The sequence below is a fragment of the Streptomyces purpureus genome (assembly GCF_014648195.1).
GTDB classification, from domain to species: domain Bacteria; phylum Actinomycetota; class Actinomycetes; order Streptomycetales; family Streptomycetaceae; genus Streptomyces; species Streptomyces purpureus.
Genome location: NZ_BMQQ01000006.1, coordinates 190541 through 248005 on the forward strand (window position 1 = coordinate 190541; position 57465 = coordinate 248005).

Annotated in this window: 46 protein-coding genes and 1 pseudogene (2 of these 47 only partly in view); 28 read left to right on the forward strand and 19 right to left on the reverse strand. The window is 72.2% G+C overall.

Annotated features, from left to right (window positions below):
• From speB to IEZ01_RS11095, 6 genes are all read left to right on the forward strand, one after another.
• On the forward strand, nt 1-785 hold the 3' portion of the coding sequence (gene speB / locus IEZ01_RS11070; protein WP_019886553.1) for an agmatinase. Its footprint begins 205 nt before the window's first position; 785 of the gene's 990 nt are visible here — the last part of the coding sequence; its start codon lies off the left edge, out of view; its stop codon occupies nt 783-785.
• 259 nt (nt 786-1044) lie between these two features.
• A complete protein-coding gene (locus IEZ01_RS11075; protein ID WP_189201386.1) occupies nt 1045-2727 on the forward strand; it encodes a thiamine pyrophosphate-binding protein in 1683 nt (560 codons plus the stop codon).
• A gap of 183 nt (nt 2728-2910) precedes the next feature.
• Complete coding sequence (locus tag IEZ01_RS11080) at nt 2911-3876, forward strand: serine hydrolase (protein WP_019886551.1); 966 nt, start codon at nt 2911-2913, stop codon at nt 3874-3876.
• A 93-nt stretch (nt 3877-3969) separates the two neighbouring features.
• Nucleotides 3970-7668, forward strand: coding sequence for an ABC transporter ATP-binding protein (locus IEZ01_RS11085; RefSeq protein WP_189201388.1), 3699 nt, complete (start codon nt 3970-3972; stop codon nt 7666-7668).
• Nucleotides 7669-7767: 99 nt separating this feature from the next.
• The gene (locus IEZ01_RS11090) at nt 7768-8145 is read left to right on the forward strand and encodes a hypothetical protein (RefSeq protein WP_019886549.1); all 378 of its coding nucleotides are present in this window, start codon (nt 7768-7770) and stop codon (nt 8143-8145) included.
• A 77-nt stretch (nt 8146-8222) separates the two neighbouring features.
• Nucleotides 8223-9686 (forward strand): S28 family serine protease, encoded by a 1464-nt coding sequence (locus IEZ01_RS11095; RefSeq protein WP_189201390.1) that lies wholly within the window; start codon nt 8223-8225, stop codon nt 9684-9686.
• Between the two features lie 34 nt (nt 9687-9720).
• Here IEZ01_RS11095 and IEZ01_RS11100 read toward each other — a convergent pair whose 3' ends face one another.
• The 3 genes from IEZ01_RS11100 to IEZ01_RS11110 form a co-directional block, all read right to left on the reverse strand.
• Complete coding sequence (locus tag IEZ01_RS11100) at nt 9721-10329, reverse strand: hypothetical protein (protein WP_019886546.1); 609 nt, start codon at nt 10327-10329, stop codon at nt 9721-9723.
• A gap of 94 nt (nt 10330-10423) precedes the next feature.
• On the reverse strand, nt 10424-12232 hold the full coding sequence (locus tag IEZ01_RS11105; RefSeq protein WP_189201392.1) for a glycoside hydrolase family 3 protein: 1809 nt from the start codon (nt 12230-12232) through the stop codon (nt 10424-10426).
• Between the two features lie 321 nt (nt 12233-12553).
• Complete coding sequence (locus tag IEZ01_RS11110; protein ID WP_189201394.1) at nt 12554-13039, reverse strand: carboxymuconolactone decarboxylase family protein; 486 nt, start codon at nt 13037-13039, stop codon at nt 12554-12556.
• A gap of 103 nt (nt 13040-13142) precedes the next feature.
• Between IEZ01_RS11110 and IEZ01_RS11115 the strand changes: the two genes are divergently transcribed.
• The gene (locus tag IEZ01_RS11115; protein ID WP_229832865.1) at nt 13143-13781 is read left to right on the forward strand and encodes a TetR/AcrR family transcriptional regulator; all 639 of its coding nucleotides are present in this window, start codon (nt 13143-13145) and stop codon (nt 13779-13781) included.
• A 25-nt stretch (nt 13782-13806) separates the two neighbouring features.
• Here the strand turns inward: IEZ01_RS11115 and IEZ01_RS11120 are convergent, their stop codons facing one another.
• Nucleotides 13807-14724, reverse strand: a complete 918-nt coding sequence (locus tag IEZ01_RS11120) for a LysR family transcriptional regulator (protein WP_189201396.1) — start codon at nt 14722-14724, stop codon at nt 13807-13809.
• A gap of 99 nt (nt 14725-14823) precedes the next feature.
• Between IEZ01_RS11120 and IEZ01_RS11125 the strand changes: the two genes are divergently transcribed.
• The gene (locus IEZ01_RS11125; protein WP_040875470.1) at nt 14824-15762 is read left to right on the forward strand and encodes an EamA family transporter; all 939 of its coding nucleotides are present in this window, start codon (nt 14824-14826) and stop codon (nt 15760-15762) included.
• On the opposite strand, the pseudogene IEZ01_RS11130 reads toward IEZ01_RS11125, so the two are convergent.
• Together IEZ01_RS11130 and IEZ01_RS11135 are read right to left on the reverse strand one after the other, a co-directional pair.
• Nucleotides 15677-16162 (reverse strand): annotated as a pseudogene (locus IEZ01_RS11130) (GNAT family N-acetyltransferase); the annotation flags it as partial. The gene IEZ01_RS11125 and the pseudogene IEZ01_RS11130 overlap by 86 nt on opposite strands.
• A gap of 197 nt (nt 16163-16359) precedes the next feature.
• On the reverse strand, nt 16360-17430 hold the full coding sequence (locus IEZ01_RS11135) for a LacI family DNA-binding transcriptional regulator (RefSeq protein ID WP_189201398.1): 1071 nt from the start codon (nt 17428-17430) through the stop codon (nt 16360-16362).
• A gap of 210 nt (nt 17431-17640) precedes the next feature.
• Here IEZ01_RS11135 and IEZ01_RS11140 point away from each other — a divergent pair, with 210 nt between their 5' ends.
• The 5 genes from IEZ01_RS11140 to IEZ01_RS11160 all read left to right on the forward strand — a co-directional run bounded on the left by IEZ01_RS11140 (nt 17641) and on the right by IEZ01_RS11160 (nt 24738).
• A complete protein-coding gene (locus IEZ01_RS11140; RefSeq protein WP_189201400.1) occupies nt 17641-18792 on the forward strand; it encodes a Gfo/Idh/MocA family protein in 1152 nt (383 codons plus the stop codon).
• Nucleotides 18789-19928 carry a dihydrodipicolinate synthase family protein gene (locus IEZ01_RS11145; protein ID WP_019886531.1) on the forward strand — a complete coding sequence of 380 codons (1140 nt, stop codon included), beginning with the start codon at nt 18789-18791 and terminating at the stop codon, nt 19926-19928. Before IEZ01_RS11140 ends, IEZ01_RS11145 begins: the two co-directional genes overlap by 4 nt.
• Nucleotides 19925-20758, forward strand: a complete 834-nt coding sequence (locus IEZ01_RS11150; protein WP_189201402.1) for a sugar phosphate isomerase/epimerase family protein — start codon at nt 19925-19927, stop codon at nt 20756-20758. Before IEZ01_RS11145 ends, IEZ01_RS11150 begins: the two co-directional genes overlap by 4 nt.
• Before the next feature lie 242 nt (nt 20759-21000).
• Nucleotides 21001-23268 (forward strand): SF1B family DNA helicase RecD2, encoded by a 2268-nt coding sequence (gene recD2 / locus IEZ01_RS11155; RefSeq protein ID WP_189201404.1) that lies wholly within the window; start codon nt 21001-21003, stop codon nt 23266-23268.
• Nucleotides 23269-23448: 180 nt separating this feature from the next.
• The gene (locus tag IEZ01_RS11160; RefSeq protein WP_019886527.1) at nt 23449-24738 is read left to right on the forward strand and encodes a citrate synthase; all 1290 of its coding nucleotides are present in this window, start codon (nt 23449-23451) and stop codon (nt 24736-24738) included.
• 387 nt (nt 24739-25125) lie between these two features.
• Here IEZ01_RS11160 and IEZ01_RS11165 read toward each other — a convergent pair whose 3' ends face one another.
• From IEZ01_RS11165 to IEZ01_RS11175, 3 genes are all read right to left on the reverse strand, one after another.
• Nucleotides 25126-27351 carry a heavy metal translocating P-type ATPase gene (locus tag IEZ01_RS11165; RefSeq protein ID WP_189201406.1) on the reverse strand — a complete coding sequence of 742 codons (2226 nt, stop codon included), beginning with the start codon at nt 27349-27351 and terminating at the stop codon, nt 25126-25128.
• Between the two features lie 123 nt (nt 27352-27474).
• On the reverse strand, nt 27475-27786 hold the full coding sequence (locus tag IEZ01_RS11170; RefSeq protein ID WP_019886525.1) for a heavy-metal-associated domain-containing protein: 312 nt from the start codon (nt 27784-27786) through the stop codon (nt 27475-27477).
• Between the two features lie 64 nt (nt 27787-27850).
• Nucleotides 27851-28507 (reverse strand): TetR/AcrR family transcriptional regulator, encoded by a 657-nt coding sequence (locus tag IEZ01_RS11175; RefSeq protein ID WP_189201408.1) that lies wholly within the window; start codon nt 28505-28507, stop codon nt 27851-27853.
• Between the two features lie 212 nt (nt 28508-28719).
• Between IEZ01_RS11175 and IEZ01_RS11180 the strand changes: the two genes are divergently transcribed.
• Together IEZ01_RS11180 and IEZ01_RS11185 are read left to right on the forward strand one after the other, a co-directional pair.
• Nucleotides 28720-30963 carry an MMPL family transporter gene (locus tag IEZ01_RS11180; RefSeq protein WP_189201410.1) on the forward strand — a complete coding sequence of 748 codons (2244 nt, stop codon included), beginning with the start codon at nt 28720-28722 and terminating at the stop codon, nt 30961-30963.
• Nucleotides 30964-31006: 43 nt separating this feature from the next.
• Nucleotides 31007-32056 (forward strand): zinc-dependent alcohol dehydrogenase family protein, encoded by a 1050-nt coding sequence (locus tag IEZ01_RS11185; protein WP_189201412.1) that lies wholly within the window; start codon nt 31007-31009, stop codon nt 32054-32056.
• Nucleotides 32057-32252: 196 nt separating this feature from the next.
• Here the strand turns inward: IEZ01_RS11185 and IEZ01_RS11190 are convergent, their stop codons facing one another.
• The 4 genes from IEZ01_RS11190 to IEZ01_RS11205 form a co-directional block, all read right to left on the reverse strand.
• The gene (locus IEZ01_RS11190; RefSeq protein WP_189201414.1) at nt 32253-33644 is read right to left on the reverse strand and encodes an alpha-lytic protease prodomain-containing protein; all 1392 of its coding nucleotides are present in this window, start codon (nt 33642-33644) and stop codon (nt 32253-32255) included.
• Between the two features lie 69 nt (nt 33645-33713).
• Nucleotides 33714-34673 carry a LysR family transcriptional regulator gene (locus IEZ01_RS11195; RefSeq protein ID WP_052185643.1) on the reverse strand — a complete coding sequence of 320 codons (960 nt, stop codon included), beginning with the start codon at nt 34671-34673 and terminating at the stop codon, nt 33714-33716.
• Nucleotides 34674-34738: 65 nt separating this feature from the next.
• A complete protein-coding gene (locus IEZ01_RS11200; RefSeq protein ID WP_019886518.1) occupies nt 34739-34936 on the reverse strand; it encodes a helix-turn-helix transcriptional regulator in 198 nt (65 codons plus the stop codon).
• Nucleotides 34937-35136: 200 nt separating this feature from the next.
• Nucleotides 35137-36036: a sugar phosphate isomerase/epimerase family protein gene (locus IEZ01_RS11205; protein WP_189201416.1), complete on the reverse strand. Its 900-nt coding sequence runs from the start codon at nt 36034-36036 to the stop codon at nt 35137-35139.
• Between the two features lie 137 nt (nt 36037-36173).
• On the opposite strand from IEZ01_RS11205, the gene iolC reads away from it, so the two are divergent.
• The 6 genes from iolC to IEZ01_RS11235 all read left to right on the forward strand — a co-directional run bounded on the left by iolC (nt 36174) and on the right by IEZ01_RS11235 (nt 43137).
• Complete coding sequence (iolC, locus tag IEZ01_RS11210; protein WP_019886516.1) at nt 36174-37205, forward strand: 5-dehydro-2-deoxygluconokinase; 1032 nt, start codon at nt 36174-36176, stop codon at nt 37203-37205.
• The gene (locus IEZ01_RS11215) at nt 37202-38221 is read left to right on the forward strand and encodes a Cgl0159 family (beta/alpha)8-fold protein (protein ID WP_019886515.1); all 1020 of its coding nucleotides are present in this window, start codon (nt 37202-37204) and stop codon (nt 38219-38221) included. The genes iolC and IEZ01_RS11215 overlap by 4 nt, the downstream gene beginning before the upstream one ends.
• A gap of 29 nt (nt 38222-38250) precedes the next feature.
• Nucleotides 38251-39060, forward strand: coding sequence for a 5-deoxy-glucuronate isomerase (gene iolB, locus IEZ01_RS11220; protein ID WP_019886514.1), 810 nt, complete (start codon nt 38251-38253; stop codon nt 39058-39060).
• Complete coding sequence (iolD, locus tag IEZ01_RS11225; RefSeq protein WP_189201418.1) at nt 39057-40922, forward strand: 3D-(3,5/4)-trihydroxycyclohexane-1,2-dione acylhydrolase (decyclizing); 1866 nt, start codon at nt 39057-39059, stop codon at nt 40920-40922. The genes iolB and iolD overlap by 4 nt, the downstream gene beginning before the upstream one ends.
• A gap of 14 nt (nt 40923-40936) precedes the next feature.
• Nucleotides 40937-42448 (forward strand): CoA-acylating methylmalonate-semialdehyde dehydrogenase, encoded by a 1512-nt coding sequence (gene mmsA, locus IEZ01_RS11230; protein WP_019886511.1) that lies wholly within the window; start codon nt 40937-40939, stop codon nt 42446-42448.
• Between the two features lie 92 nt (nt 42449-42540).
• The gene (locus IEZ01_RS11235) at nt 42541-43137 is read left to right on the forward strand and encodes a DUF4291 domain-containing protein (protein WP_189201420.1); all 597 of its coding nucleotides are present in this window, start codon (nt 42541-42543) and stop codon (nt 43135-43137) included.
• Nucleotides 43138-43150: 13 nt separating this feature from the next.
• Here IEZ01_RS11235 and IEZ01_RS11240 read toward each other — a convergent pair whose 3' ends face one another.
• Entirely contained in the window at nt 43151-44329 is a 1179-nt protein-coding gene (locus IEZ01_RS11240) for a S8 family peptidase (protein WP_040875468.1), read from the reverse strand.
• A gap of 266 nt (nt 44330-44595) precedes the next feature.
• Between IEZ01_RS11240 and IEZ01_RS11245 the strand changes: the two genes are divergently transcribed.
• Together IEZ01_RS11245 and IEZ01_RS11250 are read left to right on the forward strand one after the other, a co-directional pair.
• The gene (locus tag IEZ01_RS11245; RefSeq protein WP_019886507.1) at nt 44596-47391 is read left to right on the forward strand and encodes an alpha/beta fold hydrolase; all 2796 of its coding nucleotides are present in this window, start codon (nt 44596-44598) and stop codon (nt 47389-47391) included.
• Complete coding sequence (locus IEZ01_RS11250) at nt 47388-48245, forward strand: ABC transporter permease (RefSeq protein WP_019886506.1); 858 nt, start codon at nt 47388-47390, stop codon at nt 48243-48245. The genes IEZ01_RS11245 and IEZ01_RS11250 overlap by 4 nt, the downstream gene beginning before the upstream one ends.
• Nucleotides 48246-48249: 4 nt before the next feature.
• Here IEZ01_RS11250 and IEZ01_RS11255 read toward each other — a convergent pair whose 3' ends face one another.
• Nucleotides 48250-48897 carry a helix-turn-helix transcriptional regulator gene (locus IEZ01_RS11255; RefSeq protein ID WP_229832867.1) on the reverse strand — a complete coding sequence of 216 codons (648 nt, stop codon included), beginning with the start codon at nt 48895-48897 and terminating at the stop codon, nt 48250-48252.
• Nucleotides 48898-49247: 350 nt separating this feature from the next.
• Between IEZ01_RS11255 and IEZ01_RS11260 the strand changes: the two genes are divergently transcribed.
• Complete coding sequence (locus IEZ01_RS11260) at nt 49248-49709, forward strand: anthrone oxygenase family protein (protein WP_189201422.1); 462 nt, start codon at nt 49248-49250, stop codon at nt 49707-49709.
• 15 nt (nt 49710-49724) lie between these two features.
• Here IEZ01_RS11260 and IEZ01_RS11265 read toward each other — a convergent pair whose 3' ends face one another.
• Nucleotides 49725-50708 carry a ScbA/BarX family gamma-butyrolactone biosynthesis protein gene (locus IEZ01_RS11265; protein ID WP_019886502.1) on the reverse strand — a complete coding sequence of 328 codons (984 nt, stop codon included), beginning with the start codon at nt 50706-50708 and terminating at the stop codon, nt 49725-49727.
• A gap of 420 nt (nt 50709-51128) precedes the next feature.
• On the opposite strand from IEZ01_RS11265, the gene IEZ01_RS11270 reads away from it, so the two are divergent.
• The 4 genes from IEZ01_RS11270 (at nt 51129) to IEZ01_RS11285 (ending at nt 54724) form a co-directional block, all read left to right on the forward strand.
• On the forward strand, nt 51129-51821 hold the full coding sequence (locus tag IEZ01_RS11270) for an HAD family hydrolase (protein WP_229832869.1): 693 nt from the start codon (nt 51129-51131) through the stop codon (nt 51819-51821).
• An 83-nt stretch (nt 51822-51904) separates the two neighbouring features.
• A complete protein-coding gene (locus IEZ01_RS11275; RefSeq protein WP_019886500.1) occupies nt 51905-52675 on the forward strand; it encodes an SDR family NAD(P)-dependent oxidoreductase in 771 nt (256 codons plus the stop codon).
• A gap of 206 nt (nt 52676-52881) precedes the next feature.
• Nucleotides 52882-53535 carry a ScbR family autoregulator-binding transcription factor gene (locus IEZ01_RS11280; RefSeq protein ID WP_028797547.1) on the forward strand — a complete coding sequence of 218 codons (654 nt, stop codon included), beginning with the start codon at nt 52882-52884 and terminating at the stop codon, nt 53533-53535.
• A gap of 316 nt (nt 53536-53851) precedes the next feature.
• Nucleotides 53852-54724 (forward strand): AfsR/SARP family transcriptional regulator, encoded by an 873-nt coding sequence (locus IEZ01_RS11285; RefSeq protein ID WP_019886497.1) that lies wholly within the window; start codon nt 53852-53854, stop codon nt 54722-54724.
• 163 nt (nt 54725-54887) lie between these two features.
• Here the strand turns inward: IEZ01_RS11285 and IEZ01_RS11290 are convergent, their stop codons facing one another.
• The 3 genes from IEZ01_RS11290 to asnB form a co-directional block, all read right to left on the reverse strand.
• On the reverse strand, nt 54888-55766 hold the full coding sequence (locus IEZ01_RS11290; protein WP_229832872.1) for an arylamine N-acetyltransferase family protein: 879 nt from the start codon (nt 55764-55766) through the stop codon (nt 54888-54890).
• Nucleotides 55767-55824: 58 nt separating this feature from the next.
• Entirely contained in the window at nt 55825-56763 is a 939-nt protein-coding gene (locus IEZ01_RS11295; RefSeq protein WP_019886494.1) for an MIP/aquaporin family protein, read from the reverse strand.
• Between the two features lie 110 nt (nt 56764-56873).
• Nucleotides 56874-57465, reverse strand: partial view of an asparagine synthase (glutamine-hydrolyzing) gene (gene asnB / locus IEZ01_RS11300; RefSeq protein ID WP_189201424.1) — the 3' portion only. The gene runs 1265 nt beyond the window's last position; the window shows 592 of its 1857 coding nt (coding positions 1266-1857); the start codon falls outside the window, past its right edge; the stop codon is at nt 56874-56876.

Below are 57465 nucleotides of genomic sequence, written 5' to 3' on the forward strand. Positions count from 1 at the left end.
TGCTGCGCCCCTACAACCCGGCCCAGGACGCCTCGCCGTTCGCCCTCGCCCAGGTCGCGGACGGCGGCGACATCGCCGTGAACCCGTTCAACATCAACGAGGCCGTGGACACCATCGAAGCCGCCGCCGACGACCTCCTCGGCACCGGCGCCCGGCTGATGACCCTCGGTGGCGACCACACCATCGCCCTGCCGCTGCTGCGCTCGGTCGCCAAGAAGCACGGCCCGGTCGCGCTGCTCCACTTCGACGCGCACCTCGACACCTGGGACACCTACTTCGGCGCCGAGTACACCCACGGCACGCCGTTCCGCCGCGCCGTCGAGGAGGGCATCCTCGACACCGAGGCGCTCTCCCACGTCGGCACCCGCGGCCCGCTCTACGGCAAGCAGGACCTCACCGACGACGAGAAGATGGGCTTCGGCATCGTCACCTCCGCCGACGTCTACCGCCGCGGCGCCGACGAGATCGCCGACCAGCTGCGCCAGCGCATCGGCGACCGCCCGCTCTACATCTCCATCGACATCGACTGCCTCGACCCGGCCCATGCGCCCGGCACCGGCACCCCCGAGGCCGGCGGCATGACCTCCCGCGAGCTTCTTGAGATCCTGCGCGGGCTCGCCTCCTGCAACCTGGTCTCCGCCGACGTCGTCGAGGTCGCCCCCGCGTACGACCACGCCGAGATCACCTCGGTCGCCGCCTCGCACACCGCGTACGAGCTGACCACGATCATGTCCCGGCAGATCGCGGCGGGCCGCGCCTCCGGCGCGGAGCAGAGCGCGAGGTAGGCCACCGCGGCCGCCACCGGAACCGGCACGCCCGGCCGGTGACGGCGTGGCGCGGCGGGCGTACAGCGCCGCCGCGCCCGGGAGGCCCACGCCGACGGCCGGCCCGCGCCCGGAAGGCCCACGCCGTCCCCACGCCGGCGGCCGGCTCGTCCGGGCAGGTCGCAGAACCGATCCGACGGCGCTCCCGCGGCACACGCGGCCGCGACGGTCGTCGAGAATCGACCGCACCCGACCGACCAAGCCATCCCGAGGGGACGCCATGACCCACGACCACGACCTCGTCCTGCGCCCGACGGAGGCGCAGACCGCGGCCGCGCTCAATCCGCCGCCCGGGCGCAACGGCGGGGACGTGGTCGTCGAGACCCTCTCCGGCCTCGGCGCGACGACCGTCTTCGGTCTGCCCGGGCAGCACGCGCTCGGCATGTTCGACGCGCTGCGCCGCTCGTCGCTGACGTACGTCGGGCTGCGGATGGAGAACAACGCGGGCTTCGCCGCCGACGCGTACGGCCGGATCACCGGCGAGGCGGCGCCGCTGCTGCTCTCCACCGGCCCCGGCGCGCTGATGTCGCTCGCCGCGCTCCAGGAGGCGGCGGCCGCCTCGGCGCCGGTCCTGGCGATCGGCAGCCAGGTGCCGGTGGCCGGCCTCGGCGGCGGCCGCCACGGCTATCTGCACGAACTGCGCGACCAGCAGGCGTCGTTCCGGGACATCGTGAAGTCCGTCCACACGGTCCGTACGCAGTCCCAGATCCCGTCCGCGATCGCGGCGGCCTGGGAGTCGGCGCTGACCGCGCCGCACGGTCCGGTGTGGGTGGAGATCCCGCAGGACGTGCTGCTCGCCGAGACGTCCCTGCCGGTGGTGACGGCGATGGACGCCACCCCGGAGGACATCGCGCCGCGCCCCGAGCTGACCGCCGTCGCGGCCGATCTGCTCTCCCGCGCGGCCCGTCCGCTGATCATCGCGGGCGGCGGGGTCGTACGTTCCGACGCGTCCGGCAAGCTGCGGGCGCTGGCGGAGCGGATCCAGGCGCCGGTCGTGACGACCTTCGGCGGCAAAGGGGCGTTCCCCTGGGAGCACCCGCTGTCGCTCCAGTCCTGGCTGGAGGACCGGCACACCACCGACTTCCTGGAGGACGCGGACGTCCTGCTGGTGGTCGGCTCCGGTCTCGGCGAACTCTCCTCGAACTACCACACGTTCAAGCCGCGCGGCCGGGTGATCCAGATCGAGGCGGACGCGGGCAAGCTGGAGTCGAACCATCCGGCGCTCGGCATCCACGCCGACGCCCGCCTCGGCCTCCAGGCCCTCCTGGAGACGGTCTCCCCGCGCGAGGACGCCTCGGCGCCCGAGCGGGTGGCCGAGGTCCTCTCCCGCGTACGGTCCCGGATCGCCGCCCAGGACCTGGCCCTGGAGCAGGACGTCGTGGCGTCGGTCCGGGCGGCCCTGCCGGACGACTCGCCCAGCTTCTGGGACATGACGATCCTCGCCTACTGGGCGTGGTCCGCCTTCGACGCCCGCCACCCGAACACCATGCACTCCGCCCAGGGCGCGGGCGGCCTCGGCTACGCCTTCCCCGCCGCCCTCGGCGCGGCCTCGGCCGACCCCACCCGCCCGGTGCTCGCGGTCTCGGGCGACGGCGGCGCGATGTACTCGATCGCGGAACTGGCCACGGCCAAGCAGTACGGACTCCCGGTGACGTGGCTGATCGTCGACGACGGCGGCTACGGCATCCTGCGCGAGTACATGACGGACGCCTTCGGCGAGGCGACGGCGACCGACCTCACCCGGCCGGACTTCGTCGCCCTCGCGTCCTCCTTCGGCGTCCCGGCGGTCCGTACGACCCCCGAGACCCTGACGGAGGACCTCAAGCAGGCCCTGTCGAGCGACGGCCCGTCGGTGGTCGTCCTCCCGGCCCTCCTGCGGATGTTCGAACCGACGCACCTCTGACCGGCTCCCGAAGGCGCCCCGGGCATCGGAGGATGCGCGGGGCGCCTTCGGCGTGCGGAGGGGCCCCGGTCTCCGTGTGGAACACTCCCTGATCGTCGCCGCGCCAGGGAGGGTGCGGTGGGGAGGGCAAGCGGAATGGCCGGTTTCGTACAACCATTCGTCGAGCGAGGAGTCGATGGATGTGTGATCGAACATTCCGTCTCCCGGCGCGGCCGCGCCGCCCTCGGTGTCGCCGTCGCCGCCGGGGTCCTGCTGCCCACCGCCGTCACCGCGACCCCCGCGGCCGCCGCGGACCCCGTAGTGACCTGCACATCCGTCACGCCCGGGCTGGCCGCCAAGCTCAGCAAGGACCTCGGGGTCGCCCTCCGCGGGCGGGCGTCCTCGGTCGCCGTGTCGCTGTACGACCGGAAGACCGGCACCAGCTGTGCCTACCGCGCCGCGTCGAAGTACGACTCCGCCAGCGTCGTGAAGGTGACCGTCCTCGGCGCCCTGCTGTACGACGCGCAGAAGCAGCGCCGCACGCTCACGGCGACCGAGAAGAACCTCGCCAGCGCCATGATCACGAAGTCGGACAACGACTCCACCACCAAGCTCTGGCGGCAGCTCGGCGTCACCAAGGTCAAGGCCTTCCTCACCGCCACCAAGATGACGCAGACCGTTCCCGGCTCCGGCGGCTACTGGGGACTCACCCAGATCACCGCCCGCGACCAGGCCCGCCTGCTCTCCATGCTGATCACCGCCAACAACGGCGTGCTCACCGAGGCGAACCGCCAGTACGTGCTGTACCTGATGCGGGCCGTCGTGCCCTCGCAGCGCTGGGGCGTACCCGCCGGCGCGCCCTCCGGCATCGGCGTACAGGTCAAGAACGGCTGGCTGCCCCGCGCCACCCACGCCTGGCGCGTGCACAGCATCGGCGCCTTCATCGGCGGCGGCCGCAGCTACACCCTCACCGTCCTCAGCCAGGACAACGCCACCATGAACGACGGCGTCAACACCATCCAGTCGATCGCCAGGATCGTCCACCGCGACCTGAACCCGGGCGTCGCCCTCTCCGACACCGTCCAGCCGCCCGCCGCCCCGCAGGAAGCGGTCCCCGCCGTGCCCGAGGCGCCCGGCAAGGCGCTGGTCACGGCCGCCACCCGGTCCTAGGACCACAGACCGTAGTTTCGTCACGGCGGGATGAAATCCGCTCGTGACCGCGTTGGTGCCTTCCGGTAGAGCAGCGGAAACGGGAGGCACCACGTGGCGGCGGACGAACAAGGCTGGGCACGCAGGCTCGCCGGTTACGCGTGGCGGTACCGGCGCAATGTGGTGCTCGCGCTCGGTTCCTCCCTGGCGGGCATGGCCGTCATGGCGCTCGTCCCGCTCATCATCAAGGTCGTCATCGACGATGTGGTCGGCGCCGGCACCCGGTCCCTGGCCACCTGGACCGGCCTGCTGATCGCCGCCGCGCTCGTCGTCTACGCGCTCACCTACGTACGCCGGTACTACGGCGGCCGGCTCGCCCTTGACGTCCAGCACGATCTGCGTACCGAGATGTACGGCACCATCACCCGGCTCGACGGACGCCGTCAGGACGAGCTGTCCACAGGCCAGGTCGTCGGCCGCGCCACCAGCGACCTCCAGCTCATCCAAGGTCTGCTCTTCATGTTGCCGATGACCATCGGCAACATCCTGCTCTTCCTCATCTCCCTCGTGGTCATGGCGTGGCTCTCCCTGCCGCTCACCCTGATCGCCCTCGCGGTCGCCCCGGCCCTCTGGTTCATCGCCAAACGCAGCCGCACCCGCCTCCACCCCGCCACCTGGTACGCCCAGCAGCAGGCCGGCACGGTCGCCGGAGTCGTCGACGGCTCCGTCACCGGCGTCCGGGTCGTCAAGGGCTTCGGGCAGGAGGCGCAGGAGACCGGCAAGATCCGCGACGCCAGCCGCAAGCTCTTCGCCGGCCGGCTGCGCACGATCCGGCTCAACTCGAGGTACACCCCCGCCCTCCAGGCCGTGCCCGCCCTCGGCCAGGTCGCCATGCTGGCGCTCGGCGGCTGGCTTGCCACCCGCGGCCAGATCACCCTCGGCACCTTCGTCGCCTTCTCCACCTACCTCGCCCAGCTCGTCGGACCCGTCCGCATGCTCGCCATGGTGCTGACCGTCGGCCAGCAGGCCCGCGCCGGCGTCGAGCGGGTCCTCGAACTCATCGACACCGAACCGGTCATCGCCGACGGCACGAAGGAACTCCCCGCCGACGCCCCCGCGGGCGTCGAGTTCGACGACGTCTCCTTCGCGTACGAGGACGGCCGACCCGTCCTGGACGGCTTCTCGCTGGAGATCCGGCCCGGCGAGACCGTCGCCGTCGTCGGCGCCTCCGGCAGCGGCAAGTCGACCGTCTCCCTCCTGCTGCCCCGCTTCTACGACGTGACCCACGGCGCCGTCCTCGTCGGCGGCCACGACGTCCGCGAGCTCACCCTCGACTCCCTGCGCGCCGCCATCGGCCTCGTCCCGGAGGACTCCTTCCTCTTCTCCGACACCGTCCGCGCGAACATCGCGTACGGCAGGCCGGACGCCACCGACGAGCAGATCGAGCAGGCCGCCCGCGCCGCCCGGGCCGACCGCTTCATCGCCGAGCTGCCCGACGGCTACGACACGACCGTCGGCGAACACGGCCTGACGCTCTCCGGCGGCCAGCGCCAGCGCATCGCGCTCGCCCGGGCGATCCTCACCGACCCGCGGCTGCTCCTGCTCGACGACGCCACTTCCGCCGTCGACGCGCGCGTGGAGCACGAGATCCACGAGGCGCTGCGGCAGGTCATGGAGGGCCGCACCACCCTCCTCATCGCCCACCGGCGCTCCACTCTCGGCCTCGCCGACCGGATCGCCGTCCTCGACGAGGGCCGGCTCTCCGACATCGGCACCCACGAGGAGCTGGAGAAGCGCTCGGCGCTCTACCGCCGGCTGCTCACGGACCCTGACGAGCTGGGCGCCGTGTCGCCCGGCCACACCGTGCCCCTCGAACTGCCCGAGGACCGGACCGTACGGGAGGAGCTCGACGCCGAGTTCGACGCCGAGCGCGGCATCACCCCCGCCCTGTGGGTCCGCGGCGAGGAGGAGCGGGAGGACAAGGTCGCCGGCGCCACCCCGGAGCTGCTCGCCCAGGTCGCCGCGCTGCCCCCGGCCACCGACGCGCCCCAGGTCGACGAGGCCGCGGCGCGCCCCGAGGAGTCGTACGGCCTGCGCCGGCTGCTGCGCGGCTTCGGACTGCCGCTCCTGGTCAGCCTGCTGCTCGTCGCCGTCGACGCGGGCATGGGCCTGCTGCTGCCGGTCCTGATCCGGCACGGCATCGACGAGGGCGTCACCCAGCTGGCGCTCGGCGCCGTCTGGGCCGCGTCCGGCCTCGCGCTGCTGACCGTGATCGTGCAGTGGGTGGCGCAGACCGGGGAGATCCGGATGACCGGCCGCACCGGCGAGCGGGTGCTCTACGCCCTGCGGCTGAAGATCTTCGCCCAGCTCCAGCGGCTGGGTCTCGACTACTACGAGCGCGAACTCACCGGCCGCATCATGACCCGGATGACCACGGACGTGGACGCGCTCTCCACGTTCCTGCAGACCGGCCTGGTCACCGCGTTCGTCTCGGTCGTCACCTTCTTCGGCATCATGGCCGCCCTGGTCGTCATCGACGTCCAGCTGGCGCTGGTGGTCTTCGCGACCCTGCCGGTGCTGATCATCGGCACGTACTTCTTCCGCCGCTCCAGCGTGAAGGCGTACGAACTGGCCCGCGAACGCATCAGCGTGGTCAACGCCGACCTCCAGGAGTCCGTCTCCGGACTGCGCATCGTCCAGGCCTTCCGCCGCGAGCACTCCGGCGCCGCCCGGTTCGCCGAGCGCAGCTCCAGCTACCGCGAGGCCCGCGTCCGCGGCCAGTGGCTGATCTCCGTCTACTTCCCGTTCGTACAGCTGCTGTCGTCGGTGGCCGCGGCCGCCGTGCTGATCGTCGGCGCCGGCCGGGTCGAGGCGGGCACGCTCACCACCGGCGCGCTCGTCGCCTACCTCCTCTACATCGATCTGTTCTTCGCGCCCGTGCAGCAGCTCTCCCAGGTCTTCGACGGCTACCAGCAGGCCGCCGTCTCCCTCAAGCGGATGCAGGAGCTGCTCCAGGAGCCGACCTCCACCAAGGAGGCGGCCAAGCCGCTCGACGTGCGCGCGCTGCGCGGCGAGATCGTCTTCGAGGACGTCGACTTCTCCTACGGGGACGAGGAGGCCGCGCTCGACGGCATCGACCTGCGCATCCCGGCCGGGCAGACCGTCGCCTTCGTCGGCGAGACCGGCGCGGGCAAGTCCACGCTGGTCAAGCTGGTCGCGCGGTTCTACGACCCGACGTCCGGGCGGGTCACCGTCGACGGCACCGACCTGCGCGACCTGGACCTGACGGCGTACCGGCACCGGCTCGGGGTCGTCCCCCAGGAGGCGTACCTCTTCGCCGGTACGGTCCGGGACGCCATCGCCTACGGGCGGCCCGACGCCACCGACGCCGACGTCGAGGCGGCCGCCCGCGCGGTCGGGGCCCACGACATGATCGCCACCCTCGACGGCGGCTATCTCCACGAGGTCGCCGAGCGCGGCCGCAACCTCTCCGCCGGGCAGCGGCAGCTGATCGCCCTCGCCCGCGCCGAGCTCGTCGGTCCGGACATCCTGCTGCTCGACGAGGCGACGGCAGCGCTCGACCTCGCCACCGAGGCCCAGGTCAACGCCGCCACCGACCGGCTCGCCGGGCGGCGCACGACCCTGGTCGTCGCACACCGCCTCACCACGGCGGCCCGCGCGGACCGGGTGGTCGTGATGGACGGCGGCCGGGTCGCCGAGGACGGCACCCACGACGAGCTGCTGGCTCTCGGCGGGCGGTACGCGACCCTGTGGCGCACCTTCATCGGTGAGGAGGAGCCGGCCGCCGCCTGAGCCCGCCGGGGGGAGGCGCAACCGAACAGGCGCCTGATGCGTCGTACGCATGTACGCGCCGATGGGGTCCAAGGGAAACGGGGGGCACAGGTGTCCAGGATGAGCCGACTGCTGACGCACTGTCTGGCGGTAATCGTCGCTGCCGGAGCCCTCACCCTCGCCGGGCCCGGCACGGCCCGGGCCGAGGCCGCCTCGCTCTGCAACGGGCGGCCCACCAAGACCCTCAAGTTCGCCACCGGCGAGCTGCGCCTCTACAAGAGCCGGCAGTACGTCTGCGCGCTCACCCTCGCCAAGGGCCCGGGCCCCCGGCGCGACATGTCCGTCTCGCTCCAGCCGCGCGGCGGCCGGGCCGTCGTCGACAGCGGCCGGTTCACCCGGCAGGCCGGGCCGGTGACCGTCCACGCGCTCAACCGCTGCGTACGTGCCTCCGGGACCGTCTCGGGCCGCACCATCTCCACGGGGTGGATCCTCTGCTGACCAACTGGGTCTGGCGGCGGGTGCGTTGATCCCGCTAGGTTCGCGGCGCGACCGTCGCGAACCGAAGGGGAGGGCGCATGCGCAAGGCGCTGAGATGGCTGCTGTCATTCGTGGTGCTCATAGGCACCGTGAGTGCTGCCAGTGCGGCTACCGCCGCCGAACCGGCCACCGGCAACACCACCGGCAACACCGGCAGTACCTCCGCGGAAGCGTCCGCGGACATCAAGGACCGCATCCTGGCGATCCCCGGGATGACCCTGGTCGAGGAGAAGCCGTACCCCGGCTACCGCTTCTTCGTGCTCACGTACACGCAGCCGGTGGACCACCGCCGCCCCTCTGCGGGAACGTTCCAGCAGCGGATCACCCTGCTGCACAAGGACGTCACGCGCCCCACGGTGTTCTTCACCTCGGGCTACCACGTCAACACCAACCCGCGCCGCAGTGAGCCGACGGCCATCGTCGACGGCAACCAGGTCTCCATGGAGTACCGGTTCTTCACCCCGTCCCGGCCCCAGCCGGCCGACTGGTCGAAGCTGAACATCTGGCAGGCCGCCACCGACCAGCACCGCATCTTCACGGCGCTGAAGAAGATCTACACCAAGAAGTGGATCTCCACCGGCGGCTCCAAGGGCGGCATGACCGCCACGTACTACGAGCGCTTCTACCCGCGTGACATGGACGGTGTCGTCGCCTACGTGGCACCCAACGACGTCGTCAACAAGGAGGACGCGGCCTACGACCGGTTCTTCGAGAAGGTCGGCACCCAGGAGTGCCGCGACCGGCTGAACGCCGTCCAGCGCGAGGCGCTCGTCCGCCGTGAGCCGCTCCAGGCCAAGTACGCGCAGTACGCCGCCGACAACGGCTACACCTTCACCACCGTCGGCAGCCTCGACAAGGCCTACGAGGCCGTCGTCCTCGACTACGTCTGGGCGTTCTGGCAGTACAGCCTGCTCGCCGACTGCGAGGCCGTCCCGGCCGCCGCCACCGCCACCGACCAGGAGATCTGGGACAGCGTCGACGCCATCTCCGGCTTCTCGTTCTACACCGACCAGGGCCTGGACCCGTACACGCCGTACTACTACCAGGCCGGCACCGAGCTGGGCTCGCCCAGCATCAAGCTCCCGCACCTCGCCGGTCTGAGCCGCTACGGCTACCAGCCGCCGCGGAACTTCGTCCCGGCCTCCATCCCCATGAAGGCCAAGCCGCAGGCCATGCGGGACGTCGACAGCTGGGTCCGGCACAACGCCCGCCGGATGCTGTTCGTCTACGGCGAGAACGACCCATGGGGCGCGGAGCCGTTCCGCCTGGGCAAGGGCGCCCGTGACAGCTACGTCTACGCCGCCCCCGGCGCCAACCACGGTGCGAACGTGGCCGGCCTGGTCCCCGCCGAGCGCGCCCACGCCACCGCGCGGATCCTCGCCTGGGCCGGCGTCGCCCCGGCCGCCGTCCAGACCGACCCGAAGCGGGCCAAGCCGCTGGCGCCGTTCGACAAGCGCCTGGACAAGCGGGAAGTGGAGCGGGCCCAGACCCTGCGCCCGTAGCCGACCCGCTCATCGGAAACCCTGTGCGCGCCGGTCACATCCGGCGCGCACAGCCCACCGGTTGCCTGCCACCCAGGGAGACGTAGAGCGCGGTGGACGCCGGGCACCGCTCGCGTCCCGGTACCGCCGCCACCACCTCGTACTGCGGCCGCTTCCCGCCCGAGCCGTCGCAGGCCGTCTCCTTCACCTGCCCCTTCCGGGAGGTGTAGAGGCAGTCCCCGACCAGGGTGTGCGGACCGCCGCCCCCGCCCGGGTCGCCCGGATGCGGCGGCTCCAGATTGCGCATGCAGGCGTACCCACGCGGCACGGCCCCGTCGCCGTCCTCGTCCACGGCCGGCCGCAGCTCCGAGACGTGCAGCACGAAGTCCGTACGGTCCGGACAGTCCGGTCCGCGCGCGGCCGGCCCGTCGTACCGGCTCAGCACCCGGGCCGCCGCCTTCTCACTGGCGCACGGCACCTCCCGGTGCTCCGGCCCGCGCGTCCCGCAGTCGCCGGGCCCCAGGAACACCGCCCCGTACCCCTGCGGCGAGGCCGTCGCCGTCGCCAGCGCGCCGCTCGGCGCGGGCGCGGCCCGGCACCCGGCCAGCAGGGCGGCGAGAAGCGTGAACAGTGCGGTGACCGTGACAGTGACGACCGGCGCCATTCCCGGACGAGAACGCATGAAACCCCCCGATGCTCCACCCAGCGTGGCCCGCCGTGGCGGGCACACGCCAGATGAACCGGGGGTTTGCGTACGGCTAGTACGTCAGGCCGTAGCCGATCGGGTACAGCACCTGAGCCGGGTCGTCCGCACGCTGCACGGGCACCGGAAGCCGCCCGCGTGGCTCGGCCCGCCCCGCGATCACCCGCGCGGCGGCGCGGAGTTCGACATCCGTCCAGGAGTACGTGGCCACGGTCGCCGCCTGCCCGGTGAGCTGGGCGATGTCGTACGGATTGCGCAGCGCGACCGTGACCACCGGCACCCCGGTGGCGACGAGCCGGGCCACCAGCACGCGTTGGGCGCTGCCGGCCGTGACGTTGTACGTGCCGACGACGACCACGTCCTTTCCGGCCGAGGCGGCCACCGCCTGGTCGATCTTGGCGGTGCCGGGCGCGGTGCCGGTGGACAGCGCCGTGGCCGTGAAGCCCAGGTCGGTGAAGGCCTGGGCGAGGGTGGCGGTGGGCGGGCCCGTCGTCCCGGACGGCGAGGCCGGGTCGGCGCCGACGACCAGCAGGTTGGGCTGCCGGCGCCGGTCGAGCGGCAGCAGTCCGCCGTCGTTGCGCAGCAGGGTCGTGGTGGACTCGGCGATCCGGTCGGCGGCGGCCAGATGCGCCCGGGTGCCGACCGTACGGTCGACGTCCCTGTCGGAGACGTACGGATCGCGGAAGAGACCCAGCTTCGCCTTCAGCCGCAGAATCCGCAGGATCGATTCGTCAAGGCGTTCCTCGGTGATCTCGCCGTCCTTGACGGCCTTGAGGACCGCGTTCCAGGCGATGTCCAGATGCGGCGGGTTGAGCAGCTGGTCGACGCCGGCCTTCAGGGCCAGGACGGGGACGCGGTCGTCGCCGTACTTCGTCCGGACCCCCTGCATGCCGAGCGAGTCCGTCACCACCACCCCGTCGTAGCCCAGCTGCTCGCGCAGGATGCCGGTGAGGATCGGACGGGAGAGCGTGGCCGGGTCCTCGCTCGGGTCGAGCGCGGGCACGACGATGTGCGCCGTCATGATCGAGTCGATACCGGCGGCGATGGCGCTCTCGAACGGCGGCGCGTCCAGCTCCGCCCACTGCTCCCGGGTGTGGCCGATCTTCGGCAGCCCGTAGTGGCTGTCGGTCTCGGTGTCGCCGTGGCCGGGGAAGTGCTTGGACGTGGCGGCGACCCCCGCGCTCTGATACCCCCTCACCTGCGCGGCGACCAGACCGGCGACGGCCCGCGGATCCGCTCCGAAGGAGCGGACGCCGATGACCGGGTTGGCGGGGTTGACGTTCACATCGGCGACGGGCGCGTAGTTCTGCCGGATGCCCAGGGCGGCGAGCTCGGCCCCCGCGATCCGGGCCGCCTTGCGGGCGTCCGCGTGCGAGCCGCCGGCACCGAGCGCCATCGCCCCCGGCACCAGCGTCGCCGGCTCACCGACCCGGGCCACGATGCCGTGTTCCTGGTCCGTGGAGATGAGCAGGGGGAGTGGGGTGGGCTGGGCGAGGCCGGCGCGCTGGATGCCGTTGGAGAGCGCCGCGATCTGGTGCGGATCGCGGGTGTTGTGGGCCCACGCGAAGTAGATGATCCCGCCGACGTGGTAGCGGGCGACGAGCTCGGCGGCCGTACGGACCCCGATCTCCTTGAGGTTGGCGTCGATGTCGGCCTGGTCGGGTGCGGTGGCGGAATGCCCGTACACCCGCATGACGAAGAGCTGGCCGACCTTCTCCTCCAGGCTCATCCGGGAGAGAAGGCGGCGGAGGCGGTCGTGGTCGATGGCCGCCGTGGCGGGGGTGACGGCTCCGGTGGTGGCGGCTGCCGCGAGGGCGGCGGTGGCGGTGAGAAGGGTGCGTCTGGAGGGGGCGCGGTCGTGCACTGGTGCTCCTTCCGGCCGTACATGAGTGACGGGGGTGGTGAAGGAAACTTCCAAGGTGTCACGGATAGTCGGAAAGTAACTGCCAGGTCAAGGGTGTGCACAAGAAACACCACCCGATGAGATGCCCGGTCGCGCGCCTTGGCGGGGGAGAGGGGCTCCGCCACCGGCGCCGGAGGGGCGCCGCGCCGGTGGCGGACGTGCGCTGCCGGCCGCGGACGGCCGGGAGGTCGTCGCCGCGGGGGACTCGCCGACAGGGCGGCGCTTGGACGGCGCGGGGCGCGCCGCGGTTCCGGGGCCCGCGAGCCGCACGCGCGCGTGCGCTCAGCGCAGGACGGCCTGGAGGCTGGGCGCCGTCTCGGCGGTCGCCCCCGGGGCGCGGACGCCGACCGCGATCCGCGCCACCGCGTTGGTCAGTGCGATCGACATGACGAGGGCGATGACCCCGCGCGTCCCGAGGAGGCGTTCGGCCTCGTCGTACAACTCGTCGGGCACCCCTCCCGTTTCGAGGACGGTGAGGGACTCGGTCAGCGCGAGCGCGGCGCGCTCCTCGGGTGCGAACAGCACGGACGTGCGCCAGGCGCTCAGCTCGCGCAGCCGCTCCGGGCGCTCGCCCAGCGCCAGGGCCACCTCGAGCTGGGCCGACCAGGTGCGTGCGCAGCGGGCGAGCTGGACCGCGCGGAGGGCCGTCAGCAGCCGCAGCCGGTCGTCGAGCGCGGTGTCCCAGCGGACGGAGTCCTCGAGTGCGGTCAACGCCTCGTAGGTACGCGGCGTCGCCGTGCTGACCATGACGCGTTGGCGGAAGTTCACCGGCATCCTCGTCTCGTAGCGCGGGGTTCGCCGCCGGGGATCTCCGGCGGCGGAACTGGACTGTACAGGCCAGTACAACTGGACTCAACCGTACAGTTCATGCTTGGCTACGGATGTGATGAGCCAGAGTCCCCGCCGCCCCCCGTCCGGCGAACGCGCCGCCAAGAAGCGGGCGGCCATCGTGCGCGCGGCCCGTCAGGAGTTCCTGAACCACGGCTTCAACATCGGCATGGACGCGATCGCCGCCGAAGCGGGCGTGTCGAAGATGACCGTCTACAACCACTTCGCCGGCAAGGAGGAGTTGTTCGCCGAGGTCATCAGCGACGCGCTCGACCGGGCGTTCGAGGAGACCCTGCGGATGATGGAGTCGCGCCGGAGCGAGGCCGAGGACCTGCGCGAGCTCCTCGTCTCCACCGCCCACGGCTGGGTGGACGGCATCGCCCAGCCGGACGTCCTGGCCCTGCGGGCCCTGATCGCCGGCGAGGGCCGCCGCTTCCCGGAGCTGGGCCGGGCCTGGCGCGAACAGGGACCGGAGCGGTTCTCGTCGATCCTGTCGTCCACCCTGCGGGAACAGGAAGACCTCACGATCCCGGACATGGACCTGGCGGTGACCCAGTTCTACGCCCTGGTGCTGTACCCGCACATCGTCCGGTACGCCTACGGCGACCGCATCGACGAGCGCATGACGGAGAAACTGATCAACTCCGGCGTCGACATGTTCCTCGGGTACTACCGCTCCTGACGCCGCCGCGGCCGGGACGCGCGACCTAGGCGTCCCGGTGGGCCGCCACCGACGGCCACAGCTCCTGGAGCGTCCGTACGGTCTCGGTGATCGCCGGACGGCGGGCCGCGCCCGCACGCCACAGCGCCGACAGCCGCCGCACCGGCACCGGTTCGAGCCGTACGGCCGCCACCTGTGCCGGCAGCGCTCCCCGCCCCAGGCGCGGGACGAGCGCGATGCCCAGACCGGCGGCGACCAGCGCGACCTGGGTGTGGTTCTCCTCGGCCTGGTGGGCGATGTGCGGCTCGCAGCCGGCGGCCCGCAGCGTCCGCATCAGCCAGTCGTGGCAGACCGTCCCCGGCGGCTGGGAGATCCACCGCTCGTCCTTCAGGTCCGCCCGGCTCACGGACGGGGCGGCGGCCAGCGGGTGACCGGCCGGTACGAGGACGTCGCAGAGGTCCTCGCCGATGAGGGCCTGCTCCACCCCGGGCGGAGCCGGCATGGGCGCGATGTCCCAGTCGTGGGCCACGGCGAGATCGATCACACCCCGCGCGACGAGATCCACGGACACATGCGGGTCGATCTCCGACAGCCGGGCGTCGAGCGCCGGATGGCGGCGTGCCAGCTCGGCCAGGGCCCGGGGCATCAGCCCCCGGGCGGCGCTGGCGAAACAGCCGATGGCCAGCCGTCCCGCAGGCAGCCCCCGACGCTCTTCGAGTCGTACCTCCGCCTCCTCGACCAGGGACATCAACTGCTCGGCCGTACGCGCCAGTTGACGCGCCTCGTCGGTGAGCCGGACGCCCCTGCCCTGGCGTTCGAGGAGGGTCGTGCGGGTCTCCCGCTCCAGCTTGGCGATCTGCTGGGAGACCGCCGACGGGGTGTAGCCGAGCGCGGCCGCGGCGGCGTTGACCGAGCCGTGCACGGCCACGGCGTGCAGGGCACGAAGCCGCCCGAGATCCAGCATGCCGCCTCCGGCCCGTCGTCATTCGGTAGCGATGCTTCATCCAACCATGAAGAAACCTGCGCTGGTGCTACATGGTGTTGGGCGGTGATCCTCGATCACATGCGCCCCGCCCACCTCGCCCTCGCCACCCTGGTCGCCGCCGTCTGGGGAATCAACTTCGTCGTCATCGAGATCGGTCTCGACCACTTCCCGCCGCTGCTCTTCTCGGCGCTCCGCTTCCTCGCGGCGGCGCTTCCCGCCGTGTTCTTCGTGGGCCGCCCGAAGGTGGCGTGGAAGTGGATCGTGGGCGTGGGTCTTGTGCTCGGGGTGGCGAAGTTCGGCCTGCTCTTCACCGGCATGGACCGGGGCGCCCCGGCCGGCCTGTCCTCCCTCGTCCTCCAGGTCCAGGCGGTCTTCACGGCCCTCTTCGCCTTCGTGGCCCTGCGCGAACGCCCCGGCAGGACACGGGTGGTGGGCATGGCCGTCGCCCTGGCCGGGATCGGGGTGGCGGCGTTCGACGAGGGCGCGTCCGGCCCGCTGCTCGGCTTCACCCTCTGCGTCGCCGCGGCGGCCTGCTGGGGCGTCTCCAACGTCCTGACCCGCAAGGCGGCCCCGCCGGACATGCTCAACTTCATGGTCTGGGTCAGCACCGTGCCCGTACTCCCGCTGCTCGCCCTCTCCCTGCTCCTGGAAGGCCCCGAGCGCGACCTCGCCGCACTGCGCTCCCTGGACTGGACCGGCGCCGGCGTCATCCTCTACGTCGCCTGGGTCACCACCATCTTCGGCTTCGGCGCCTGGGGTTACCTCCTGCGCCACCACCCAGCCTCCTCGGTGGCCCCCTTCTCCCTGCTCGTCCCGGTCTTCGGGATGTCCTCGGCCGCCCTCGTCCTGGACGAGTCGGTCTCGGGGCTGCGGTGGTGCGCGGCGGCGCTGCTGGTGGGCGGGGTGGCCCTGACCTCACTGGCCGCCCCGGCTACTCGTCCCGGAGCGCCAGACGCCAGTCCTGGAGGAGGAGATCCGCGCCGTGAGCACGCTGCGGCTTCTCCTGGACCAGTGTGAAACCGGCCCGGCGGTAGATCCGCCCGGCCGCGGCGAGGACGTCGTACGTCCACAGCACCAGATCCCGGTACCCCGCGCCCCGGGCGAAGTCCACGACCGTACGGACGAGGAGCTCCCCCACACCGCGCCCCCGGGCCTCCGGCTCGACGAGGAACAGCCGGAGCCGGGCGGTCGCGGGCGCGTCGTCCCGGACGCACATCACCGAACCGACCGGCCGTCCGTCGAGCTCGGCGATCCACAGGTTTTCGAGGTGCGGGTCGTGGTCCTCGGTGAAGTCGGCGACCACGCGCGCGACAAGGCCCTCGAACTCGCTGTTCCAGCCGTACTCGGCGGCGTACAACGCGCCGTGCCGCTGTACGACCCACCCGAGCTCCCCGGCCAGAGGCTCCCGCAGCCGTACGCCCCGGTCCGTGGTCATCGCGGCTCCCGGGCGCCGGGAGTGTCCAAGGTGCTGGTCATGGGCCCCTCCATAGGCGGGTGTTGTCCACGATAGCGCCGCGCACGGCGGCGGCACGCGCGCGTGGCGGGGGCGTACGGAGACGGACGCGGCACGCGCGCGTCGCGGGCCGTCGGGCGCGACGTCCGCACATCGACCGTTCAGGGCCGGGCGCGCGGCCCCGCCGTCGACCCGCGCACCATCAGCTCCGCGGCGATCGTGGCGACGCCGCCCGGCGGCGGCTCCTCCGTCCCCATCGCCAGGCGCCCCGCGCGCGCTCCCGCCTCGTACAGCGGCAGCCGTACGGTCGTCAGGCCCGGCACCGCGTCCACCGAAAAGGGGAGGTCGTCGAAGCCCGCGACCGAGACGTCGTCCGGGACGCGCAGGCCCTGGTCGCGCAGGGCCGCGCAGGCGCCGAGCGCGATCGTGTCGTTGGCGGCGACGATCGCGGTCAGTTCCGGGTCGCGGCGCAGGAGTTCGAGGGCCGCGTCGTATCCGCAGCGGCGGTCGTACGGGCCGTGCAGGGTGGCCCGCTCCTGGCCCTCGGCGTCGCCGGCGAGCCCGGCCGCGGCCATCGCCTCGCGGTGCCCCTCCAGGCGGTGCCGGGTGGTGGTGCGGTCCGCGGGCCCGGCGATGTAGCCGATGCGGCGGTGGCCGAGGGCGAGGAGGTGCTCGGTGAGACGGCGGGCGCCGCTGCGGTTGTCGAAGGCGAGGGCCGCCACGCTCGCGTCGCCCGGCAGGGCCGGGCGCCCGCAGAGCACGATCCGGCTGCCCGCCTCCGCGAGCCGGGCCAGCTTGGCGGCGACCGCCGCGATGTGGCCGGGGTCCTCCAGTGCGCCGCCCGTCAGCACAACCGCCGCGGCGCGCTGGCGCTGCAGGAGCGTCAGATAGGTCAGTTCACGCTCGGCCGAGCCGCCGGTGTTGCAGACGACGGCGAGCTTCTCACCGCCCGCCCGGCCCGACGCGCTCTCGCAGATGGCGCCCTGCGCGGCCCCGGCCATGATGCCGAAGAAGGGGTCGGCGATGTCGTTGACGAGGATGCCGACCAGGTCGGAGGTGGCGGCGGCGAGCGAGCTCGCGGTGGCGTTCAGGACGTAGTCGAGTTCGTCGACGGCCTTCAGGACCCGTTCCCGAGTGGCCGCGGCGACCGGGTAGTTGCCGTTCAGGACGCGGGAGACGGTGGCCGGGGAGACCCGTGCCCGTGCGGCCACATCCGCCAGCGTGACGGTCATCGCGTTCCTCCGGGGAGAGTCGGTCGAGCCCCTTGTCCGGGCCTCTTTCGGCAGGCTAGCGTCAGAGAACGTAGAAAGCGCTTACTGACGTCGTACTGCCTCTCGCCACCGTGCACTGCCTCTCGCCACCCGCGCGCCGCCGCTCGCTGCCAGCCACTGCCGCGACCACCGCGCGCCGCCGCGTACTTCTCGCCGTACGGAGGGACCCCCGTGACACGCAGGACAGTCCGGATCGCCATGAACGGCGTCACCGGCCGGATGGGACACCGCCAGCACCTCGTCCGCTCCCTCCTCGCCCTCCGCGCGCAGGGCGGCCTCGACCTCGGCGACGGGGAGACCCTGTGGCCCGAGCCCGTACTCGTCGGCCGCCGCGCGCACGCCCTGCGGGCCCTCGCCGAACGCCACGGGCTCACCGAATGGTCCATCGACCTCGATGCCGTACTCGCCGACGAGACGGTGGAGGTGTACTTCGACGCGCAGGCCACCTCCGCCCGCGTCGACGCGCTCACCCGCGCGATCGCCGCCGGCAAGCACGTCTACACCGAGAAGCCCACCGCCCCCGATCTCGCCGGCGCCCTGGCCCTCGCCCGGCTCGCCCGCGACGCGGGCATCAAGCACGGCGTCGTCCAGGACAAGCTGTTCCTGCCGGGGCTGCGCAAGCTCAAACGCCTCGTCGACGGCGGCTTCTTCGGCGAGATCCTGTCCGTGCGGGGCGAGTTCGGCTACTGGGTCTTCGAGGGCGACTGGCAGCCCGCCCAGCGCCCGAGCTGGAACTACCGCGCCGAGGACGGCGGCGGCATCGTCCTCGACATGTTCCCGCACTGGGAGTACGTCCTGCACGACCTCTTCGGCCGGGTGACCGCCGTCAACGCCCATGTCACCACCCACATCCGGGAACGCCGGGACGAGCAGGGCAAGCCCTACACGGCGACCGCCGAAGACGCCGCGTACGGCATCTTCGAGCTGGCCGGCGGAGCCGTCGCCCAGATCAACTCCTCCTGGGCGGTCCGCGTCCACCGCGACGAACTGGTCGAGTTCCAGGTCGACGGCGCTCATGGCTCGGCCGTCGCCGGGCTGCGTGGCTGCCGTGTCCAGCACCGCTCCATGACCCCCAAACCGGTGTGGAACCCCGACCTCCCGGTCACCCACTCCTTCCGCGACCAGTGGCAGGAGGTCCCCGACAACACCGAGTTCGACAACGGCTTCAAGGCCCAGTGGGAGCTCTTCCTGCGCCACATCGCGCGCGAGGAGCCCTATCACTGGGACCTGCTCGCCGGTGCGCGCGGAGTCCAGCTCGCCGAGCTCGGCCTCAAATCATCAGCGGAGGGCCGCCGTTACGACGTACCGGAGCTGGCGCTGTGACGATCCGCCTGCCCCAGGGGCCCTACGAACCCCGCACCGCGCGCGTGATGGCCGCTGCCGGCCCGGCACCGGTCTCCCGTACGGTCTTCGCCGCCGCGCACGTCGTCGCCGACCCGTACGCGTACACCGGCCCGGACGGGCCCGCCGCGGTCGACTGGGACGCCACGCTCGCCTTCCGCCGCCATCTGTGGTCCCACGGGCTCGGTGTCGCCGAGGCCATGGACACCGCACAGCGCGGCATGGGTCTCGACTGGCCCCACGCCGCCGAGCTGATCCGCCGTTCGGCTGCCGAGGCCAGGGCGGTGGGCGGGCGGATCGTCTGCGGGGCCGGCACGGAGCAACTGACCGGCCCGGCCGGGCTGCCGGCGGTCCGGGCGGCGTACGAGGAGCAGCTGACGCTCGTCGAGGAGGCCGGGGCACGGGCCGTCGTCATGGCCTCGCGCGCGTTGGCGGGCGCGGCGCGCTCGGCGGACGACTACCTGGCCGTGTACGGGCCCCTGCTGCGGCAGGCGTCGGAGCCGGTGATCCTGCACTGGCTCGGCCCGATGTTCGACCCGGCGCTCGCCGGGTACTGGGGATCGGCCGACCTCGACACCGCCACCGAGACCCTCCTCCAGATCGTCGCCGCCCACCCGGACAAGGTCGACGGCGTGAAGGTCTCCCTCCTGGACGCCCGGCGCGAGACCGAGCTGCGCCGCCGGCTCCCCGAGGGCGTGCGCTGCTACACCGGCGACGACTTCCACTACCCCGAGCTGATCGCGGGCGACGAACAGGGCTTCAGCCACGCCCTCCTCGGCGCCCTCGACCCCCTGGCACCGCTGGCCGCCCGCGCCCTGCGCGCCCTGGACGCCGGCGACACGACCGGATTCCGTACGCTCCTCGACCCGACCGTCCCTCTTGCCCGGCACCTCTTCGAGGCCCCGACCCGCTTCTACAAGACGGGCGTGGTGTTCCTGGCGTGGCTGGCCGGCCACCAGAGCCACTTCACGATGGTCGGCGGCCTCCAGTCCGCGCGCTCGCTGCCGCACCTGGTGCGGGCGTACGAACTCGCCGACGGCATCGGCCTTTTCCCGGACCCGGAACTCGCCGAGGCACGGATGAGGGCCCTGCTCACGGTGCACGGAGTGACGGGATGACGGGGGACCTCGCGCGCTTCAGCGTCAACCAGATGACGCTCCGGCAGCTTTCGCTGCCGGAGCTGACGGCGGCCTGTGTCCGCCTCGGTGTCCCGGCCGTCGGGCTGTGGCGTGAACCGGTGCGGGCATACGGCGTCGAGGCCGCGGCGGCGCTCGTACGGGACGCGGGGCTGACCGTGTCGAGCCTGTGCCGGGGCGGCTTCTTCACGACGCGGACGTCACCGGACGACAACCGCGCGGCGGTCGACGAGGCCGCGGCCCTCGGCACGGACACCCTGGTCCTGGTCTCCGGGGGCCTCCCGCCCGGCAGCCGCGACCTCGCGGGGGCGCGGGCCCGTATCGCCGAGGCGATCGCCGAGCTGGTGCCGTACGCCGCGAGCCGGAACGTACGTCTGGCCGTCGAACCGCTCCACCCGATGTACGCGGCCGACCGCTGCGCGATCTCCACCCTCGACCAGGCCCTCACGATCGCCGAGGCGTTCCCCGCCGACCGGGTCGGCGTCGTCGTGGACACGTACCACGTCTGGTGGGACGAGCGCGCCCCGGCGGCGGCCATCCGCGCGGCCATGGCGGGCCGCCTGCACTCCTTCCAGCTCGCGGACTGGACGACCCCCCTGCCCGCCGGTGTCCTCAACGGGCGCGCGCAGCTGGGCGACGGCGTGATCGACCTTTCGGCGTGGTGCTCCCTGCTCGACGGGGCCGGGTACCACGGTCCGGTCGAAGTGGAGCTGTTCAACGACGCGTTGTGGGCCCGCGAGGGCCTGGTGGTCCTGGCGGAGACGGTGGCCCGCTACCGCCGGATCCGGGAATCCGGGATTCCGGAAAAATAACCGCGCGCAGTCGTACAACCCTTGGTGGGTGACGCGTGTCTATCTGGTGTCGGGGCTTCCGGGGAGGGATCTGGGGGGATTCGGGGAGCCGCGACGGGAGGGGAACACGCGGGGCCCGGTCGCAGGACCGGGCCCCCAGTAGTTCCCCCGGCCGCCGGCGGTGACTTGGCCCGGCGGGCCGGACCGGGCGGAGTTGTCCACAGGCCGGCCGCGCTGTCCGAGGGCGGCGCTACCGTCGGATCATGTCGAATCAGACAGTGGTCGAAGGTGTGCTGGAGCGAATCACCTACGCCAACGAGGAGAGCGGCTACACAGTCGCCCGCGTCGACACCGGCCGCGGCGCCGGAGACCTCCTCACGGTCGTCGGGTCGCTGCTCGGCGCCCAGCCGGGCGAGTCGCTGCGCATGGAGGGCCGCTGGGGCTCCCACCCGCAGTACGGAAAGCAGTTCACGGTGGAGAACTACACGACCGTGCTGCCGGCCACCATCCAGGGCATCCGCCGCTACCTCGGCTCCGGCCTGATCAAGGGCATCGGCCCCCGGATCGCCGAGCGGATCGTCGACCACTTCGGCACCGACACCCTCGACGTCATCGAGCGGGAGCCCGGGCGGCTCATCGAGGTCTCCGGCCTCGGGCCCAAGCGCACCAAGCTCATCGGGGTCGCCTGGGAGGAACAGAAGGCCATCAAGGAGGTCATGGTCTTCCTCCAGGGCGTCGGCGTCTCCACCTCCATCGCCGTGCGGATCTACAAGAAGTACGGCGACGCCTCGATCTCCGTCGTCAAGAACCAGCCCTACCGGCTGGCCGCCGACGTCTGGGGCATCGGCTTCCTCACCGCCGACCGCATCGCCCAGGCCGTCGGCATCCCCCACGACAGCCCCGAGCGGGTCAAGGCCGGGCTGCAGTACGCCCTGTCGCAGTCCACCGACCAAGGACACTGCTTCCTGCCCGAGGAGCAGCTCATCGCCGACGCGGTGAAGCTCCTCCAGGTCGACACCGGCCTTGTCATCGAGTGCCTCGCCGAGCTCGCCACCCCCGGCGAGGACGGCGAGAGCGGGGTCGTACGCGAGCGGGTGCCAGGGCCCGAGGGACAGTCGCTGACGGCCGTCTACCTCGTGCCCTTCCACCGCGCCGAGCTCTCCCTGGCCGCCCAGCTCCAGCGGCTGCTGCGGACCGGCGAGGACCGGATGCCGGCCTTCCAGGACGTGGCCTGGGACAAGGCGCTGGCCTGGCTCGCGGAGCGTACGGGCGCCGAACTCGCCCCCGAGCAGGAGGAGGCGGTCCGGCTGGCGCTCACCCGCAAGGTCGCCGTGCTCACCGGCGGCCCCGGCTGCGGCAAGTCCTTCACGGTCCGGTCCGTCGTGGAGCTCGCCCGCGCCAAGAAGGCCAAGGTGGTCCTCGCCGCGCCCACGGGCCGGGCCGCCAAGCGGCTCGCGGAGCTCACCGGCGCCGAGGCCTCCACCGTCCACCGTCTCCTGGAGCTGAAGCCGGGCGGGGACGCCGCGTACGACCGGGAGCGGCCACTGGACGCCGACCTGGTCGTGGTCGACGAGGCGTCCATGCTGGATCTGCTGCTCGCCAACAAGCTGGTCAAGGCCGTCGCGCCGGGCGCGCATCTGCTGCTCGTCGGGGACGTGGACCAGCTCCCGTCGGTGGGCGCGGGGGAGGTGCTCGGCGATCTCCTCGCCCCGGACAGCCCGGTGCCGGCCGTCCGGCTCACCCGGATCTTCCGGCAGGCCCAGCAGTCGGGCGTGGTGACCAACGCCCACCGGATCAACGCCGGCGAGTACCCGATCACCTCCGGTCTGCCCGACTTCTTCCTCTTCGTCGAGGAGGAGACCGAGGACGCGGGCCGGCTGGCCGTTGATGTCGCCGCACGGCGGATTCCCGCCAAATTCGGCCTTGATCCACGGCGGGACATCCAGGTCCTGGCCCCGATGCACCGCGGCCCGGCCGGCGCGGGCACGCTGAACGGTCTGCTCCAGCAGGCCGTCACCCCGGCCCGCCCGGACCTCCCCGAGAAGAGATTCGGCGGCCGGGTCTTCCGCGTCGGGGACAAAGTCACGCAGATTCGCAACAATTATGACAAGGGGCGGAACGGCGTCTTCAACGGCACGGTCGGCGTGGTCACCTCACTCAGCCTTGATGATCAGCGGCTGACGGTGCTGACGGACGAGGACGAGGAGGTGGCCTACGACTTCGACGAACTCGACGAGCTGGCTCACGCGTACGCCGTGACGATCCACCGTTCGCAGGGCAGCGAGTACCCCGCGGTGGTGATCCCCGTCACCACGGGGGCCTGGATGATGCTGCAGCGGAACCTGCTCTACACGGCCGTCACAAGAGCGCGGAAACTGGTCGTCCTGGTCGGCTCCCGCAGGGCGATCGGCCAGGCAGTACGTACTGTTTCCGCAGGCAGGCGCTTTACGGCGCTCGCCCATCGGCTCACCGGACGAGACCGGGCGGACGAGGGGTTCCAAGGGCGCGGTTCGCGGCCCCCGGCCGTGTGAAACGCTCCGCAGGACTTTCCGGAACCGGGGCGAAGGGGGCAGGATGTGCAGGTTGGCGGCACTCAGTGCCGCCGATTGGCCCAATGGTCGACCCCGAGTGCACTCTCCTGAGCCAAATGGGGGATGGTAGAGACAGTCAGGGCACCTCGAAGAAGAGGCACTACGTCGGTGAGGGATGACGTGAGCGACAACTCTGTAGTACTGCGGTACGCGGACGGTGAATACACCTACCCGGTGGTCGAGAGCACCGTCGGTGACAAGGGCTTCGACATCGGGAAGCTCCGAGCCCAGACCGGTCTGGTCACCCTGGACAGCGGATACGGCAACACCGCCGCCTATAAATCCGCCATCACCTACCTCGACGGTGAGCAGGGCATTCTGCGGTACCGCGGCTACCCCATCGAGCAGCTCGCCGAGCGCTCCACCTTCCTCGAGGTGGCGTACCTGCTGATCAACGGTGAGCTTCCCAAGGTCGACGAGCTGTCGGCCTTCAAGAACGAGATCACCCAGCACACGCTGCTGCACGAGGACGTCAAGCGGTTCTTCGACGGCTTCCCGCGCGACGCCCACCCGATGGCCATGCTGTCCTCCGTGGTCAGCGCGCTGTCGACGTTCTACCAGGACAGCCACAACCCGTTCGACGAGAAGCAGCGCCACATCTCCACGATCCGGCTGCTGGCCAAGCTGCCGACGATCGCGGCGTACGCGTACAAGAAGTCGATCGGTCACCCGTTCGTCTACCCGCGCAACGACCTCGGGTACGTCGAGAACTTCCTGCGCATGACCTTCTCGGTCCCGGCGCAGGAGTACGAGCTCGACCCGGTCGTGGTCTCCGCGCTCGACAAGCTGCTGATCCTGCACGCGGACCACGAGCAGAACTGCTCGACCTCCACCGTGCGTCTGGTCGGCTCCTCGCAGGCGAACATGTTCGCCTCGATCTCCGCCGGCATCTCGGCCCTGTGGGGTCCGCTGCACGGTGGCGCCAACCAGTCGGTCCTGGAGATGCTGGAGGGCATCCAGGCCAACGGCGGCGACGTCGACTCCTTCATCAACAAGGTGAAGAACAAGGAGGACGGTGTCCGCCTGATGGGCTTCGGCCACCGGGTGTACAAGTCCTTCGACCCCCGCGCCAAGATCATCAAGGCCGCGGCGCACGATGTGCTCTCCGCGCTCGGCAAGTCCGACGAGCTGCTGGACATCGCGCTGAAGCTGGAGGAGCACGCGCTCTCCGACGACTACTTCGTCTCGCGCAACCTCTACCCGAACGTCGACTTCTACACGGGTCTGATCTACCGGGCGATGGGCTTCCCGACCGAGATGTTCACCGTGCTCTTCGCGCTCGGCCGGCTGCCCGGCTGGATCGCCCAGTGGCACGAGATGATCAAGGAGCCCGGCTCCCGCATCGGCCGCCCCCGCCAGATCTACACGGGTGAGGTCCTGCGCGACTTCGTGCCGGTCGAGGCCCGCTGAGGCCGCTGACGCCTTCGGTGCCTGACGGCGCCTGAACGAAAAGCGCCCCGCCGCCGATCCCCCCACGGGTCGACGAGCGGGGCGCTTCCCATATCCCCGGTGCGGATTCCCCCCACGGGATCCGGGCCGGGCGTCTGCAGGTGTTACCCAGCAGAAGCTTCCGCGGTCTGCCGGGGTACGTACGTACGGGAGGGCCGCTCAAAGCTCCCCGGTGCACGTGCCCCGGCCAACGCTTGCCTGGGACGTCCCCCAAGACATCCCATGAACGTCCCCCAAGACGTTCTTGGCATCGCCCACTTAGACTCGCGAAGGGCCCGAATGGTTACCCCCAAATATCTGTGATCTAGGTCTCTTTGTGAAGGTCCTGTGCGTCACGTGAACGTGAATTCACGTGAACGTCTTCAGTCGCAGGCTGTTCGTCACCACAAATACGGACGAAAGGGCCATCGCCAGTCCGGCGATCATGGGGTTGAGGAGACCGGCCGCGGCGAGCGGCAGCGCGGCGACGTTGTAGCCGAACGCCCAGCCGAGGTTGCCCTTGATCGTGGCGAGGGTCCGCCGGGAGAGCCGGATGGCGTCCGCCGCGACCCGCAGGTCCCCGCGAACGAGGGTGAGGTCGCCGGCCTCGATCGCCGCGTCCGTACCCGTACCCATCGCCAGGCCCAGATCGGCCTGGGCGAGCGCGGCCGCGTCGTTGACGCCGTCGCCGACCATCGCGACCACCCGCCCCTCGCCCTGGAGCCGCTTGACCACGTCGACCTTGTCCTGCGGCAGCACCTCGGCGATCACCTCGTCGATGCCGACCTCCGCCGCCACCCGCTCCGCGACGGACCTGCTGTCGCCGGTGAGCAGCACCGGACGCAGGCCCACGCCGCGCAGCCGGGCCACCGCCTCCGAGCTGGTCTCCTTGACCGCGTCGGCGACCTTCAGAGTGCCGCGGGCCCGCCCGTCCCAGGCGACGTGCACGACTCCCGGCTCCTGGGCGCCCGGTACCTCGATCTCCTCGGCGGCGAGCAGGGCCGCGCGTCCGACGAGCACGCGGTGGCCGTCGACCGAGCCGCGTACCCCGAGGCCGGGCACGTTCTCGAAGGACTTCGGTACGGGGAGCTCGCCGACCCGCGCGGCCGCGCCGGCCGCCACGGCGCGGGCGACCGGGTGCTCGGAGGAGTGCTCCAGGGCGCCCGCGAGGCGCAGCAGCTCCTCCTCGCCGGTGCGCTCGGCGCCGTATACGCCTCCGTAGACGCGCACCCCCACCAGCTCCATGTGGCCCGTGGTGACCGTTCCGGTCTTGTCGAGGACGACGGTGTCCACGCGGCGGGTGGATTCCAGCACCTCGGGTCCCTTGATCAGGATGCCGAGCTGGGCGCCCCGGCCGGTGCCGACCATGAGCGCGGTCGGGGTCGCGAGACCGAGGGCGCACGGGCAGGCGATGATCAGTACGGCGACGGCGGCGGTGAAGGAGGCCGTCGTGTCCCCGGTGGCCAGCAGCCAGGCGGCGAGGGTGCCGAGCGCGAGCAGCAGCACGACGGGGACGAAGACCGCGGAGATCCGGTCGGCGAGCCGCTGTACCTGCGCCTTGCCGTTCTGGGCGTCCTCGACCAGCCGTGCCATCCGGGCCAGTTGGGTGTCGGAGCCGACCCGGGTGGCCCGGACGACCAGACGCCCGGAGGTGTTGACGCAGCCGCCGGTGACGGGGTCGCCGGTGCTCACGTCCACAGGCAGGGACTCGCCGGTGAGCAGGGACGCGTCGATGGCGGAGGCGCCCTCGGCGACCGTGCCGTCGGTGGCGATCTTCTCCCCGGGGCGTACGACGAAGAGGTCCCCGGCGCGCAGTTCGGCGACCGGTATCCGTACCTCCGTACCGGCCCGCAGGACCGCGACGTCCTTCGCGCCGAGCTCCATCAGCGCGCGCAGCGCCGCGCCCGCGGTCCGTTTGGCGCGGGCTTCCAGGTAGCGGCCGAGGAGGATGAACGTGATCACGCCGGCGGCGACTTCGAGGTAGATCGTGGCGGCGCCGTCGGCGCGGGTGACGGTCAGGTCGAAGCCGTGGCGCATGCCGGGCAGGCCCGCGTGTCCGAAGAACAGGGCCCACAGGGACCAGCCGAAGGCGGCCAGCGTGCCGACCGAGACGAGGGTGTCCATGGTCGCGGCGCCGTGCCGGAGGTTGGTCCAGGCGGCGCGGTGGAAGGGGAGGCCGCCCCAGACGACCACGGGAGAGGCGAGGGTGAGGGAGAGCCACTGCCAGTTGTCGAACTGGAGGGCCGGGATCATCGCCCACAGTACGACCGGGGTGGCCAGCACCGCGCTGACGAGGAGCCGTTGGCGCAGGGCGTCCGCGGCCTCCGGCTCCCGGCTGTCGGCATCCTTGCCCTCCTTGGAGGGCTCGGGCTGCGGGGGCGGGGGTTCTTCGGCGGAGTAGCCGGTCTTGACGACCGTAGCGATCAGATCGGCGACCTCGATGCCCTGCGCGTAGGAGATTTTCGCCTTCTCCGTGGCGTAGTTGACGGTCGCGGTCACGCCGTCCATCCGGTTGAGCTTCTTCTCGACGCGGGCCGCGCAGGAGGCGCAGGTCATTCCGCCGATGGTGAGCTCGGTGGTGAGGGTGGCAGTCATGTGCGTTCCAAAACGGGAGCGGGGCCGTACCGTCGTGGCAACGGTACGGCCCTGCCGGGGCGCGAGTGGTGCGGGGTTCGGTCGGTCGGAGCGGCCGCGACGGCCGCGGTGGACCGCGGTGGCTCAGGCCTGGCCGACGAGCTCGTAACCGGCCTCGTCCACGGCGGCACGGACCGCGGCCTCGTCAAGCGGGGCGGCCGAGACGACGGTGACCTGACCGGTGGCGGCGACGGCCTTGACGGAGGTGACGCCGGCGATCTCGGAGATCTCCTCGGAGACGGCGCCCTCGCAGTGCCCGCACGTCATGCCCTTGACCTGATAGACCGTGGTGACACCGGCGGCCGTGGCGTCGGCGGCGCTGTCGTGGCAGGACCCGGTGGGCGAGCAGCAGGAGCCGGTGGCCTGGGGCAGCTCGGTCTTGGTCTCGGTCGTCATGACGGACTCTCCTCTTCGAGGCAGTGCGTGTGTCGCTGATGAGGGACGCTGCCACCTTATACCCCTAGGGGGTATGGATGCCACTCTCTGCCGGGTGAGCCGCGTCTCCGATCAGCGGGTCGAGATAGCGGAACAGCGCCCGCTTCAGCTCGGTGACGTACGCGTCGCGCTCGGCGCCCTCGTGGGTCATCACGAGGTCGAGACCGGCCTTGAACAGCGCGAACGTCATCTCGGCGACCTGGTGGCGTTCGGCGGCCGGCGTGTCCGGAAGGTAGTGGCCGAGCAGGCTCTCGACCCGCGTCAGCAGCGAGGCGTGCAGTGCGTCGTGCTCCTCCGCTATCTGGCCCGGGATCGGCTCCGAGCCGTGCATCAGGGCGAGGAAGGCCGGGTTCTCGACGTTGAAGGCGATGAAGGGGTCGAGGACGGCGTCCAGCATCCGGTCGAGGGGGAGGGCGAGGTTGGCCGGGGTGAAGGCCTGGCCGTGGGTCTCGCGCATCTGATGCAGCAGCCGCTCGCTCAACTCGACCGCGATGGCTTCCTTGTTCGGGAAGTACTGGTAGAGCGTGCCCGGCGAGACGCTCGCCTCGCGGGCGATGGCGTTGGTGCTCGCCGCGGTGTAGCCGCTGGTGCAGAAGACGTTCGCGGCGGCCTGGAGCAGCGATGCGATACGGCGTTCGCCGCGGGCCTGGCGGCGGCGTGGCTTCGGTTCCTCCGACGGCACGGTGTTTCCCCAGCTTTCGGGATCGGTTGACAAACGCGAGTGGTCGCTCGCATTCTTGAAAAACGCGAGTGGTCGCTCGTGTTTGCCAGTCTATGGCAGCGGACGGCTCCTGTGGGCTGCCCTGATGTCCCTCCGAGTATGTCCCCGGACATGGTCCCGGGCGGGCGTCAGCAGGTCTCACGGAAGCCATGGTGAAGGGGGAACACCGCGTCATGCCCGAAGTCAACCGTCCGGCGGAAGGCCGCTGGACGCGCCTGGTCACCGCACGGCCACGGCTCTCGCTCCTGGTCGCGCTGGTGCTCACCGCCCTCGCGGTCCTCGCCGGCGGCGGAGTGGGCGACCGGCTGGCCGCCGGGGGCTGGGAGGCCCCCGACGCGGAGTCCGCGTACGCGACGAAGGTGCTGGAGCGGGAGTTCCCGGCCTCGCAGCCCAACCTCCTGCTGCTGATCGACGCCGGCCGGGCCGGGGTCGACGATCCGGCCGTTGCCGCCGAGGCCCGGCGGCTTGGCGAGCGGCTCGGCGCGGAGGAGGGCGTCACCGGCGTCGGGTCGTACTGGGCGACCGGGGCACCCGCCCTCCGCTCCAAGGACGGCAGCCAGGCGCTGATCGCCGCCCGGATCGAAGGGGACGAGAAGACCGCCGCCGAGGTGCTCACCCGCATCTCGCCTGCGTACCGCGGCACGCACGGGCCGGTGCGGGTGACCGTCGGCGGTCCGGTCGCCGTGCAGCACGAGATGGAGACGGTCATCCAGGAGGATCTGCTACGGGCCGAGCTGATCGCCCTGCCGGTCACGCTCCTCCTGCTCGTCATGGTCTTCGGCAGCGCCGTCGCCGCCCTGCTGCCGCTCGCCGTCGGCATCGTCGCCATCCTCGGCACCAACGCCGTCCTGCGCGTCCTTACCGAATTCACCGACGTCTCGGTCTTCGCGCTCAACCTCACCACCGCGCTCGGCCTCGGCCTCGCCATCGACTACGCGCTGTTCGTCGTACGTCGCTTCCGCGAGGAGGTCGCCGACGGCGCGGACACCCGCACAGCCGTCGCCGTCACCCTGCGCACCGCCGGCCGGACCGTCCTGTTCTCCGCCCTCACCGTCGCCGTCTCGCTCGCCGCGATGCTGGTCTTCCCGCAGTACTTCCTCCGGTCCTTCGCCTACGCGGGCATCGCGGTCGTCCTGCTCGCCGCGGCCGCCGCGCTGGTCCTGCTGCCGGCCGCGCTGATGCTGCTCGGGGACCGGGTCAACGCGTTCGACCTGCGGCGGCTGTTCACCCGCCGCGCGCCGGGCGCCGGTAGTGAGCCAGGCGCGGGCTGGGCACGCACCGCCGACCTGGTCATGCGCCATGCCCCGCTCTTCGCCGTCGCCACGGTCACCGGCCTGGTCCTGCTCGGACTGCCCTTCCTGGGGGTCACGTTCGGTACCGCCGACGACCGGCAGCTGCCGCGGGGCGCCGAGTCCCATGTCGTCCAGCAGCACATCCGCGACGGCTTCCCCGGCAGCCCCGGCGGCGGCCTGGAAGTCCTCGCGGAGGGCCCGGCCACACCCGCCCAGTACGCCGAGTACCGCGACCGGCTCGCGGCCGTGCCGGGCGTGGTCAGGGTCGACGGGCCGGTCACCTCCCAGGGCCACGCGGTCTTCTCCGTCCTGCCCGAAGGCGAGGCGGTCGACCAGGAGACACAGGACCTCGTCGGCGAACTGCGCGCCCTGGAAGCCCCCTTCGGGACGTCCGTCACCGGCGCGGCCGCCGTGCTCGTCGACACGAAGAACGCGCTCGCCGACCGGCTGCCATGGGCCGGCGCGATCATCGCCGTGGTGACGCTGCTGCTGGTCTTCCTGCTCACCGGCAGCGTGCTGATCCCGCTCCAGGCCGTGGTGCTCAACGCGCTCAGCCTCACCGCCATGTTCGGCGCCGTCGTCTGGGTCTTCCAGGAGGGGAACCTCTCCGGGCTCCTCTCCTTCACCGCCACCGGAGCCATCGAAACCACGCTCCCGGTGCTCATGTTCTGCGTCGCCTTCGGACTCTCCATGGACTACGGCGTCTTCCTCCTCTCCCGGATCAAGGAGGAGTACGACGCCACCGGCGACCACGAGCACGCCGTCCGGTTCGGGCTGCGGCGCACCGGCGGGCTGATCACCGCCGCCGCCGTGATCCTCGCCGTGGTGATGGTCGCCATCGGAGCCTCCCGGGTGACGAACATCAAGATGCTCGGTCTCGGGATCGCCCTGGCCGTCGTCATGGACGCCATGGTCGTGCGCAGCCTGCTTGTGCCGTCGGTAATGAAGCTGACCGGCCGCGCCACCTGGTGGGCCCCGGGGCCCCTGCGCCGCTTCCACGCGCGGTTCGGGATCAGCGAGGCGGGTGACTCCATACCCGCGCCCGGCCCGGCACCGGACCCGCCTGCGAAGGGCGGGGAAGCCGGGGCGTCGGACAGGAGGGACACGAGCCGGGTCGGCGGCTAGGTTCGGTGCCGTCACGGACGGGACGGAGAGGCGGGACGGTCGGATGAGGGCTGTGGTGTTCGAGCAGTACGGACAGGACGCGCGCATACAAGAGGTGCCCGACCCGGCGCCTTCGCCGCACGGCGTCGTCGTCCGCGTGGAGGCCACCGGCCTCTGCCGCAGCGACTGGCACGGCTGGATGGGGCACGACCCCGGCATCACCCTGCCGCACGTCCCCGGCCATGAACTCGCCGGCGTGGTCGAGGCCGTCGGTGCCGACGTCGCCAACTGGCGGCCCGGCGACCGGGTCACCGTGCCGTTCATCTGCGCCTGCGGCAGCTGCCCCTCCTGCGCCGCCGGTGACCAGCAGGTCTGCGAGCGGCAGACCCAGCCCGGGTTCACCCACTGGGGGTCCTTCGCCGAGTACGTGGCCCTGGAGCACGCCGACATCAATCTGGTCGCCGTGCCCGAGGAACTCTCGTACACCACGGCCGCCGGGCTGGGCTGCCGGTTCGCCACGGCCTTCCGTGCCGTGGTGGCCCAGGGGCGGGTGGCGCCCGGGGAGTGGGTGGCCGTCCACGGCTGCGGCGGGGTCGGGCTCTCGGCGGTGATGATCGCGGCGGCCTGCGGGGCGCGGGTGGTCGCCGTCGACGTGGCCCCCCGCGCCCTGGAGCTGGCCCGGACCTTCGGCGCCGACCAGTGCGTCGATGCCTCCGCCTTCCCGGGCGGCGACACGGCCGCGGCGATCCGCGAACTGACCGGCGGCGGCGCGCATCTGTCCCTGGACGCGCTCGGCTCCCCGGTCACCTGCGCCGCCTCGGTGGCGAGCCTGCGGCGCCGCGGCCGCCACGTCCAGGTCGGGCTGCTGCCCGCGGCGGCCGGGGACCCGGTGGTCCCGATGGACCGGGTGATCGGGTTCGAGCTGGAGATACGCGGCAGCCATGGCATGGCCGCGCACGCCTACGGGCCGATGATGGAGCTCGTCCGCTCCGGGGCGCTGCGACCGGATCTGCTGGTCACCTCCCAGATACCGCTGGCCGCGGCCTCGGAGGCGCTGGCGGCGATGGGGGCGGCCCCCGGCGCGGGGGTGACCGTGATACGCCCGCAGAGCTGACCCGCGGAGCGGCACCGGGCCGGAGCGGACCCGGTGCGGAGCCCGCACCCGGCACCGGGCACCGGACCTCGCACCGGCCCCGGTCGGACCCCGCACCGGCACCATCGCAGTCACCGGCCCGGAAGCGCCCCGGCAGCGGTACGCGGGCCGTGGCCCCCCTCGAAAGCCACGGCCCGCGCGCCTGGGGATCGTGCCGCTACGCGCGCTGCCAGAGGGCCGGGACGTTCGGCGGCTCCCAGCCGGTCTGAGCCTGGTGGCCCTGGAGGCAGCGGTAGGTCGCTCCGCCGTAGGTGACGCTGTCACCGGCGCTGTAGACCTTGCCGGCCGCCCATGTGCCGCCGGGCTCGCCAGGATCACCGGGGTCACCCGGGTCGCCGGGGTCCGTGTGGGTCTTGAGGGTGAGCCCGTAGTTCTGCAGAAGCGGGTTGAGCGGCTGGAAGAAGGTGGTGCCGCCGCTGGAGCAGTTGCCGGAGCCGCCCGAGGTGACCCCCTGGGCCTGGCTGCCGGAGATGTACGCGCCGCCGGAGTCGCCCGGCTCCGCGCAGACCGTCGTCCGGGTCACACCCGAGATGGTGCCCTCGGGGTAGGTGACGCTGGTGTTGTGCTGCTGGATGGTGCCGCAGTGCCAGCCGGTGGTGGAGCCGGAACGGCAGACGGAGGAGCCGACCGGCTGCAGGACGGATCCGGTGACCCGCACATTGGCGCCGCCGGAGCCCTTCACATACGGCGTGGCGGTCCAGTTGGCGTTGGTCGCGACCCACGCCATGTCGTTGCCCGGGAAGACCGAACCCTGGAAGGAGCCCTGAGCGACCTGGTTGAAGCCTCTGGTGGTGGTGCCGGCGCGGCCGCAGTGGCCGGCGGTGGCGAAGCCCTGGGTGGTGCCCCGGGTGACGGCGAAGCCGACCGAGCAACGGCCGCCGGAACCCATGTAGTACGCGTCACCGCCGCGTATGTCGTAGAGGGCGCGGGGCTGTTCGCCGCTGCGGACCACCTTGACCAGGGACCGGTCGACGCCGGCGGCGGCGATCAGGGAGCGGGCGGCCGAGGGCTCGTTGGCCCGTACGACGACGGTGTTGGAGCGGACGTCGACGTACCAGACGGGCACGGCGGTCGAGGAGTTGCGGACGGCGGCCCGGTCCAGGGCGGCCTTGGCGGTGTCCAGCTCGGCGAGGCTGTGCGGGACGACCGTGGCGCGGGCACCGGCGGCTCGGATCGCGGCGGCGTCGGCGGCCCGGCTGGTGGCGACGGTGAGGGTGGCGGAGTCGGCGCCGTCGACCCAGGCCCCGGCGAAGGCGCCGGCGAGCTTCTGCTGGAGCAGCCCGGCGGTGGCGCCCGCCCGGGCCTCGTGGGCCAGCCGGGTCTCGGCCTGGCCGCGGGTGAGGCCCAGGTCGCGCTGCATGGCGGTCAGCACCTCGGGCGCGACGGCCCGGGTGCCCAGGGTGTCGGCGGCGGACCGGGCGGGGGTGTCGGCGGCGGGACGCGCGCTCGCTGTGCCCTGGACCAGGGTGAGCCCCAAGGCGGCGGCGGTGAGCGCGGTGCCAGCTGCCGCGAGGGGCCGGTGGTGCCGCTTGCGGTGTCGGTGGAGCACGGGTGATCTCCTCGGTTCGGTGGGGGTGTGCCGAAACCGTAGGGAGCCCGAAGCCGCTTGTGGCAGATGTCAGTTGACCCCTGCCACGGCGTTATGGCCCAGAGGGTCGAGGGCGCCGGCGCTGCGGGTGACGGCGTCCGCGTGGGCCGCGCGGGCGTGCGCGGTGACGGTGGGCGCGTGGACGGCCGCGCGGGCCGCCGGGTGCCAGCCGAGGAGGTGGCGCCAGACCAGCGGGGTCCCCGCGAGGGGCCGGGTGACCAGGCCCGGCGTGGCGGGGAAGGTGGCCCGGCACAGTCCGACGGCCCGGCCCACCTGGACCAGATGGACGCAGGACGCGGTATCCGTCTCGTACACCGAGGCCGGGGTGAACCCGGCCCGTACGCACGCGGCGGCGAAACAGTCGCCGAAACAGCCGTCGCCCGGGACGTCGGTCCAGGCCTCGGCGGCCAGTTCGGCGAGGTCGATCTCGGGACGGGAGGCGAGGGGATGGCGGTCGGCGAGCATCACGAGGACCGGGTCGCGGGCGACCTCGGCCCAGGCGAGACGGCCCGGCTCGGGCGGTGGGCTCTCGCCGCAGGCCCCGATCAGGGCGTAGTCGAGCCGCCCTTCGGCGGCCGAGGCGGCCAGTTCCCGTTCCGACCAGGAGGTGTGGGTGGTGACCGGCGCGCCGGGCGCCGAGGCCATGAGCCGGTCGACCAGGCCCCCGAGCAGGGGCCCATGGGTGGCCCCGAGCCGGAAGCCGGGTCTCGGCTCGCGCCGCGTCCGGGCGAACCGTACGGCTTCCTCCTGGAGTTCGCTGACCGCCGGCAGCACCACCCGGGCCCGCTCCAGGACGAGGTCCCCGAGCGCGGTGGCCCGTACGCCGTCCCTGCCGCGGTCGAAGAGAGGTCCGCCCAGCGCCCGTTCGATGCGCTTGAGCTGCGCGCTGAGTGCGGGCTGGGCGAGCCCCAGGGCGGTGGCCGCCCTGGTGAGGCTGCCGGCGTCGGCTATCGCGCGGATCGTCTTGAGGTGCCTCAACTCCAAGTCCATGTCCCGAGCTTGAGGCCCGTACCGCCGGGCGGCAATGGTCTGGTCCAACTGTCCCTCCGGGGCCGTCACTCGCGACGGCTGCGGTTGCCGGGGCGGTTGGCCACCCAGGTGAGGATGGTGTCCGCGTACCAGTACGGCTTGGTGCCCTCCACATGGTCGGGCGGCGGCAGCAGGCCGTGCTTGCGGTAGGAACGGACGGTGTCGGGCTGGACCCGGATGTGGGCGGCAATGTCCTTGTACGACCAGAGCCTTCTGTCGGCCATCTGTGGCACCTCCGCTGGCGATCACGTCACGATCACTGGACCTGTGCCCCGGGGAACGACCTCTGGTGACAGTGCGCGAGGGCTTGTTGACCTTCTGTGACGGAAGGCCCGCGTAACCGAGAAGTGCGTGACAGAGGAGGGACGGATGTGACGAGAGCAGCACAGCGGGAAGAAGGCGGGACCGAAGAACCGAGGGGGCGTCAGGCGCCGCAGGAGCGCAGGAAGCGGCGGGTGCGTTCCGCGATCGGGTACGGCTTGTCCGGCGGGCACGGATACATGTCCTGCTCCACGATCGCGAACAGATCCACGTCCAGCGCCCGCGCGGCGGCGAGCACGGGCTCGAGGGCGGGCACACCGCCCGGCGGTTCGCACATCACACCCTGGGCGACGGCGGGCCCGAACGGCGTCCCCCGCGCCACGACATCGGCGAGGATCTCCGGGTCGACCTGCTTGAGGTGGAGGTAGCCGATCCGCTCCCCGTAGGTCTCGATCAGCTTGACGCTGTCGCCGCCGCAGTACGCGTAGTGCCCGGTGTCGAGGCAGAGCTGGACCAGGTCCGGGTCGGTGGCGTCGAGGAAGCGGGTGACGTTCTTCTCGCTGTCGATGTGCGTGTCCGCGTGCGGATGGACCACGATCCGCAGCCCGTACCGCTCGCGCACCTCACGCCCCAGCCGTTCGGTCTGGGTGGTGAGATCGCGCCATTGTGCCGGGGTCAGCACGGAATCCTCCAGGACCGCACCGGTCTTGTCGTCGCGCCAGAAGGAGGGGATGACGACGAGATGGTCCGCGCCCATGGCCTGCGCGAGAGCGGCGTTGTCGGCGACATGCGCCCAGGTCTTCTCCCAGACGCCCGGGCCCTGGTGCAGCCCGGTGAAGACGGTCCCCGCCGACACCTTCAGCCCCCGCCGTGCCGTCTCCTCGGTGAGCCGGACGGGATCGGTGGGCAGATAGCCGTACGGGCCGAGCTCGATCCACTCGTATCCGGCGCGGGCCACCTCGTCGAGGAAGCGTTCCCAGGGGACCTGCCGGGGATCGTCGGGGAACCACACGCCCCAGGAGTCGGGGGCGGAACCGATCCGGATGCGGGAAGGCGCTGTCATGCGAGCCAGCTTGGCCAGCCCTGCGAAGAAGCGTCAAGACTACGTCCGAATGTAAGGACAAAATGTTGACAGGGCTCGGGGGAGCGGGCTAGACCTGGGGCGCGGGCAGCGTGGCCACCGACGCGAAGGGACGTGGGATGGAGACCGGCGCAGGGACCGACCCGTACGACCTCCCGTACGACAGCCCCCCGTACGACCTGATCACCATGGGGCGGCTCGGGGTGGATCTCTACCCGCTCCAGACCGGTGTCCGGCTGGCCGACGTCGACACCTTCGGCAAGTTCCTCGGCGGCTCACCATCCAACGTCGCCGTGGCGGCCGCCCGGCTCGGCCGGCGTACGGCGCTGATCAGCCGGACCGGCGCCGATCCCTTCGGCGGCTACCTCCGCCGCGAGCTGCGGACGTTCGGCGTCGACGAGCGCTGGGTGACCACCGTCCCCGCCTACCCCACCCCCGTCACCTTCTGCGAGATCTTCCCGCCCGACGACTTCCCGCTCTACTTCTACCGGCAGCCCAAGGCGCCCGACCTGGAGATCCACGCCGCCGAGCTGGACCTCGACGCCGTCCGGGCCGCGCGGATCTTCTGGATGACCGGCACCGGACTGTGCGCGGAGCCGAGCCGTACGGCGACGCTCACCGCGCTCGCCGCCCGCTCCGCCGACCACGGCGGTCCGAGCGCGTTCACCGTCTTCGACCTCGACTGGCGGCCGATGTTCTGGGACGACCCGCAGGCCGCCCGCCCGCACTACCGGGCGGCGCTGCGCCACGCCACGGTCGCCGTCGGCAATGTCGACGAGTGCGAGATCGCCACCGGGCAGCGGGAGCCGTACGCGGCCGCCCGCGCCCTCCTCGACGCCGGGGTCGCCCTCGCCGTCGTCAAGCAGGGCCCCAAGGGCGTCCTCGCCCTGACCGCCGACGGCCGCAGCGCCGAGGTGCCGCCCGTCCCCGTCGACGTCGTCAACGGCCTCGGCGCGGGCGACGCGTTCGGCGGGGCCCTGTGCCACGGGCTGCTGGCAGGCTGGGAACTGGACCGGACGATCCGGTTCGCCAACGCCGCCGGCGCGATCGTCGCGGGCAGGCTCGCCTGCTCCCCGGCGATGCCGTACGAGCCCGAGGTGGACGAGGTGCTGGCGGTGGGAGAAGTACGCCTCCCGGGAGCCACGTCATGACCCCTCACGCACCGGCCCCGCGGCCGGACCCGACCGCCCCGCCCCGGCAGGAGCTCCGCCAGGAGCCCCGTCTGAATCCCGGCCCGCAGCCCCGGACGGGCCCGAAGCCCCGGACGGATCCGGCCCCCGCCCCCGCCGTCTCCGTCGAAGCCCTGGTCCGGGTCCGCAGCCACCACCCCGAGGCCGTCGCCGAGGCCGCCGCCCGCCGCACCCGGCGCGAGTCGCTCCTCGGCGAGCGCGGCCGGCTGATGATCGTGGCCGCCGACCACCCCGGGCGCGGCGCGCTCGGCGTCGGCGACCGGCCGCTGGCCATGGCCGACCGGCGCGACCTCCTGGAACGGCTCTGCCTCGCCCTCTCCCGCCCCGGCGTCGACGGCGTCCTCGCCACCGCCGACATCCTCGACGACCTGCTGCTCCTCGGCGCACTTGAGGAGAAGGCCGTCATCGGCTCCATGAACCGCGGGGGGCTCGCCGGATCCGCCTTCGAACTCGACGACCGGTTCACCGGACACCGGGCCGAGGACCTGCACCGTCTGCGGTTCGACGCCGGGAAGCTGCTGCTGCGCATCGACTACGACGACCCCGGCTCCCTCGCCACGCTGCACTCCGCGGCCCGCGCCGTCGACGCGATGGCCGCCCACCATCTGCCGGTCTTCGTCGAGCCGTTCCTCTGCCACCGCGGTCCCGACGGACGGCTCCACAACGACCTCTCCGCCGAGGCGGTCACCACCTCGCTCGCCGTCGCCTCCGGGCTCGGCGGCACCTCCGCGTACACCTGGCTCAAGGTCCCCGTCACCGACGACCCGGACGACATGGCGCGGGTGATGGCCGCCTCCACCCTCCCGGCCGTGATCCTCGGCGGGGACGTGGGCTCCGACCCGGACCGTACGTACGAGAAGTGGCGCGGCGCCCTGCGACTGCCGACCGTCCACGGACTGGTGGCGGGCCGGTCGCTGCTCTATCCGGCCGACGGGGACGTGGCCGGAGCGGTCGACACGGCCGTGGGGCTCCTGTGAGCGGACGCCGGAAAGGGTAGGGACGGGACATGACCGACGACCTTCATCTGGCGGCCGGCCGCGCGGCCCTGGGCCCGTACGCCGTCCACATCGACCCCAAGCGCGCGGGCTGGAGCCACAGCGCGCTACGGGTCGTCGAGCTCGGCCCGGGGGAGAGCCACGAGTTCGTCACCGGTGAGTTCGAATGGATCGTGCTTCCGCTGAGCGGCGCCTGTAACGTTCGGGTGGACGGCGAGTCCTATGAACTGCTGGGCAGGACAAGCGTGTTCGACGGGGTCTCGGACTTCGTCTACGCGCCACGCGACGCCCAGGCACAGATCACCTCCGGCGCGGGAGGCCGCTTCGCCCTGGCAGGAGCGAGGTGCGGGCGACGACTCCCCGCTCGCTACGGCCCCGCGCCGGAGGTTCCCGTCGAGGCCCGCGGTACGGGCGCCCAGGCCCGGCAGGTCCGCAACTTCGCGGCGGCCGACGTCTTCGACTGCGACCGGCTGATCGCCGTCGAGGTGATCACCCCCGGTGGCCACTGGTCCTCCTACCCGCCGCACAAGCACGACGAGCACGTGCCGGGCGAGGAGGCCGAACTGGAGGAGATCTACTACTTCGAGATCGAGGGCGGCGGGCTCGGCTACCAGCGTGTCTCCCCGTCCCGCCCCGGCGGCGCCCACGTCCTCGCCGAGGTCAGGACCGGTGACGCCGTGCTCGTACCGAACGGCTGGCACGGCCCGTCCATCGCCGAGCCGCACCACGCCATGTACTACCTGAACGTGATGGCGGGCCCGGGCCCGGACCGGGAGTGGCGGATCCGGTTCCACCCGGACCACGCGGAGGGATACCGATGACCAGACTGACCGCGGCCCAGGCGCTGGTGCGGTTCCTCGCCCGCCAGTACACCGAGCGGGACGGGCGGCGTCAGCGGCTGATCGGCGCGACCTGGGGCATCTTCGGCCACGGCAACGTCGCCGGGATCGGCCAGGCCCTCGTCGAGCACGGGGAAGAGATGCCCTACTTCCAGGGCCGCAACGAGCAGTCCATGGTCCACGCGGCCGTCGGATACGCCCGGCAGTCGAACCGGCTCTCCGCGCACGCCGTCACCACCTCCATCGGCCCCGGCGCCACCAACCTCGTCACCGGAGCCGCCCTCGCCACCGTCAACCGCCTGCCCGTCCTCCTCCTGCCCGGCGACGTCTTCGCGACCCGCCCCGCCGACCCGGTCCTCCAGCAGCTCGAAGTCCCCTACGCCGGCGAGATGTCGGTCAACGACTGCCTGCGGCCGGTGTCGAAGTACTTCGACCGGATCCACCGCCCCGAGGCGCTCGTCCCGGCCGCGCTCGCCGCGATGCGGGTCCTCACCGACCCCGCGGAGACGGGTGCGGTCACGCTCGCCCTGCCGCAGGACGTCCAGGCGGAGGCGTACGACTGGCCGGAGGAGTTCTTCGCCGAGCGGGTCTGGCGGGTGCGGCGCCCCTCACCGGACGAGGGCGAGCTGGACGCGGCGGCCGCGGTGATCGGCCGGGCCGCCCGGCCGCTGATCGTCGCGGGCGGCGGGGTCAAGTACAGCGGCGCCCAGGAGGCGCTCGCCTCCCTCGCCTCCCTCACCGGCATCCCGGTCGCCTCCACCCAGGCCGGCAAGGGTTCGCTCCGCCACGACCACCCGCAGGACGTCGGCGCCATCGGCCACACCGGCACTGCCGTCGCCGACCACCTGGCGCGCACGGCCGACGTGGTGCTCGGGGTCGGCACCCGCTGGACCGACTTCACCACCGCGTCCGGGACCCTGTTCACCCACCCCGGCGTGCGGTTCGTCAACCTCAACATCGCGGCCTTCGACAGCCACAAGCTGGCGGCGCTGCCGCTGGTCACGGACGCCCGCGAGGGCCTGGAACAGCTCCATGCGCTGCTGGACCCGCACCACGTCACCGACGACTACGCGCGCGAGTACGCCGAGGAGAAGCTGCGCTGGGAGGCCCGGGTCACCGCCGCCTACGCCGCGCCCGACGAAGCCGTCCCCACCCAGGCCCAGGTCCTCGGCGTGCTCGACACCCTGGTCACCGGGGACGACATCCTGATCAACGCCGCCGGCTCGCTCCCCGGCGACCTGCACAAGCTGTGGCGGACCCGCTCCGGCGACCAGTACCACGTCGAGTACGGCTACTCCTGCATGGGCTACGAGATCCCGGCGGCGCTCGGCGTCTGCCTCGCCGCACCCGGCCGGCCGGTCTGGGCGCTCGTCGGCGACGGTACGTACCTGATGAATCCCACTGAAATCGTCACCGCCGTGCAGGAGCGGATTCCACTCAAGCTGGTGATTCTGCAGAACCACGGGTACGCCTCCATCGGAGGGCTTTCCGAGTCCGTCGGCGGTGAGCGGTACGGCACCGACTACCGCTTCCGGGCCCCGGACGGCACCTTCACCGGCGCGCCCCTGCCGGTGGACCTCGCGGCCAACGCGGAGTCCCTCGGGATGCGGGTGCTCCGCGCCCGTACCATCCGTGACCTGCGAGAAGCCCTCGCCGAGGCCCGGGCGGCGACCGTCCCCACATGTGTCTACACCGAGACCAAAACGGCAGACACTGTGTCGGGCCCGCCCCCGGCCCAGGCGTGGTGGGATGTGCCCGTGGCCGAGACTTCGACCCGCCCGTCGGCGGTCAAGGCCCGGGAGGAGTACGACCGGCACGTCACCGCCCGACGCCGCCATCTCTGAAGGAGCATTCCGGAATGACGAACACCGAGAAGACGGTCCACCACTGGATCGGTGGCAAGCCCGTCGAGGGCACGTCGGGCAACTGGGGCCCGGTCACCGACCCGGCCACCGGAGCCGTCACCACGCGGGTGGCGCTGGCCTCGGTCGAGGAGGTCGACGCGGCCGTGGCCGCGGCCAAGGCCGCCTTCGAGACCTGGGGCACGGCGTCGCTGGCGCAGCGCACCACGGTCCTGTTCAAGTTCCGCGCGCTGCTCGACGCCAACCGTGACGCCATCGCCGAGCTGATCACCGCCGAGCACGGCAAGGTGCACTCGGACGCGCTGGGCGAGGTCGCCCGCGGCCTGGAGATCGTGGACCTGGCCTGCGGGATCACCACCCAGCTCAAGGGCGAGCTGTCCACCCAGGTCTCGAACCGGGTCGACGTCGCCGCGATCCGCCAGCCGGTGGGTGTCGTGGCCGGCATCACGCCGTTCAACTTCCCGGCGATGGTGCCGATGTGGATGTTCCCGCTCGCCATCGCGTGCGGCAACACCTTCATCCTCAAGCCGAGCGAGAAGGACCCCTCGCCGTCGCTGAAGATCGCCGAGCTGCTCGCCGAGGCGGGGCTGCCCGAGGGTGTCTTCAACGTCCTCCAGGGCGACAAGGTGGCGGTCGACCGGCTCCTGGAGCACCCGGACGTCGCCGCGGTCTCCTTCGTCGGCTCCACGCCGATCGCCCGGCACATCCACACCACCGCCTCGGCCAACGGCAAGCGTGTCCAGGCCCTGGGCGGCGCCAAGAACCACATGCTGGTCCTGCCGGACGCGGACCTGGACGCGGCGGCGGACGCGGCGGTCTCGGCGGCGTACGGCTCGGCCGGTGAGCGCTGCATGGCGATCTCCGCGGTCGTGGCGGTCGGCGCGATCGGCGACGAGCTGGTCGACAAGATCCGCGAGCGCGCCGAGAAGATCAAGATCGGTCCGGGCAACGACCCGGCCTCCGAGATGGGCCCGCTGATCACCGCGGCCCACCGCGACAAGGTCGCGTCCTATGTGAAGGGCGCGGCGGACGAGGGCTGCGAGGTCGTCCTCGACGGCACCGGCTATACGGTCGACGGCTTCGAGAACGGCCACTGGATCGGTCTGTCGCTCCTCGACCGGGTTCCGACCAGCGCGAAGGCGTACCAGGACGAGATCTTCGGCCCGGTGCTCTGCGTCCTGCGCGCGGACACCTACGAGGAGGGTGTCGCCCTCATCAACGCCTCCCCGTTCGGCAACGGCACCGCGATCTTCACCCGTGACGGCGGGGCGGCCCGCCGCTTCCAGCTGGAGATCGAGGCGGGCATGGTCGGCGTGAACGTGCCGATCCCGGTGCCGGTGGGCTACCACTCCTTCGGTGGCTGGAAGGACTCGCTCTTCGGCGACCACCACATCTACGGCAACGACGGCGTCCACTTCTACACCCGCGGCAAGGTCGTCACCACCCGCTGGCCGGACCCCTCCGAGGCCCCGGCCGGCGTGGACCTGGGCTTCCCCCGCAACCACTGACGCCCGCCCCAGAACTCGACGGCCCGACCGGATCCCTCATCCGGCCGGGCCGTCGGCGTGAGGTCGTTCGACCCGGTGACAAGCTTGGGCCCATGCATGACGTTCCGAAGTTCCAGATCCGCGCGGCCCACACGGACTCCACCGTCACCGTCTACCAGGCGTACGCCCCCGCCCTCGGCCTGCCCGCCGCGCGGGACGGCCGCTTCCCGGAGGCGTGGAAGCGGGAGCGGATGACGTGGATCAAGCCGTCGTTCCTCTGGATGATGTACCGGTGCGGATGGGGGACCAAGCCGGACCAGGAGACCGTGCTCGCGATCGAGATCAGCCGGGACGGATTCGAGTGGGCCCTGCGCCACGCCTGTCTGTCGCACCACACCCGCGGACTCCACCCCGACCAGGCCACCTGGAAGCGGGAGTTGCGCCACGCGCCCGCGCGGGTGCAGTGGGATCCCGAGCGCGATCTGCACCTGGCCGCCCTGCCGTACCGGTCGCTGCAGCTCGGGCTCTCCGGGGACGCCTCGCGCAGGTACGCGGACGAGTGGACGGTCTCGATCAGGGACGTGACGCCGCTCGCCCACGAGATCCATGGGCTTGTGCGGGCCGGGGAACTGGAGGCCGCGCGCACGCTGTTGCCCGAGGAGCGGGTCTACCCGGCGGGGGAGTCGCTCCTCGGGCGTCTGGTGCCCTGACGGGCCGCCAGGGTCAGAACAGCGAGTGCAGCAGGCGGTTCGGGGAGCCCGTGCGCGGGTCCGTCACCTTGTTCGCGGTGGCGTTGTTCACCAGCGCGTCACGGACCTGGGCCGGCGTGGCCGCCGGGTTCGCCGCGAGGTAGAGGGCCGCGACGCCCGCCGTGTGCGGGGCCGCCATCGACGTGCCCGAGATGGTGCTGGTGGCGGTGTCGTTGTCCTTCCAGGCGGAGGTGACGCTCACGCCCGGCGCGAAGATGTCCAGGCAGGTGCCGTAGTTGGAGAAGGACGCGCGGCGGTCGGAGCTGTCCGTCGCGCCGACCGTGATCGCCTCGGGGACCCGCGCCGGGGAGTAGTTGCACGCGTTCGCGGGCCAGCCGAGGAAGTTGCCGTTGCCCGCGGCGACCGCGTAGCTGACGCCCTTGGCGATCGAGCGCTTCACGGCGTCGTCCAGGGAGGCGTTGGCGCCGCCGCCGAGGCTCATGTTGGCGACGGCCGGCTTGACCGCGTTGGCGGTCACCCAGTCGACACCCGCGATGACGCCCGCCGTCGTACCGGAGCCGTTGCAGTCCAGGACCCGTACGGCCACCAGCTTGACGCCCTTGGCGACGCCGTACGTCTTGCCGCCGACCGTGCCGGCCACGTGCGTGCCGTGGCCCTGGCAGTCCTGGCCGTTCTGGCCGCCGCCGACGGTGTCCGTGCCGACGGTCGCCCGGCCGCCGAACTCGCTGTGCGAGGTGCGGATGCCGGTGTCGATGATGTACGCGGTCACATTGGACGCGGTGGTGTTGTACGTGTACGTCTTCGACAGCGGCAGGTTGCGCTGGTCGATCCGGTCGATGCCCCAGGTCGCGTTCGCCTGGGTCTCACTGATCCGGACGGTGGTGTTCTGCTCCACGTACGCGACCCGCGGGTCCTTGGCCAGGGCCGCGGCCTTCGCCTTGGACATGCTCGTGGAGAAGCCCTTGAGGGCGCTGCGGTAGACGTGCTTCGGCGACACGCCCAGATCACCGGCGCGTGTCGAGCCGTCCTTGAGGACGACGATCCAGCTGTTGTCGATCGCGGTGGCCGCGGGCGCGAGGCGGAGGTCACCGGTGGGGGCGCTCTGCGCGGTGGGGGAGGCGGCGAACTGGAGGCCGGTCGCGAGGGCGACGACGGGTATGAGCGCTCCGAGGCGGCGCGTGGTGGCTCTCATCTGGTGGGGCACCTGACCTTTCGTTGTCCGGGTCACGGGGGTGCAGATGTGAGGCACAGCGTGGCGTGTTGGCATGTTCAATACAAGAGTTTGTTCGGGTCTTGTTGTCGCCGGGGCGGACGGACCGGACGGGAGCGGACGGACCGGACCGCGGCATGTACCGCGCCTGCGGTACGGGGCCACCACCGCGTACTCCTTGAGAAGGCCTTCGAATTCCGCCCGGCGGCAGCCGCGGCGGCGCGGGGCGTCCGCTTAGGGTTCTGGGTATGGAGATCCGACTTCCCCGGCGTTGGCCGGCCCTCGCAGCGGCCGCCGCGCTGCTGGTGGGCGCAGGCACCTGGACCGCCGTCGCCTCGGACGGCCCGGCCCCCGTGCACCGCGAGGACCGGGTGATGGAGATGCCGGGCGCCCGGATCGACACCTCGTACTTCACCTCCGGCTCCGGTGACGAGCGCAGGCCCGCCGTCCTGCTCGGGCACGGCTTCGGCGGCAGCAAGGACGACGTCCGCGCGCAGGCCGAGCAGCTCGCCCGGGACGGGTACGCCGTGCTGACCTGGTCCGCCCGCGGCTTCGGCAGCTCCACCGGCCGGATCGGGCTGAACGACCCGGCCCACGAGGTCAAGGACGTCCAGCGGCTCGTCGACTGGCTCGCGAAGCGGCCCGAGGTGCGGCTCGACAAGGCGGGCGACCCCCGCGTCGGCATCAGCGGAGCCTCGTACGGCGGCGCGATCTCCCTCCTCGCGGCCGGACACGACCCCCGCGTCGACGCCATCGCGCCCCAGATCACCTACTGGAACCTCGCCGACGCCCTCTTCCCGGACGGCGTCTTCAAGAAGCTCTGGGCCGGGCTCTTCTTCACCGCCGGAGCGCAGGCCGGAGGACAGCCAGGCGACCGGACCGGCGCGCCGACCGACCCACCGGCCGACCGGCCGACCGGAGCACCGGCCGACCCACAGGCCGACAAGACGGATACCAAGACCGGTACGAAGCCGGACACCAAGACCGGTACGCCACCCGGCGCACGTCCCACCGCCACCCCGGCCGGCCAGGGCTCCTGCGGACGGTTCACCGAACAGCTCTGCGCCATGTACGAGCGGGTCGCCGTCTCCGGCACCCCCGACCCCGCGGCCCGCACGCTCCTCGAAGCCCGCAGCCCCTCCGCCGTCGCGGGCCGCATCAAGGTCCCCACCCTGATCGTCCAGGGCCAGTCGGACTCCCTCTTCCCGCTCTCCCACGCCGACGCCATGGCCAAGGCCATCGCCGCCAACCGCGCACCCGTCGCCGTCGACTGGATCGCCGGCGGCCACGACGGCGGCGACCGCGAGACCGAACGGGTCGAGGCCCGGATCGGGGCCTGGTTCGACCGGTACCTCAAGGACGACACCGCCGCCGACACCGGCCCGGTCTTCCGGGTCAGCCGCGCGGGCGGCGTCGACTCCACCGACGGCCAGGCCCAGCTGCGCGGCGCCACCGGCGACACGTACCCCGGGCTGACCAGCGGCACCACCTCCGTACCCCTCACCGCCCGGACCACGTCCTTCCGCAACCCGGCCGGCAGCGCCCCGCCCGCCATCTCCGCCGTCCCCGGCCTCGGCGGCGGCCTCTCCCAGCTCTCCTCGCTCGGCGTCGGCGGGCTCTCCCTCGACTTCCCCGGCCAGTACGCCTCCTTCGAGTCGGCACCGCTCACCGAGACCGTACGGATCACCGGTTCGCCGACCGTCCGCGTCACCGTCACCTCCGACACCGGCGAGGCCGTCCTCTTCGGCAAGGTGTACGACGTCGGGCCTGACGGGCGGCAGCAGGTGCTGCCCGCGCAGCTCGTCGCCCCCTTCCGGATCAAGAGCGGCGCGACCACCCGGCTGACCCTGCCCGCCGTCGACCACGAGGTCGAGGCCGGGCACCGGCTGCGGCTCGTCCTCTCCGCCACCGACCTCGGCTACGCCTCACCCGCCGCCCCCGCCACCTACACCGCGGCCGTCGACGGCGGCCTCACCCTCCCCACCGCGCCCGCCGTGCGGACCCAGGCGGCCGGCTGGCCCTGGTGGGTCTGGGGCCTGCCCGCCGCCGGAGCGCTGATCGCGGCCGCCCTGCTGCTGACCGCCCGCCGCCGGACCGCCGCGCCCGCACCCGGCCCGGACCTCGCCGACGTCCCGCTCCAGATCAGCGGACTCACCAAGCGGTACGCCAAGTCCGGCGACCGGTACGCCGTACGGGACCTCTCCTTCCGCGTCGAGCAGGGACAGGTCCTCGGCCTGCTCGGACCCAACGGCGCCGGCAAGACCACCACCCTGCGCATGCTCATGGGGCTCATCACGCCCGACGGCGGCGAGATCCGCGTCTTCGGACACGCCATCCGGCCCGGCGCGCCCGTCCTGTCACGGGTCGGCGCGTTCGTCGAAGGCGCCGGCTTCCTGCCGCACCTGTCCGGGCGGGAGAACCTGGAGCTCTACTGGGCCGCCACCGGCCGCCCCGCCGAAGACGCCCACATCGCCGAGGCGCTGGAGATCGCGGGGCTCGGCGACGCGCTCGCCCGCGCCGTCCGCACCTACTCCCAGGGCATGCGCCAGCGCCTCGCCATCGCCCAGGCCATGCTCGGCCTGCCGGATCTGCTCATCCTCGACGAACCGACCAACGGACTCGACCCGCCACAGATCCGGGAGATGCGGGACGTGATGATCCGGTACGCCGCCGGAGGCCGGACCGTCATCGTCTCCAGCCACCTCCTCTCGGAGGTCGAACAGTCCTGCACCGATCTCGTGGTCATGGACCGCGGCCGGCTGGTGCAGGCAGGACCGGTCGCGGAGATCACCGGCTCCGGCGACACCCTGCTCGTCACCGTCGACGGCGAGCTCTCCGAACCGCTCGTCGAGAAGATCGGCACGCTGCCGGGGGTGGGCTCGGCCGTCCGGACCGACGGCGGCGTCCTCGTCCGGCTCGACGGCGCCACCAGCACCGCACTGATCACCGAACTCGTCCGGCTCGACGTGCCGTTGACCGGTGTGGGACCGCACCGGCGCCTGGAGGACGCGTTCCTCACCCTGATCGGAGGAGGATCCGCATGACCGCGCTGCTGGAGAGCGCGCCCGGCTACCGGGCCCGGCACACCCTGCCGCTGCGCGTGGAGTTCGTACGCCAGCTGCGCCGCCGCCGCACCCTCGTCATGGGCGGCGTCCTGGCCGCCCTGCCGTTCGTGCTGATCGCGGCCTTCGCGATCGGCGGCACCCCGGACGGCCGGGACAACGGCCGCATCACCCTGATGGACACGGCGACCGCGTCCGGCGCCAACTTCGCCGCGACCTGCCTCTTCGTCTCCGCCGGGTTCCTCCTCGTCGTGCCGGTGGCGCTGTTCTGCGGCGACACCGTCGCCTCGGAGGCGTCCTGGTCCTCCCTGCGCTACCTGCTCGCCGCGCCCGTGCCACGCGCCCGGCTGCTGTGGTCGAAGCTGGCCGTGGGACTCGGCCTGAGCGCCGCGGCGATGGCGCTGCTGCCGCTGGTCGCTCTCGCGGCGGGCACGGTCGCCTACGGCTGGGGGCCGCTGCGGCTGCCGACCGGAGGCACGCTCGCCACCGCGGACACCGTGCCGCGGCTCGCGCTGGTCGTCGCGTTCATCTTCGTCTCCCAGCTGGTCACCGCCGGCCTCGCGTTCTGGCTGTCGACCCGCACGGACGCACCGCTCGGCGCGGTCGGCGGAGCCGTCGGCCTGACGATCATCGGCAACGTCCTGGACGCGGTCACCGCCCTCGGCGACTGGCGGGAGTTCCTCCCCGCCCACTGGCAGTTCGCCTGGGTCGACGCGCTCCAGCCCCAGCTGGAATGGGGCGGCATGGTGAAGGGCGCGGCGATCTCGGTCACGTACGCCCTGATCCTCTTCGCCCTCGCCTTCCGCCACTTCACCAAGAAGGACATCGTCAGCTGACGGCTCAGACCCAGCCGCGGCGGGCCGCTTCCGCTCCCGCTCGGAAGCGGCTCGTCGTGCCCAGGGCCGCGAACAGTTCGCCGACCCGGCGGCTGTACGTGCGGCCCGACATGCCGAGGCGGGAGGCCGCCGTCTCGTCCGTCAGGCCCGCCAGGAGCGCGTCGAGCACCGGACGCAGCCGCTCGGGGAGCGCGTCCGGTGCCCGATGGTCCGGGGTCAGCTCCTCGCCCGCGTCCCAGCACGTGTGATGGGTGCGGACCAGGGCCTGGACGACCACCGGGTCACGGATGAGCAGCATGCCGTTGTAGAGGAGTTCGAGATCGAGGGGGACGGCGGCGACCGTACGGTCGACGACGATCATCTTGAACGGGATCGCGTCGGCCAGCCGGGCCTGGCCGGGGGCGCGCGGAGCCCCCGTGATGTGTGGCAGGGCATGGCGGGGGACGATCCGCCGCACCGCGCCGGCGCGCTCGGCCGCCGCCCGGACGCAGGCGCCGGCCAGTTCGAGGAAGGGTTCAGGGATGGCCCGGCCCGCGCAGCCGGAGGGATCGTCGAAGGTGAGCAGTTCATGACGGGCGGAGGCGGCGAGGCCGGCCAGCGCCGCGCCCACCTGCCGGGGACCGCGCACGGGACAGCCGGGGGGCCGTCTCATGTCGGGTACGGGCGCGTGCGGGTCGCCCCTGCCCTCCCTCCGGGACGTACTGAGCCGGTCGCTCGGTCCCTCCGTCGTGTCCGACCAGCCGATCACAGAGCCCGCGAAGTCCGCCACGGCTGACCACCCCCGCCATCTCGTGCGCAACTCAATGTACGCACGTGGCTCCACTCCGTGACAAGAGGGGGGTGGCCGGGATGGCGAGACCATGCCACCGGGCGCGGTGGTTCACCCCCCGTGCGCCGTTGCCGCATTGGGCCGGGCGCCTCCGGGGCGCCATACGGGCGGTGGCGTGAACGCGTCGGTGAAAGAACGCCGTGGCGGCCGCGTGCCGCGGCCATGATGGGCCCATGCCCACCACCTTCCTCGCCCTCGCCATCGGCTTCACCGGCCTCTACGCCGGCTTCATGCTCATCTTCCTGACCGGCATCATGCCCGCGCTCGCCAGACTGACCGACGGCGAATTCGTCACCGTCATGAGACGCATCAACGAGTACGTTCCCAAGGCCGTGTTCATGGTCGTCTTCATCGGCTTGGTCGTCTTCCCCGCGCTGGCGCTCGCCGTGCCCGTCGAGGGCCGCTCGGACACACAGTTCTGGCTCGTGCTCGCGGGACTGGTGTGCGCGGTGCTCAACCACCTGGTGACCATGGGCGGGAACGTTCCGCTCAACAACGCGCTGGCCGCCTCCGAGGGGCAGCCCGCGAGCGCCGTGCGGGCCGCGTTCGAGGCGAGGTGGAACCGCCTCCACCTGGTCCGTACGGTGCTCGTCACCGCCGCCTTCGGCCTGCTGATCGCCGCGGCCCTGACCTGAGCGGGCGCGGGGCGGTCAGGCCCCGGGCGTGGCCGGCAGGTCCGCCACCTCGACGACCGAGGTGAAGACGGTGTCGTCGCCCTGCCGTCCGGTGACCAGGACCAGACCGCCCCGCTCACCGGGGCCCACCGCGGGCTCGGTCGCTATCCAGCAGGGGCTGCCGAACTCCGCGTACCGGTGGAAGGTGCTGTCCATGGCGACCGGCAGGACCGTGCGGCCCCGCGGAGCCATGGTATGCACCGCCTGGCGGGCCGCCTCCAGGAGCACCATGCCGGGGATGTGGTCGCCGGGGTGGTCGAAGAGGACCGGGTGGCGGGTGTCCGCGCGCAACTGCCAGCGGTTCGGCTGTCCGGTGGGGGCGAGTACGACGTCGAAGTCGCTGAGACGGCCCACCCGCGCGGGCGCCACCGGCGGGGCTGGCGGTTCGGGGTCGGCGGCGGCCAGGGCGGCCAGCTGGGGCGCGCGCACCCGGCGGTAGACGTCGGGACTGGTGCAGGTGTAGCGGGCGCTGCCGGTGGCGACGGTGTGGCCGTCGGCGCTGACCACGACCTCGTAGCTCAGGCCGGCCAGCCGGCCGCCGCGCCGCCTGACGTCGGTGCAGACGATGTCGAGCCGGAGGTCGGCCGGGGCGCCGCCGATGGTGAGACGTTCCCGCCGGACGCTGTAGTTGAGCTCCCACATCAGGAACTGGTGGCCGAGCGGGACGTCGAAGCCCGCGTGGGCCAGCCAGGCCCCCACCTGGCGGATCGTTTCAGCGGCCATCAGCGGGTCGTAGTGGACCCCGCCGACGGCCGCGTAGAAGCTGTGGGCGCGGGGCCATTGGGCGGTGAGCGTGAAGCGCTCCTCGCCGTGCCGGGACCACTCGTCCGTCAGGAACACCTCCGCGACCGCCGCCCGGTGCACGTACTCCCGCGGGGCCGTCGTCGTCAGCCGCAGGCTCTCGCGCGGTGTGCCGTCCGGCGTCGGGGAGGTGCTGGGCGCAACGGTCGTCTGCAGCATGGGCTCCTCAAGGAACGGGCCGGCGAGAGCGAGAGTGCGGCGCGGGTCGGAAGAAAACGGACGGGACTCGCGGAAGATACGAACCCCGAGGTCGGTTTCGCAAGACGTACGTGGCCGAATTCTGGCTGGTTTGTCATGTCGGGATCGGTGGGAGGCGGCCGCGTTCACCATGCTCCAGGGCGGAGTTCAGTCTGCTCGGCGCGGTCTACGGCCCAACAGCGGGCAGCGGAACGGCAGATGTCCGATCTGTGAGACCCGGGGGTTCACCGGCGCTGATGCGTCAGGTATCTTCCAGCTGCCGGAAAATCTGTACCGCCAGGTCTGTTTCGCGGATGTCCGAGACGCCGGTTCGGGGCGCACACCACACCCAGGTGGGCACGGCCCGATACGCCATGGATCGTGGCCGCCCTTGGAGAACCCGTGGAACCCCTGCGACATCTACGCCTCGCCGCCGTGAACATCGACGGCGTCCTGCTGAACGACACCTTCAGCCCGGTCATCCACCACTTCGTCACCAGCCGCGGCGGGCGCTACGACGCCGAGGTCGAGCGGGAGATCTTCTCCCAGACCCAGCTCACCGCCGCGGCCGCCCTGGGCGCCGCCGCCGGAGTCGACCTCACGCCGCAGGAGGTCGTCACCGCCTACTTCGAGGAGCGCGCCGCCTACCTCGCGGCGCACCCGGTGCGGGTTCTCGACGGCGCCACCGAACTGCTCACCCTGCTGCGCGCCCTGGGCCTGCGTACGGTCTGCTACGGCGGCCTCGACAAGGCCCACTTCGACCACCACCTGCGGGCGCAGGCCGGGCTCTTCGACGACCCCGGCTATGTGTGCACCAACGACTTCCGGCCCGGTCTGCACGAGATCACCGGGATCTTCGGGCTCCGCCACGACCAGGTGCTGTTCATCGACGACGTGGCCCGGGTCGGCGAGGCGGCCAAGGAGCTCGGGACCGCCTTCGTCGGGCACCCCAGCGACTTCGCGCACGGTTTCCAGGGCGAGCTGATGCGCCGGGCGGGCGTCCGTCATGTCGTGGGTAAGCTCGGCGAGATCGACGAGCCGCTGCTGCGCCGGATCGACGCCGAGGCCGCCGCCGGCCGCAGCTGGACCGGCTGACCGGCCGTGCCCCGCCACGCCGCCGCCACCCGGCCGAGGCCCGCCGCACACCCGCCCCATCTGCCGAGGGAGACATCCGTCCCATGAGTGCCGACCACCGCCTGCTGACCGGCAAGGTTGCCCTGATCACCGGAGCCAGCAGCGGCATCGGAGCCGCCGCCGCCCGGGTGTTCGCCCGGGAAGGCGCCACCGTGGTGCTCGCCGCGCGCCGCGAGGAGAAGCTGAAGGCCGTCGTGAGCGAGCTGCGCGAGCAGGGCGCCGAGGCCGAGTACGTGGTGGCCGACGTGACCCGCGCCGAGGACACCGCTGCCGCCGTGGGCCGCGCGGTGGAGCGGTACGGCCGCCTGGACGTGGCCTTCAACAACGCCGGCTGGGGCGCCGGCCGCGAGCCGCTGCACACCATGGGCGACGAACTGTTCGACCAGATCATGGACGTGAACGTGCGCGGGGTCTGGAACTGCCTGCGGGACGAGATCTCCGCGATGCTGGCGACCGGCGGCGGGGCGATCGTCAACAACAGCAGCGTCGGCGGCCTGCTCGCCACCCCCGTCGCCGCGCCCTACGTGGCCGCGAAGCACGCCGTCGTGGGGCTCACCAAGGCCGCCGCCGCCGAGTACGCGGCCCAGGGCATCCGGGTCAACTCGGTGGCGCCCGGCACCACCCGTACCGAGGTCGTCACCGAGTGGTTCGCCGCCGTCCCGGGCGTGGAGGAGGCGCTGCACGCCGCGACGCCGCAGCCCCGTACCGCGGAGCCCGAGGAGATAGCGGAGGCGGCCGCGTGGCTGCTCAGCGACCGCGCCTCCTTCGTGACGGGTGCGATCATGCCGGTGGACGGCGGCTTCACCATGGTGTGAGGCCGGACCGGGGGACGGACGTGACGGAGGCGGGCAGAGGGACGGAGAGCCGCCGCGGGGACCAGGGGGAAGCCCCGCGCACAACTCTTGTGCCCTCTGCACGTATCCATCCATACTTGCTGTTTTCGACTGTGAAGTGCGAGCAGGCACGGAGCGCGCGCGAGGCCCCGACCGGGTATCGGGCTATGAGAGGGACGTGACCCCCAATGGCGAAGCAGGATCGCGCGATTCGAACGCGCCAGGCGATCTTGGAAGCGGCCGCCACCGTCTTCGACGAGCGCGGCTACGAGGCCGCGAAGCTCACCGACATCCTGCAGCTGGCCCAGGTCACCAAGGGCGCGCTCTACTTCCACTTCCACTCCAAGGAAGACCTGGCCCACGCGGTGATCGACGCGCAGGTCTCGGCCGTCCCCGTCCCCATGCCACAGGTCTCCAAGCTGCAGGAGTTCGTCGACATCGGCATGGTCTTCGCCCACCGGCTGACCACGGACAGGGTGCTGCGCGGCAGTGTCCGGCTCACGCTCGACCAGGGCGGCAACGAGCTCAGCCGCAGCGGCCCGTACCGCGAGTGGACCGAGCTCAACCTCCGGGTCCTCAACGAGGCCAAGGAGCGCGGCGAGCTGCTGCCGCACGCGGACACCGAGGAGGTCGCCCCGCTCGTCGTGGGCGCGTACGCCGGGCTCAACCTGATGTCCCAGGCGCTCAACAACCCGGCGGACATGGACCGCTGGGCGTCGTCGCTGTACCGGCACCTCCTGCCGAGCATCGCCGTGCCGGCCGTCCTCGCCATGCTCGACATGGAACAGGGTCGGGGCGCACGGGCGTTGGCGGCAGCCGAGGCCGCGACCACCACCGCGTAGGCCGATTTGAGCCCACACGTGGGCTCAAAAAACATACCCGGCTCCCCGTTTTCTGAGGATGCTACGAACTCTTCATCCGCCGTACGCCCGCCATTGAGGTTCCAAAGCGTACCCGCCGGTCCACAATCTGGACCGGCGGGTACGCTTCATTGAGGCTCTGACGCAGACTTGATGGCTTGATACCCGGTCAAAACAGTCATATGCCCCCGGAGTTCGGTGCCGCTAATCCATACCTCCGGGTTTCTTATTGACATGCCTCCGGGTCTGCTTTTCTAATCGAACGTGGGCCGAGCCGCGCCAAGACTGAGGGGGCAGAGTGGACGTCCGGATCCTGGGGGGACTGTCAGTGCAGGAGAACGGGGTCTCGGTGACACCGACGGCCGCCGCTCCACAACAGGTCCTGGCGCTGCTGGCGGCCAAGGCGGACCAGGTCGTCCCCGTGGCCGTCCTCGTCGAGGAGCTGTGGCCCTCCGTCCCGCCCCGCGGCGCACGGGCCCTGCTCCAGGGGTACGTCCAGGAGTTGCGCGCCCTGATCACCACCGCGCTGCGCTCCGGTGAACCGCCCGAACCGGGCTCCTCGTGGCTGGAGCGCCGCACCGCCGACGCCGTCCTGGTCTCCCTGCCCGGCGGCTACCGGCTCGACACAGGTGGCGGCACCATCGACTCCTCGCAGTTCGAGCGGGCCACCGGCGCCGGGTACCGCGCCATGGAAGCCGGTGATTTACAGCGCGCCGCGCGCAGGCTCGGCGAGGGCCTGGCCCTCTGGCACGGTGAGGCCTTCGCGGGGGTGGCCGCCGGACCCCATCTGCGCGAGGAGATATCCCGCCTGGAGAAGTCCCGGCTCAGCGCCCTCGACCAGTGGGTGGAGGCGCAGCTGCGGCTCGGCCGCCACTTCGAGATGATCTCGGACCTCTCCGAACTGGTCGCCCAGTACCGCACCCACGAGCCGCTGCACGGCCAGTTCATGGTGGCGCTGCTGCGCTGCGGCCGCCGCGACGAGGCCCTGGAGGTCTACCAGCGGCTCAGCAACGGCCTGAAGAAGGAATCCGGCGTCGAGCCGTCCGCGCGGCTGCGCAGGCTCCAGCGGTCCATCCTGACCCTCCGCGACGTGGCCCGGCCCAGGAGCCGGCCCACGCTGCCGGTACGGGTCCCGGCGGCGTCGTTCCTCCCGGCCGGCTCGTTCGTCTGACAGCCCGACCCCGGCGGCAATTGGGAACAGCACGCAAGAGGGCGGGGCAGGACTTGTGGTCCTGCCCCGCCCTCTGTTTCCCCCTCGGCCCTCGGCCTGGTTCCGTAGTGATCATCTCCGCGACGGCCAGGCCGATCCACACCGGCGCCGGAAGTCCGTCAAGTCATCCCTTCCGGGCGAAGAACCGCAGCAGCTCCCGCTCGTCCTCGTCGGTGAGCGCCACCGCGAACAGCTCCCGCAGAGCCAGCACCGTGTCCGCCGCGGACAGCTCCTGCCGCTCCTCGCGGCCGTCCGGGTACTCGGTCACCAGCACCTTGTCCTGAAGCAGCCGGCGCTCCTTCTCGCTCTCGCGCTGGGCCACCAGCTGCCCAACGAACGGCGACCCGGGCCGGGTCGAGCTGAGGTAGTGCGCGGCCTCGAAGTCGATGCGGAACTGCGGCTCCTGCCGGAAGGCGTACATGTCGAACCAGTCGCCCCGCCGGGCACACTGCACGATCCAGTCGGGGCCGTCGGCGACCAGCCGCCACGTCCACTCGGCCACCGTCACCGTCGCCCCGTCCTCCAGCGGCATCGGGTCGATCAGCCCGCTGTGGCCGTAGCCGGCGTCCGCCAGCCAGATCCGGCCCTCCGCCCGCACCAGCAGCACGGTGTGGGTGCGGAAACGGCGCCGGGTCTCGCCCTGGCGGATCCGGGCGAGCAGCCGGGTGACCGGGAAGCCGAGGCGGTCGAGGGCGGCGGCGAGCAGGAGGTTGTTCTCGTAGCAGTAGCCGCCGCGGCCGGCTCGTACCAGCTTGTCCTGGATCCGGTCGAGGTCGAGCGAGACCGGGCGGCCCAGCGCGATGTCGACGTTCTCGAAGGTGATGGTGGACATGTGCCCGCGGTGCACGCGGGCCAGCGTGTCCGCGGTGGGCGTGCGCGCGCCGGTGAAGCCGATCCGGTCGAGATACGCGTCGAGGTCGAGGCGGTCGCTCTGCCACTCCTGCGCGGTCTCCACCTCGGTGGGCAGGCCGTACGTTCCCAACATGGCGTCCGTTCCCAACATGCCGTGCTCTCCTCAGGGTTCGTGCCGGTTCGGGTACCGGTCGGATTTCGGGTACCGGTCAGATGCGGTAGGGCTCTTCGGGGCGGTGCGGGTCGGGGCGGAACATCTCCGGCGGGATCGTGTCCGGGCACACCGCGTCCGGGTCGATGGCGGTGACGGCGAAACCGTCGCCTCTCCACGCCTCAGGCCCGGCCGGGGCGGGCACCGTAGGTCCCGGCGCCGTAGCTCCCGGCTCCGCCGGCAGCTTCAGCGCGGCCGCGAGGCCGGCCGCCAGCGCCGCGCCGAGGACGGGCCCGACGAGATAGGCCACCAGGAAGCCGGTGTTGCCGGACATCAGCGCGGGCCCGAACTGGCGGGCCGGATTGACCGAGCCGCCCGACACCGGGCCCAGGACGGCGATGAAGCCGGTGATGCACAGCCCCACCGCGCCTGGGATCAGCCACTCCCAGCGCGGCCTGATCAGCAGCGCGGCCACGATCGTCATGCACACCAGCTGCGCGACGGTCTCGGCGGCGAGCACGCCCCAGAACCCCCAGCCGGGCGACGGCGCCACCGCCGCGTACCCGACCTGCGGCAGGCCGACCGTGGGGCCCCAGACCAGGCCCGCGAGCCAGGTCCCGGCGACCGCGCCGGTCATCTGCGCCACGCAGAAGGGCAGCACGTCCCGGCCGGGGAAGACCCGCAGCATCCACAGCCCGATGCTCACCGAAGGGTTCATGTGCCCCGCGGTCTTCCGGCTCATCGAGTAATGGATGATCGCGGTGTTGACGACGCCGAAGAACACGCCCATCGCCACGAACGCCGCCTGCCCCCTCAGTACGGAGCCGAGCGGCGCGTCCGGGGCGAAGATCCAGCGGGCGCTGGTGACGATGAGGAACAGGATCCCCGCGGTGATCAGGAACTCCAGGAGCACCGTGCGCCCCCGGGGCGGGAGGTAGCGCCCGATCGCCGCCCTGGACGGCTTCCGGTGGCTGCCTGGCAGGCGGTGGTTGTCCATCGTTCGTACTCCGTGTGTCCGGTGGGGCGGGTGATACGTGGCCCTGGAACGCCGGTACGCCGGGCACCGCCCGGAGGCGGTACCCGGCGCCTGGCAGGGCAGCGGTCTGCTCAGAGCTCCACGCGGACGTCGTACTCGGCGACCCAGGCGTTGAACTCGACCAGGCGCTCCATCACGGCGCGGGTACCCCACAGACCGCCGAGCGCCGAGTACTCCTCCAGCGGCTTGTCCAGCAGCTTCTGGATCCCCTCACGGGAGACCAGGCGCAGCACCGGCGAGCCGTCGTACAGCAGCTCCTCGACCTTGGCGCGCAGGGCGCGGACGTACTCCAGGTCCTGGGTGGAGGGGTACGGGCTCTTCTTGCGCTCCAGCACCGACTCGGGCAGGACGTGCGCGGCGGCCGCGCGCAGAAGGCTCTTCTCCCGGCCGTCGAAGTTCTTCATCTCCCACGGCACGTTGTAGACGTACTCGACGAGCCGGTGGTCGGTGAAGGGGACGCGGACCTCGAGGCTCGCGGACATCGAGATCCGGTCCTTGCGGTCGAGCAGGAACTTCTCCCAGTGGGTGATGTTGAGCCAGGTCAGTTCCTTCATCCTGGTCTCGTGGGCGGAGTCGCCGGGCAGGCGGGGCACGGCCTCCAGGGTCTCGGCGTAGCGCCGCTTGACGTACTCCTCCAGGCCGAGCCGGTCCCAGAGGCCGATC

Coding starts and splice junctions, on each gene's coding strand:
- IEZ01_RS11075 (WP_189201386.1), top strand. CDS start 1,045: ATGACCCACGACCACGACCTCGTCCTGCGCCCGACGGAGGCGCAGACC.
- IEZ01_RS11090 (WP_019886549.1), top strand. CDS start 7,768: ATGAGCCGACTGCTGACGCACTGTCTGGCGGTAATCGTCGCTGCCGGA.
- IEZ01_RS11095 (WP_189201390.1), top strand. CDS start 8,223: ATGCGCAAGGCGCTGAGATGGCTGCTGTCATTCGTGGTGCTCATAGGC.
- IEZ01_RS11100 (WP_019886546.1), bottom strand. CDS start 10,329: ATGGCGCCGGTCGTCACTGTCACGGTCACCGCACTGTTCACGCTTCTC.
- IEZ01_RS11120 (WP_189201396.1), bottom strand. CDS start 14,724: ATGCTGGATCTCGGGCGGCTTCGTGCCCTGCACGCCGTGGCCGTGCAC.
- IEZ01_RS11125 (WP_040875470.1), top strand. CDS start 14,824: ATGCGCCCCGCCCACCTCGCCCTCGCCACCCTGGTCGCCGCCGTCTGG.
- IEZ01_RS11135 (WP_189201398.1), bottom strand. CDS start 17,430: ATGACCGTCACGCTGGCGGATGTGGCCGCACGGGCACGGGTCTCCCCG.
- IEZ01_RS11150 (WP_189201402.1), top strand. CDS start 19,925: ATGACGGGGGACCTCGCGCGCTTCAGCGTCAACCAGATGACGCTCCGG.
- recD2 (WP_189201404.1), top strand. CDS start 21,001: ATGTCGAATCAGACAGTGGTCGAAGGTGTGCTGGAGCGAATCACCTAC.
- IEZ01_RS11165 (WP_189201406.1), bottom strand. CDS start 27,351: ATGACTGCCACCCTCACCACCGAGCTCACCATCGGCGGAATGACCTGC.
- IEZ01_RS11170 (WP_019886525.1), bottom strand. CDS start 27,786: ATGACGACCGAGACCAAGACCGAGCTGCCCCAGGCCACCGGCTCCTGC.
- IEZ01_RS11180 (WP_189201410.1), top strand. CDS start 28,720: ATGCCCGAAGTCAACCGTCCGGCGGAAGGCCGCTGGACGCGCCTGGTC.
- IEZ01_RS11185 (WP_189201412.1), top strand. CDS start 31,007: ATGAGGGCTGTGGTGTTCGAGCAGTACGGACAGGACGCGCGCATACAA.
- IEZ01_RS11195 (WP_052185643.1), bottom strand. CDS start 34,673: ATGGACTTGGAGTTGAGGCACCTCAAGACGATCCGCGCGATAGCCGAC.
- IEZ01_RS11200 (WP_019886518.1), bottom strand. CDS start 34,936: ATGGCCGACAGAAGGCTCTGGTCGTACAAGGACATTGCCGCCCACATC.
- IEZ01_RS11205 (WP_189201416.1), bottom strand. CDS start 36,036: ATGACAGCGCCTTCCCGCATCCGGATCGGTTCCGCCCCCGACTCCTGG.
- iolC (WP_019886516.1), top strand. CDS start 36,174: ATGGAGACCGGCGCAGGGACCGACCCGTACGACCTCCCGTACGACAGC.
- IEZ01_RS11215 (WP_019886515.1), top strand. CDS start 37,202: ATGACCCCTCACGCACCGGCCCCGCGGCCGGACCCGACCGCCCCGCCC.
- iolB (WP_019886514.1), top strand. CDS start 38,251: ATGACCGACGACCTTCATCTGGCGGCCGGCCGCGCGGCCCTGGGCCCG.
- iolD (WP_189201418.1), top strand. CDS start 39,057: ATGACCAGACTGACCGCGGCCCAGGCGCTGGTGCGGTTCCTCGCCCGC.
- mmsA (WP_019886511.1), top strand. CDS start 40,937: ATGACGAACACCGAGAAGACGGTCCACCACTGGATCGGTGGCAAGCCC.
- IEZ01_RS11235 (WP_189201420.1), top strand. CDS start 42,541: ATGCATGACGTTCCGAAGTTCCAGATCCGCGCGGCCCACACGGACTCC.
- IEZ01_RS11240 (WP_040875468.1), bottom strand. CDS start 44,329: ATGAGAGCCACCACGCGCCGCCTCGGAGCGCTCATACCCGTCGTCGCC.
- IEZ01_RS11245 (WP_019886507.1), top strand. CDS start 44,596: ATGGAGATCCGACTTCCCCGGCGTTGGCCGGCCCTCGCAGCGGCCGCC.
- IEZ01_RS11250 (WP_019886506.1), top strand. CDS start 47,388: ATGACCGCGCTGCTGGAGAGCGCGCCCGGCTACCGGGCCCGGCACACC.
- IEZ01_RS11255 (WP_229832867.1), bottom strand. CDS start 48,897: ATGAGACGGCCCCCCGGCTGTCCCGTGCGCGGTCCCCGGCAGGTGGGC.
- IEZ01_RS11260 (WP_189201422.1), top strand. CDS start 49,248: ATGCCCACCACCTTCCTCGCCCTCGCCATCGGCTTCACCGGCCTCTAC.
- IEZ01_RS11265 (WP_019886502.1), bottom strand. CDS start 50,708: ATGCTGCAGACGACCGTTGCGCCCAGCACCTCCCCGACGCCGGACGGC.
- IEZ01_RS11275 (WP_019886500.1), top strand. CDS start 51,905: ATGAGTGCCGACCACCGCCTGCTGACCGGCAAGGTTGCCCTGATCACC.
- IEZ01_RS11280 (WP_028797547.1), top strand. CDS start 52,882: ATGGCGAAGCAGGATCGCGCGATTCGAACGCGCCAGGCGATCTTGGAA.
- IEZ01_RS11290 (WP_229832872.1), bottom strand. CDS start 55,766: ATGTTGGGAACGGACGCCATGTTGGGAACGTACGGCCTGCCCACCGAG.
- IEZ01_RS11295 (WP_019886494.1), bottom strand. CDS start 56,763: ATGGACAACCACCGCCTGCCAGGCAGCCACCGGAAGCCGTCCAGGGCG.